57 protein-coding genes and 1 pseudogene (1 of these 58 only partly in view) are annotated in these 54,579 nt (G+C 70.7%); 31 read left to right on the forward strand and 27 right to left on the reverse strand.

The genetic code is table 11. The features are described from left to right. Both ACTWOL_RS17295 and ACTWOL_RS17300 read left to right on the forward strand, forming a co-directional pair. Positions 1–271, forward strand: partial view of a WxL domain-containing protein gene (locus tag ACTWOL_RS17295; RefSeq protein WP_474297627.1) — the 3' portion only. The gene continues 257 nt to the left of window position 1, outside the view; 271 of the gene's 528 nt are visible here — the last part of the coding sequence; its start codon lies off the left edge, out of view; the stop codon is at positions 269–271. A 39-nt stretch (positions 272–310) separates the two neighbouring features. Next, the gene (locus ACTWOL_RS17300; RefSeq protein ID WP_474297628.1) at positions 311–1,357 is read left to right on the forward strand and encodes a COG1361 family protein; all 1,047 of its coding nucleotides are present in this window, start codon (positions 311–313) and stop codon (positions 1,355–1,357) included. 114 nt (positions 1,358–1,471) lie between these two features. Here ACTWOL_RS17300 and ACTWOL_RS17305 read toward each other — a convergent pair whose 3' ends face one another. Continuing rightward, complete coding sequence (locus tag ACTWOL_RS17305; RefSeq protein WP_474297629.1) at positions 1,472–2,047, reverse strand: GlcG/HbpS family heme-binding protein; 576 nt, start codon at positions 2,045–2,047, stop codon at positions 1,472–1,474. Between the two features lie 288 nt (positions 2,048–2,335). Between ACTWOL_RS17305 and ACTWOL_RS17310 the strand changes: the two genes are divergently transcribed. Beyond that, positions 2,336–3,544, forward strand: a complete 1,209-nt coding sequence (locus ACTWOL_RS17310) for a sensor histidine kinase (RefSeq protein ID WP_474297630.1) — start codon at positions 2,336–2,338, stop codon at positions 3,542–3,544. Next, the gene (locus ACTWOL_RS17315) at positions 3,541–4,185 is read left to right on the forward strand and encodes a response regulator (RefSeq protein ID WP_474297631.1); all 645 of its coding nucleotides are present in this window, start codon (positions 3,541–3,543) and stop codon (positions 4,183–4,185) included. The genes ACTWOL_RS17310 and ACTWOL_RS17315 overlap by 4 nt, the downstream gene beginning before the upstream one ends. A gap of 66 nt (positions 4,186–4,251) precedes the next feature. On the opposite strand, the gene ACTWOL_RS17320 is transcribed toward ACTWOL_RS17315, so the two are convergent. Further along, positions 4,252–5,013 carry a phosphoglyceromutase gene (locus ACTWOL_RS17320; RefSeq protein WP_474297632.1) on the reverse strand — a complete coding sequence of 254 codons (762 nt, stop codon included), beginning with the start codon at positions 5,011–5,013 and terminating at the stop codon, positions 4,252–4,254. Between the two features lie 156 nt (positions 5,014–5,169). On the opposite strand from ACTWOL_RS17320, the gene ACTWOL_RS17325 reads away from it, so the two are divergent. Together ACTWOL_RS17325 and ACTWOL_RS17330 are read left to right on the forward strand one after the other, a co-directional pair. Then, positions 5,170–6,441, forward strand: coding sequence for an MDR family MFS transporter (locus tag ACTWOL_RS17325; protein WP_474297633.1), 1,272 nt, complete (start codon positions 5,170–5,172; stop codon positions 6,439–6,441). A 257-nt stretch (positions 6,442–6,698) separates the two neighbouring features. Next, on the forward strand, positions 6,699–7,037 hold the full coding sequence (locus ACTWOL_RS17330; protein ID WP_474297634.1) for a hypothetical protein: 339 nt from the start codon (positions 6,699–6,701) through the stop codon (positions 7,035–7,037). A gap of 23 nt (positions 7,038–7,060) precedes the next feature. Here ACTWOL_RS17330 and ACTWOL_RS17335 read toward each other — a convergent pair whose 3' ends face one another. After that, entirely contained in the window at positions 7,061–7,567 is a 507-nt protein-coding gene (locus ACTWOL_RS17335) for a type III secretion system chaperone family protein (RefSeq protein WP_474297635.1), read from the reverse strand. Next, on the reverse strand, positions 7,560–8,810 hold the full coding sequence (gene mshA, locus ACTWOL_RS17340) for a D-inositol-3-phosphate glycosyltransferase (protein ID WP_474301182.1): 1,251 nt from the start codon (positions 8,808–8,810) through the stop codon (positions 7,560–7,562). The genes ACTWOL_RS17335 and mshA overlap by 8 nt, the downstream gene beginning before the upstream one ends. Positions 8,811–9,131: 321 nt before the next feature. Between mshA and ACTWOL_RS17345 the strand changes: the two genes are divergently transcribed. The 3 genes from ACTWOL_RS17345 (at position 9,132) to ACTWOL_RS17355 (ending at position 12,983) form a co-directional block, all read left to right on the forward strand. Next, positions 9,132–9,953 carry a class I SAM-dependent methyltransferase gene (locus ACTWOL_RS17345; RefSeq protein WP_474297636.1) on the forward strand — a complete coding sequence of 274 codons (822 nt, stop codon included), beginning with the start codon at positions 9,132–9,134 and terminating at the stop codon, positions 9,951–9,953. Between the two features lie 212 nt (positions 9,954–10,165). Next, on the forward strand, positions 10,166–11,299 hold the full coding sequence (locus ACTWOL_RS17350) for a C40 family peptidase (protein ID WP_474297637.1): 1,134 nt from the start codon (positions 10,166–10,168) through the stop codon (positions 11,297–11,299). Positions 11,300–11,693: 394 nt separating this feature from the next. Beyond that, positions 11,694–12,983: a PP2C family protein-serine/threonine phosphatase gene (locus ACTWOL_RS17355; RefSeq protein WP_474297638.1), complete on the forward strand. Its 1,290-nt coding sequence runs from the start codon at positions 11,694–11,696 to the stop codon at positions 12,981–12,983. A gap of 85 nt (positions 12,984–13,068) precedes the next feature. Here the strand turns inward: ACTWOL_RS17355 and ACTWOL_RS17360 are convergent, their stop codons facing one another. From ACTWOL_RS17360 to ACTWOL_RS17370, 3 genes and pseudogenes are all read right to left on the reverse strand, one after another. Further along, positions 13,069–13,407, reverse strand: coding sequence for a DUF2516 family protein (locus tag ACTWOL_RS17360; protein ID WP_474297639.1), 339 nt, complete (start codon positions 13,405–13,407; stop codon positions 13,069–13,071). A gap of 137 nt (positions 13,408–13,544) precedes the next feature. Further along, positions 13,545–14,183 (reverse strand): hypothetical protein, encoded by a 639-nt coding sequence (locus ACTWOL_RS17365; RefSeq protein WP_474297641.1) that lies wholly within the window; start codon positions 14,181–14,183, stop codon positions 13,545–13,547. A gap of 143 nt (positions 14,184–14,326) precedes the next feature. Next, positions 14,327–14,665: pseudogene (locus ACTWOL_RS17370) on the reverse strand (helix-turn-helix domain-containing protein); the annotation flags it as partial. 197 nt (positions 14,666–14,862) lie between these two features. On the opposite strand from ACTWOL_RS17370, the gene ACTWOL_RS17375 reads away from it, so the two are divergent. The 3 genes from ACTWOL_RS17375 to ACTWOL_RS17385 all read left to right on the forward strand — a co-directional run bounded on the left by ACTWOL_RS17375 (position 14,863) and on the right by ACTWOL_RS17385 (position 16,711). Then, complete coding sequence (locus ACTWOL_RS17375) at positions 14,863–15,804, forward strand: aminoglycoside phosphotransferase family protein (RefSeq protein WP_474297642.1); 942 nt, start codon at positions 14,863–14,865, stop codon at positions 15,802–15,804. Between the two features lie 105 nt (positions 15,805–15,909). Next, the gene (locus tag ACTWOL_RS17380) at positions 15,910–16,284 is read left to right on the forward strand and encodes a helix-turn-helix transcriptional regulator (RefSeq protein WP_474301183.1); all 375 of its coding nucleotides are present in this window, start codon (positions 15,910–15,912) and stop codon (positions 16,282–16,284) included. Positions 16,285–16,294: 10 nt separating this feature from the next. Continuing rightward, a complete protein-coding gene (locus ACTWOL_RS17385; RefSeq protein WP_474297643.1) occupies positions 16,295–16,711 on the forward strand; it encodes a VOC family protein in 417 nt (138 codons plus the stop codon). A 67-nt stretch (positions 16,712–16,778) separates the two neighbouring features. On the opposite strand, the gene ACTWOL_RS17390 is transcribed toward ACTWOL_RS17385, so the two are convergent. After that, the gene (locus ACTWOL_RS17390; RefSeq protein ID WP_474297644.1) at positions 16,779–18,185 is read right to left on the reverse strand and encodes an MFS transporter; all 1,407 of its coding nucleotides are present in this window, start codon (positions 18,183–18,185) and stop codon (positions 16,779–16,781) included. A 245-nt stretch (positions 18,186–18,430) separates the two neighbouring features. Here ACTWOL_RS17390 and ACTWOL_RS17395 point away from each other — a divergent pair, with 245 nt between their 5' ends. Next, complete coding sequence (locus tag ACTWOL_RS17395; RefSeq protein WP_474297645.1) at positions 18,431–19,054, forward strand: histidine phosphatase family protein; 624 nt, start codon at positions 18,431–18,433, stop codon at positions 19,052–19,054. Positions 19,055–19,143: 89 nt separating this feature from the next. Here the strand turns inward: ACTWOL_RS17395 and ACTWOL_RS17400 are convergent, their stop codons facing one another. The 3 genes from ACTWOL_RS17400 to ACTWOL_RS17410 form a co-directional block, all read right to left on the reverse strand. Continuing rightward, positions 19,144–20,397: a GNAT family N-acetyltransferase gene (locus ACTWOL_RS17400; RefSeq protein ID WP_474297646.1), complete on the reverse strand. Its 1,254-nt coding sequence runs from the start codon at positions 20,395–20,397 to the stop codon at positions 19,144–19,146. Between the two features lie 279 nt (positions 20,398–20,676). Next, complete coding sequence (locus ACTWOL_RS17405; RefSeq protein WP_474297647.1) at positions 20,677–21,678, reverse strand: asparaginase; 1,002 nt, start codon at positions 21,676–21,678, stop codon at positions 20,677–20,679. Positions 21,679–21,727: 49 nt separating this feature from the next. Further along, the gene (locus ACTWOL_RS17410) at positions 21,728–22,480 is read right to left on the reverse strand and encodes an RsiG family protein (protein ID WP_474297649.1); all 753 of its coding nucleotides are present in this window, start codon (positions 22,478–22,480) and stop codon (positions 21,728–21,730) included. 213 nt (positions 22,481–22,693) lie between these two features. Here ACTWOL_RS17410 and dtd point away from each other — a divergent pair, with 213 nt between their 5' ends. Next, the gene (dtd, locus tag ACTWOL_RS17415; RefSeq protein WP_474297650.1) at positions 22,694–23,119 is read left to right on the forward strand and encodes a D-aminoacyl-tRNA deacylase; all 426 of its coding nucleotides are present in this window, start codon (positions 22,694–22,696) and stop codon (positions 23,117–23,119) included. A gap of 47 nt (positions 23,120–23,166) precedes the next feature. On the opposite strand, the gene ygfZ is transcribed toward dtd, so the two are convergent. The 4 genes from ygfZ to ACTWOL_RS17435 all read right to left on the reverse strand — a co-directional run bounded on the left by ygfZ (position 23,167) and on the right by ACTWOL_RS17435 (position 25,672). Then, positions 23,167–24,147 carry a CAF17-like 4Fe-4S cluster assembly/insertion protein YgfZ gene (ygfZ, locus tag ACTWOL_RS17420; RefSeq protein ID WP_474297651.1) on the reverse strand — a complete coding sequence of 327 codons (981 nt, stop codon included), beginning with the start codon at positions 24,145–24,147 and terminating at the stop codon, positions 23,167–23,169. A 10-nt stretch (positions 24,148–24,157) separates the two neighbouring features. Continuing rightward, positions 24,158–24,595, reverse strand: a complete 438-nt coding sequence (locus tag ACTWOL_RS17425) for a Fur family transcriptional regulator (RefSeq protein WP_474297652.1) — start codon at positions 24,593–24,595, stop codon at positions 24,158–24,160. Between the two features lie 112 nt (positions 24,596–24,707). After that, on the reverse strand, positions 24,708–25,280 hold the full coding sequence (locus tag ACTWOL_RS17430; RefSeq protein ID WP_474297653.1) for a heme-binding beta-barrel domain-containing protein: 573 nt from the start codon (positions 25,278–25,280) through the stop codon (positions 24,708–24,710). A gap of 224 nt (positions 25,281–25,504) precedes the next feature. Next, positions 25,505–25,672, reverse strand: coding sequence for a hypothetical protein (locus tag ACTWOL_RS17435; protein ID WP_474297654.1), 168 nt, complete (start codon positions 25,670–25,672; stop codon positions 25,505–25,507). A gap of 73 nt (positions 25,673–25,745) precedes the next feature. On the opposite strand from ACTWOL_RS17435, the gene ACTWOL_RS17440 reads away from it, so the two are divergent. Then, entirely contained in the window at positions 25,746–26,108 is a 363-nt protein-coding gene (locus tag ACTWOL_RS17440) for a DsrE family protein (protein WP_474297655.1), read from the forward strand. Positions 26,109–26,202: 94 nt separating this feature from the next. Here the strand turns inward: ACTWOL_RS17440 and ACTWOL_RS17445 are convergent, their stop codons facing one another. From ACTWOL_RS17445 to ACTWOL_RS17480, 8 genes are all read right to left on the reverse strand, one after another. After that, positions 26,203–26,478: a DUF3099 domain-containing protein gene (locus ACTWOL_RS17445; protein ID WP_474297656.1), complete on the reverse strand. Its 276-nt coding sequence runs from the start codon at positions 26,476–26,478 to the stop codon at positions 26,203–26,205. Between the two features lie 164 nt (positions 26,479–26,642). Then, the gene (locus ACTWOL_RS17450; protein WP_385421446.1) at positions 26,643–26,930 is read right to left on the reverse strand and encodes a DUF1416 domain-containing protein; all 288 of its coding nucleotides are present in this window, start codon (positions 26,928–26,930) and stop codon (positions 26,643–26,645) included. Positions 26,931–26,972: 42 nt separating this feature from the next. After that, a complete protein-coding gene (locus ACTWOL_RS17455) occupies positions 26,973–27,818 on the reverse strand; it encodes a sulfurtransferase (RefSeq protein WP_474297657.1) in 846 nt (281 codons plus the stop codon). Positions 27,819–27,978: 160 nt separating this feature from the next. Continuing rightward, positions 27,979–28,086 carry a putative leader peptide gene (locus tag ACTWOL_RS17460; RefSeq protein WP_474297658.1) on the reverse strand — a complete coding sequence of 36 codons (108 nt, stop codon included), beginning with the start codon at positions 28,084–28,086 and terminating at the stop codon, positions 27,979–27,981. Between the two features lie 275 nt (positions 28,087–28,361). Beyond that, positions 28,362–29,108 carry an LmeA family phospholipid-binding protein gene (locus tag ACTWOL_RS17465; protein ID WP_474297659.1) on the reverse strand — a complete coding sequence of 249 codons (747 nt, stop codon included), beginning with the start codon at positions 29,106–29,108 and terminating at the stop codon, positions 28,362–28,364. Positions 29,109–29,347: 239 nt separating this feature from the next. Further along, the gene (locus tag ACTWOL_RS17470) at positions 29,348–30,673 is read right to left on the reverse strand and encodes a hypothetical protein (protein ID WP_474297660.1); all 1,326 of its coding nucleotides are present in this window, start codon (positions 30,671–30,673) and stop codon (positions 29,348–29,350) included. 10 nt (positions 30,674–30,683) lie between these two features. After that, positions 30,684–30,938: a MoaD/ThiS family protein gene (locus ACTWOL_RS17475; protein ID WP_474297661.1), complete on the reverse strand. Its 255-nt coding sequence runs from the start codon at positions 30,936–30,938 to the stop codon at positions 30,684–30,686. A 128-nt stretch (positions 30,939–31,066) separates the two neighbouring features. Next, a complete protein-coding gene (locus tag ACTWOL_RS17480; RefSeq protein WP_474297662.1) occupies positions 31,067–31,855 on the reverse strand; it encodes an alpha/beta hydrolase in 789 nt (262 codons plus the stop codon). 416 nt (positions 31,856–32,271) lie between these two features. Between ACTWOL_RS17480 and ACTWOL_RS17485 the strand changes: the two genes are divergently transcribed. The 5 genes from ACTWOL_RS17485 to ACTWOL_RS17505 all read left to right on the forward strand — a co-directional run bounded on the left by ACTWOL_RS17485 (position 32,272) and on the right by ACTWOL_RS17505 (position 37,505). Next, positions 32,272–33,051 carry a response regulator transcription factor gene (locus tag ACTWOL_RS17485; RefSeq protein WP_474297663.1) on the forward strand — a complete coding sequence of 260 codons (780 nt, stop codon included), beginning with the start codon at positions 32,272–32,274 and terminating at the stop codon, positions 33,049–33,051. A gap of 23 nt (positions 33,052–33,074) precedes the next feature. Beyond that, positions 33,075–34,097: a LacI family DNA-binding transcriptional regulator gene (locus ACTWOL_RS17490; protein ID WP_474297664.1), complete on the forward strand. Its 1,023-nt coding sequence runs from the start codon at positions 33,075–33,077 to the stop codon at positions 34,095–34,097. A 185-nt stretch (positions 34,098–34,282) separates the two neighbouring features. After that, positions 34,283–35,320 (forward strand): S1C family serine protease, encoded by a 1,038-nt coding sequence (locus ACTWOL_RS17495; protein ID WP_474297665.1) that lies wholly within the window; start codon positions 34,283–34,285, stop codon positions 35,318–35,320. 20 nt (positions 35,321–35,340) lie between these two features. After that, positions 35,341–36,069, forward strand: coding sequence for a response regulator transcription factor (locus ACTWOL_RS17500; protein ID WP_474297666.1), 729 nt, complete (start codon positions 35,341–35,343; stop codon positions 36,067–36,069). Continuing rightward, on the forward strand, positions 36,066–37,505 hold the full coding sequence (locus ACTWOL_RS17505; RefSeq protein ID WP_474297667.1) for a sensor histidine kinase: 1,440 nt from the start codon (positions 36,066–36,068) through the stop codon (positions 37,503–37,505). Before ACTWOL_RS17500 ends, ACTWOL_RS17505 begins: the two co-directional genes overlap by 4 nt. On the opposite strand, the gene ACTWOL_RS17510 is transcribed toward ACTWOL_RS17505, so the two are convergent. Continuing rightward, positions 37,470–38,351: a phosphatidylinositol-specific phospholipase C gene (locus ACTWOL_RS17510; RefSeq protein ID WP_474297668.1), complete on the reverse strand. Its 882-nt coding sequence runs from the start codon at positions 38,349–38,351 to the stop codon at positions 37,470–37,472. The genes ACTWOL_RS17505 and ACTWOL_RS17510 overlap by 36 nt on opposite strands. A 178-nt stretch (positions 38,352–38,529) precedes the next feature. Beyond that, positions 38,530–40,356 carry a bifunctional metallophosphatase/5'-nucleotidase gene (locus tag ACTWOL_RS17515; RefSeq protein WP_474297669.1) on the reverse strand — a complete coding sequence of 609 codons (1,827 nt, stop codon included), beginning with the start codon at positions 40,354–40,356 and terminating at the stop codon, positions 38,530–38,532. A gap of 147 nt (positions 40,357–40,503) precedes the next feature. Here ACTWOL_RS17515 and mshD point away from each other — a divergent pair, with 147 nt between their 5' ends. The 11 genes from mshD to pstB all read left to right on the forward strand — a co-directional run bounded on the left by mshD (position 40,504) and on the right by pstB (position 52,686). Then, positions 40,504–41,427 (forward strand): mycothiol synthase, encoded by a 924-nt coding sequence (gene mshD, locus ACTWOL_RS17520; RefSeq protein ID WP_474297670.1) that lies wholly within the window; start codon positions 40,504–40,506, stop codon positions 41,425–41,427. A 96-nt stretch (positions 41,428–41,523) separates the two neighbouring features. Then, positions 41,524–41,922: a GntR family transcriptional regulator gene (locus ACTWOL_RS17525; protein WP_474297671.1), complete on the forward strand. Its 399-nt coding sequence runs from the start codon at positions 41,524–41,526 to the stop codon at positions 41,920–41,922. After that, on the forward strand, positions 41,919–42,800 hold the full coding sequence (locus ACTWOL_RS17530; RefSeq protein ID WP_474297672.1) for an ABC transporter ATP-binding protein: 882 nt from the start codon (positions 41,919–41,921) through the stop codon (positions 42,798–42,800). The genes ACTWOL_RS17525 and ACTWOL_RS17530 overlap by 4 nt, the downstream gene beginning before the upstream one ends. 124 nt (positions 42,801–42,924) lie before the next feature. Then, positions 42,925–43,881 (forward strand): hypothetical protein, encoded by a 957-nt coding sequence (locus ACTWOL_RS17535; protein ID WP_474297673.1) that lies wholly within the window; start codon positions 42,925–42,927, stop codon positions 43,879–43,881. A 267-nt stretch (positions 43,882–44,148) separates the two neighbouring features. After that, positions 44,149–46,512, forward strand: coding sequence for an RNA degradosome polyphosphate kinase (locus ACTWOL_RS17540; protein ID WP_474297674.1), 2,364 nt, complete (start codon positions 44,149–44,151; stop codon positions 46,510–46,512). Then, positions 46,499–47,677, forward strand: coding sequence for a CHAD domain-containing protein (locus ACTWOL_RS17545; protein WP_474297675.1), 1,179 nt, complete (start codon positions 46,499–46,501; stop codon positions 47,675–47,677). Before ACTWOL_RS17540 ends, ACTWOL_RS17545 begins: the two co-directional genes overlap by 14 nt. Then, complete coding sequence (locus ACTWOL_RS17550; RefSeq protein ID WP_474297676.1) at positions 47,674–48,249, forward strand: NUDIX hydrolase; 576 nt, start codon at positions 47,674–47,676, stop codon at positions 48,247–48,249. Before ACTWOL_RS17545 ends, ACTWOL_RS17550 begins: the two co-directional genes overlap by 4 nt. A gap of 302 nt (positions 48,250–48,551) precedes the next feature. After that, positions 48,552–49,688, forward strand: a complete 1,137-nt coding sequence (gene pstS / locus ACTWOL_RS17555) for a phosphate ABC transporter substrate-binding protein PstS (protein WP_474297677.1) — start codon at positions 48,552–48,554, stop codon at positions 49,686–49,688. Positions 49,689–49,819: 131 nt separating this feature from the next. Next, positions 49,820–50,812, forward strand: coding sequence for a phosphate ABC transporter permease subunit PstC (pstC, locus tag ACTWOL_RS17560; RefSeq protein WP_474297678.1), 993 nt, complete (start codon positions 49,820–49,822; stop codon positions 50,810–50,812). Beyond that, the gene (gene pstA, locus ACTWOL_RS17565; protein WP_474297679.1) at positions 50,812–51,885 is read left to right on the forward strand and encodes a phosphate ABC transporter permease PstA; all 1,074 of its coding nucleotides are present in this window, start codon (positions 50,812–50,814) and stop codon (positions 51,883–51,885) included. The genes pstC and pstA overlap by 1 nt, the downstream gene beginning before the upstream one ends. 24 nt (positions 51,886–51,909) lie before the next feature. Next, a complete protein-coding gene (pstB, locus tag ACTWOL_RS17570) occupies positions 51,910–52,686 on the forward strand; it encodes a phosphate ABC transporter ATP-binding protein PstB (RefSeq protein ID WP_474297680.1) in 777 nt (258 codons plus the stop codon). Between the two features lie 202 nt (positions 52,687–52,888). On the opposite strand, the gene ACTWOL_RS17575 is transcribed toward pstB, so the two are convergent. Further along, positions 52,889–53,887, reverse strand: a complete 999-nt coding sequence (locus tag ACTWOL_RS17575) for an inorganic phosphate transporter (protein WP_474297681.1) — start codon at positions 53,885–53,887, stop codon at positions 52,889–52,891. A gap of 6 nt (positions 53,888–53,893) precedes the next feature. Then, a complete protein-coding gene (locus ACTWOL_RS17580; protein WP_474297682.1) occupies positions 53,894–54,514 on the reverse strand; it encodes a DUF47 domain-containing protein in 621 nt (206 codons plus the stop codon). Between the last annotated feature and the right edge of the window lie 65 nt (positions 54,515–54,579).

Genomic DNA, 54,579 nt, shown 5'->3' on the forward strand with positions numbered 1-54,579 from the left:
CGCCAACGCCGTGGACTTCACCGGACCGCAGAACATCTCCGTGTCCGCTCCAGGGTCCAGCAGCTACACCACCCCGCAGGCCTCGGTCAGCGGCACCGCCACCGTCACCCCCGCTGATCTGAACCCCCTGTACCCGCCGGGCCCCGTGCAGACGGCCACCAACGTGAACGGGATCAACTCGGCCACCTGGAACCCGACGATCTCGCTGACCATTCCGGGGAACGCCCTGGCCGGTACGTACAGCTCGACCATCACCCACTCCGTCTCCTGACGGCTGCGGCAGAAGTACGCAGAACCACATAGGGGCCCTGTGCGCAGGTTCGTTTCCCTCACCGTGCTGGTGGCCACGGCAATCGCCCTGGCCACCGGTGCCGACTCACCGGCCGGCGCGGCGGGCCCGGCGCACCAGCCGGCGCCTCCGGGCAACGGCAGCGTCGGTGTACGCCTCGTCGACGTGCCCGTCGACCTGATCGACGACCCCCGGGCGAGGCAGTACGTCGTCGACAATCTCAAGCCCGGGATCACCGTGCGCCGCCGCATCGAGGTGTCGAACGCCTCGGACTCGCCCTTGCGCGTCGCGGTCTATCCCGGCGCCGCCGACATCCGCCACGGCGCCTTCGTCGGCGCCGCCGCGGGCGTCGGCAACGAGCTCACGAGCTGGATCACACTCAGCAGACGCAGCCTGGACATCCCGGCCCGCTCGACCGCCCGCAGCACCGTGACCATCGCGGTACCCAAAGACGCGGCCCCAGGTGAGCGGTACGGGGTGGTGTGGGCGCAGGTCCGCGGCAACACCGGCGCCGGCATCTCCCTGGTCAACCGGACCGGTGTGCGTATCTACCTCTCGGTCGGCGGCAACAACCCGCCCCAGCCGAAGTTCTCCGTCGATTCCATGACGGCGCTCCGCGACCGTGACGGCCGGGCCGTCGTACGCGCCCGGGTGCACAACACGGGCGGCCGTGCGCTGGACTTCACCGGCGGCATGACGATGAAGCAGGTGTCCGGAAGCCTCAGCGCGGGCCCGTACCCGGTCCGGCTGGGCACCAGCCTGAAACCGGGCCAGACCGAACCGGTGACGGTCACCGTGACCGACCAGGTGGAAGACGGGCCCTGGGATGTGTCACTCCGGCTGAAGAGCGGGCTGCTGGAGGAGACCTACAAGGCCCGGATCACCTTCCCGAACGGCCCCGGCGTCGCCGGAGCGGTCCCGTCCCTTCGCGACGGCGGCGGTGCACTCGACCCGGTCCTCCTGACCGCGTCGGCGGCGCTGGTGCTGCTGCTCGCCGGGGGGTTCGGATACGTGGTCGTCTCCCGGCGGCGTGCCAAGGACACGGCGGGGGCGGTCCAGGACCCGTGACCCCGCCGGGTCGCGCGCCGATCCGGCCGGGCCCGGGACAGAGCGAGCCCCCTGCCTGCGGAGTCTCCGCGGGCAGGGGGCTCGATGCCGATCGGCTGAAGCAGGCCGGCCGGATCAGCGCGCGACCGCGTTCGCTCCCGCCTGCGCGTACTTCTCGTCCAGCGCCCCGGACGGTGCGCCCCCGACGCCGATGCCGGCGATCGGCGCGTTCTCGGCGGTGACGGGGACGCCGCCCGCCAGGAACAGGGTGCCGGGGATGTCCTTCAGGTTCGGGACCTGCTGCAGACGCTCGGCCAGCTGGGAGGTGGGGGCGTTCCAGGCGACGGCGGTGAACGCCTTGCGCTGGGCGGACTCGAGGGACTGCGGGCCGGCGCCGTCGCCGCGCAGGGTGACGATGGTGTTGCCGTTGCGGTCGACGACGGCGACCGTGACCCGCTGGTTCTCCTCCTCGGCGGCGTCGAGCGCGGCCTGCGCGGCCTTGGTGGCGGCGTCGATCGTCAGATGGGTGGAGGTGGTGGTCGCCCGGGCCGGGACGGAGGCCGCGGGGGCGACGGCGGGGGTCGTGGCGGGTGCGGAGGCCTTCGCGGACACCGCGCCGTAGCCCGACAGGGCGACGGCGGCGAGCACGGCGCTGCCGGTGGCGACGCGGGCTCGGCGGGAGAACTTCTGCATGGGGTTCACGGCCTTCATGGCTCGGTCGACTCCTCGGGTGGTGGGAGCGGCCCGTTGCCGCCCCTGCTTCGTCCGCTCTCCACCCTGGGTGCGGAACCGGGCCCCGGCGGTCGGTGTTCCGGCTGCTCCCGCGCTGCCGGGCGGACGACAACGGGGTCAACCGATCGGATGACCTGCCCGGCACGGCGCACGATCACAATGGACGTGTTTGCCCAGCTCGGCTTTGCCCGGCTCGGCTTTTCCCGGCGGCGACGCCCGGCGGGTCGCCGGGGCACAGTGGCACAAGCAGGAGGAGGAAGGCTCCGGATGCGGAACCGGCCGTACGAACCGAGCGCCGTGGACACCCGGTGGCTCGGCGCGGTGATGCACGCCGCGTTCTTCCTGCTGCTCGGCGGAGCACTGGTCCGGTTCCTGTTGCGGCATCCCGGCGAGCCGCGCACCCCCTGGATCATCGCGCTCTGCGTCGTGCTCGCCGTACTGCATCTGCTGGGGCCCGGGATGGGCGACGCGGGCCCCCGGCCCACCCGGCGGCGCGCGGCCTGGCTGGCGCTGGTGGTCGTGGTGTGGATGGTGCTGGTGGTGCTCGCGCCGAGCTTCGCCTGGTGCGCGGTGCCGCTCTTCTACACCGGCCTGCGCACGCTGCCGCCGCGCGCGGCCCTCCTGCTCGTGGCGGTCCTGACGGCGTTCGTCGTCGCCGCGCAGCTGCGGCTCGCCGGGGGCTTCGACCCGAACCTCGTGCTCGCACCGCCCGCCGTCGCCGCCCTCGCCACCGCCGTCTTCCTGCAGATGGAGCGGCACACCGCCCGCCAGCGCGTCCTGATCGACGACCTGCTCCGCACCCGCCGCGAGCTCGCCGAATCGGAACGCCGCGAGGGCACCCTCGCCGAGCGCCAGCGGCTCTCCATGGAGATCCACGACACCCTCGCCCAGGGCCTGTCGAGCCAGCGGATGCTCCTCCAGGCGGCCGACCGGGTGTGGGACACCGAACCGGACAAGGCCCGCGCCCACATACGCACCGCCGCATCCGTCGCCGAGCACAACCTCGCCGAGGCACGGCGCTTCGTGCACGATCTGGCCCCCACCGACCTCGCCCGCGGCGGCGGGCTCGCTCAGGCACTGCGCGCCATGGCCGCGCGGGAGTCCGGGGCACAGCTCGCGGTACGCGTCCACGTCGACGATGACGACGGCCGGCTTCCCCGGCTGCCCGACCACGTCCAGTCCGCGCTGCTGCGCATCGCGCAGGGCGCCCTGGCCAACGTCCGCGAGCACGCCGGCGCCGCCAGTGTCACCCTCACGCTCACCCTCCTCGACGACGAGGCCGTGCTGGACGTCTCCGACGACGGCCACGGCTTCGACCCCGCCGCACTTCCCGACTCCCCCGCCGGTGGACGCGGGCACGGGCTGCCCGCCATGCGAGCCCGGCTGCGCGCACTCGGCGGCACCCTGACCATCGAGTCCAGGCCCGGCGAGGGCACCGTCCTGTCCGCCGCCGTCCCTCTGGAGGCACCCCGATGACCCCCGACCGCCGCGCTCCGGTGCGCATCCTGGTCTGCGACGACCACGCCGTCGTACGGGCCGGGCTGCTCGCCCTGCTCGACAGCGCCCCGGACATCGAGGTCGTCGGGGAGGCCGGCACCGGCGAGGAGGCACTGGCGCTGGCCGCGAAGCTCATCCCGGACGTGGTGCTCATGGATCTGCAACTGGGCGAGGGCATCGACGGCGTGGAGACCACCCACCGCCTCACCTCCGCCCCCGGAGCCTCCCTCCACGTCCTGGTGCTCACCACGTACGACACCGACGCCGACATCACCCGCGCCATCGAGGCGGGCGCCACCGGCTATCTGCTCAAAGCCGAGCGCCCCGACGAGCTCTTCGCCGCGATCCACGCCGCCGCCGAGGGACGTACCGCCCTGTCCCCGCCGGTCGCCGGCCGCGTCATGGCGAACCTGCGCCGGCCCCGGCCCGCCCTGACCGACCGCGAACGCGACATCCTGGCCCAGCTCGCCCGCGGCATCGGCAACCGGGACATCGCCCGCGCCCTGTTCATCAGCGAGGCCACGGTCAAAACCCATCTGCGCCGCATCTACGGCAAACTCGGCGTGGACACGCGCGCGGGCGCGGTGGCGGTCGCGAAGGAACGGCGACTCCTGCCGTGAGGACGGCACAGCGACAAGCCCCCTGCCCATGGGAAACCCGCGGGCAGGGGGCTTGATCAGCTGGGCTTACTTCTTCTTGCCCTGATTCTTGACCGCCTCGATGGCCGCCGCGGCGGCGTCGGGGTCGAGGTAGGTGCCGCCCGGCTTGACCGGCTTGAAGTCGGCGTCGAGCTCGTAGGCGAGCGGGATGCCGGTCGGGATGTTCAGGCCCGCGATGTCGGCGTCGGAGATCCCGTCGAGGTGCTTGACCAGGGCGCGCAGGCTGTTGCCGTGGGCGGCGACCAGGACGGTGCGGCCCGCGAGCAGGTCCGGGACGATGCCGTCGTACCAGTACGGGAGCATCCGGACGACGACGTCCTTCAGGCACTCGGTGCGCGGCCGCAGCTCCGGCGGAATGGTCGCGTAGCGCGGGTCGTGGGCCTGGGAGAACTCGCTGTCGTCGGCGAGGGGCGGCGGCGGGGTGTCGTACGAGCGGCGCCACAGCATGAACTGCTCCTCGCCGAACTCGGCGAGGGTCTGGGCCTTGTCCTTGCCCTGCAGTGCGCCGTAGTGGCGCTCGTTCAGCCGCCACGAGCGGTGCACGGGGATCCAGTGACGGTCCGCCGCATCGAGCGCGAGCTGCGCGGTGCGGATGGCGCGCCTCTGGAGGGAGGTGTGCAGCACGTCGGGGAGCAGGCCGGCGTCCTTGAGCAGCTCACCGCCGCGGACCGCCTCCTTCTCGCCCTTCTCGGTGAGGTTGACGTCCACCCAGCCGGTGAACAGGTTCTTCGCGTTCCAGTCGCTCTCGCCATGGCGGAGGAGGATCAGCTTGTACGTCGCGTCGGCCATGCGCCCGAGCCTAATCGACGGCCCGCAGGGCCGACGATTGCCGTCCGACCTGCGGACGATTGACGTCCGGCGTCAATTGAGTGGTCCCCCAGCACCCCCCGCATGTAAGTTGCCGATCGCTGACGCACCACTTACCAGTACCGGGGGGACATCCGTATGGCCGCAGCCGCTCTCAGACGGGCCGTGAAGGAGAGCGTCTCGGGTCTTCCCCGGGAGTTCTGGTGGCTGTGGACCAACACACTGGTCAATCGCCTCGGGGCCTTCGTCGCCACGTTCATGGCGCTCTACCTCACCCTGGACCGGGGCTACTCGGCCTCGTACGCCGGACTCGTCGTCGCCCTGCACGGACTCGGCGGCGTGGTCTCGTCGCTGGGCGCCGGGGTGATGACCGACCGGCTGGGGCGGCGGCCCACCCTGCTGATCGCCCAGCTCTCGACCGCTCTGTCCACGGCCCTGCTGGGCTTCGTGCAGGGTCCTGTGGCGATCGCCGTGGTCGCCGGCCTGGTCGGTATGACCAGCAATGCCTCCCGGCCCGCCGTGCAGGCGATGATGTCGGACATCGTCCGGCCCGAAGACCGGGTGCGGGCCTTCTCGCTCAACTACTGGGCGATCAACCTCGGCTTCGCGATCTCCTCCGCCGCCGCCGGCTTCGTCGCCGAGTACAGCTATCTCGCCGGCTTCCTCGGCGAGGGCGCGCTCACCCTGCTGTGCGCGGTGGTCGTCTTCCTGAAGCTCCCGGAGTCCCGGCCCGAGCGCGACGGCACCGCAGCGGAGGCGAGCGAGCCCGACATCGGGCTCGGGACCGTGCTGCGGGACGGCCCGTTCATGGGGGTCGTCGGGCTGTCGTTTCTCATCTCACTGCTGTTCATGCAGGGGTCGGTGGGCCTCCCGGTGGCCATGGGGCTGGACGGCTGGTCGCCCTCCGACTACGGCATCGTCGCCGCCGTCAACGGCGTACTGATCGTCGCCCTCCAGATCCCCGTCACGCGCTTGATCGAGCGCCGCGACCCGAGGCAGCTGCTGGTGGTCTCCGCACTGCTGGCGGGATACGGCTTCGGACTGACCGCCTTCGCCGGGTCGATCGGCGCCTACGCGCTGACCGTCTGCGTCTGGACGCTGGCCGAGATCGTCAACTCGCCCACCCAGATGGGCCTGGTGGTCCGACTGTCCCCGGTCCACGGCCGTGGCCGCTACCAGGGCGTCTACACGATGTCCTGGTCGGTCGCCGCGCTGGTCGCCCCGCTGATGGCGGGGTATGCCATCGACCGCTTCGGCGCGGCGTGGCTGTGGGGTTCGTGCGCGGTGCTCGGCACCGTGGCCGCGCTGGGGTACTGGCTGCTGATGGAGGCACTGCCCGAGCAGGAGCAAGCACCGGGACAGCGGCGGCCCGAAGCCGGCGCCGAGGCCCCCGAGAAGGCGGAGGCCTAGGTCCTGTCCGGGCGATCTTTGAGGACCAGCCCGCGGCGTCAGATGCGGTGCATCGCAAGGCGAAGGATCGTCCTCGTACTGGACGTACTCGGACGACTCCGACAACGCAGCGTGGGGGTACCTCCCAGCGGTAGCTGGGGGAGGGCCGCAGCTGTCGTCGTGGGCCCGAGAAGATCGCCCGGACAGGACCTAGGACAGCCCTCAGGGCTGTCGGGACTTCTGCTCACACCGACGACGAACGGCCTGAGGGGGCAACGATGATGTTCGGGTACTCGGACGAGTGGTGGGTGCTGCTGCTCTACCCGGTGGTGTTCTGGGTGTTCCTCGGGCCGTTCGTCATGGGAGCCATGGGGGTGTGGTGCGCCCGCACGCCCGGCCTGCGGCCGCGGCTGTGGTCGCTGCTGCTGCCGGCGGAGCCCGTGGGGGCCTCGGCGACCGTCGTGGTCCTGCCCCTGGAGAACTGGGACGATCCGACGCGGATGGACGACCTCATCGGCTATCTCCTCGTGTACGTCGGGCTCTTCACGGTGCTGCCCTGGCTGCTCGGCTACGGCACCACCCGCGTGGTGCGCGCCGTGCGGGCCCGCCGGGGCTAGGCCCGGCCGAACCGGGCAGGGCCCTACGGGGTTTCCTCCGGACGCCGGGTCAGCCGCGTGAACGCCTCCAGGTTGCGCGTGGACTCGCCGCGCGCCACCCGCCATGCGTACTCCTTGCGGATCGCGCTCGCGAAACCCAGCTCCAGAAGGGAGTTGAAGTCCCCGTCGGCCGCCTCGAGCACCGTTCCGAGGAGCCGGTCCAGCTCGTCAGGCGTGACGACCGCGAGCGGCAGCCGTCCGGTGAGATAGACGTCGCCGAGCGGGTCGACCGCGTAACTCACGCCGTACAGCTTGAGGTTGCGCTCGAGCAGCCAGCGGTGCACACCCGCCTCGTTCTCGTCCGGGTGGCGGACGACGAAGGCGTTGAGGGACAGGGAATGTCTGCCGACCCGCAGCGAGCAGGTCGTCGACAGCTTGTGGGTACCCGGGAGGGTGACGACGTAGGTACCCGGCGCGGGGCTCTCCCACTGGAGTTCGGCATCCTTCAGATACGCCTCGACGACCCCGTGGATATGCGCTGCCTCAGCCATGGTGGGAGCGTACGCGACGGCGGTGTTCCCGCATCGCCGCGGCGTACACGTCCGCCGTCGCCCCCGCCGCCGCGTCCCAGCCGAAGCCCCGGGCGTGCAGCGCGGCCGCGGCGCCCATCCGGTCGGTCAGCCCTGGATCGTCGGCGAAGCGGAGCAGGGCACGGGCGTAGTCGGCCGGGTCGTGGCCGGCCACCAGGAAGCCGGTGCTGCCGTCACGCACCGCCACCGGCAGGCCGCCCACACGGGCCGCGACGACCGGCGTACCCGTCGCCTGGGCCTCGATGGCGACCAGCCCGAAGGACTCGCTGTACGACGGCATGACGAGCACGGAAGCCGCCCGGAACCAGTCGGCCAGGCGAGCCTGAGCCACCGGCGGGCAGAACCGTACGACATCGGCGATACCGAGCCGCGCCGCCAGCTTCTGCAGCCCCTCCGGCCTGGCCAGACCGCTGCCGCTGGGGCCGCCGACGACCGGTACGACCATCCGCTGCCGCAGCGAAGGGTCCTGGTCCAGCAGCAGCGCGACGGCGTGCAGGAGCACATCGGGCGCCTTCAGCGGCTGGATACGCCCGGCGAAGAGCGGGATCACGGCGTCCTGCGGGAGCCCGAGCCGGGCCCGCGCGGCGCGGCGGCCGTCCGCGACACGGAACCGGTCCAGGTTCACCCCGGGGTGGACGACGGCGACCCTGGCAGGGTCGGCGTCGTAGTGCCGGACCAGCTCGTCCGCCTCCTCCGCCGTGTTCGCGATCAGCCGGTCCGCCGCGGCCACGACCTGGGTCTCGCCGATCACCCGGGCCGCCGGCTCGGGAGTGTCGCCCTGCGCGAGAGCCGCGTTCTTGACCTTGGCCATGGTGTGCATGGCGTGGACGAGGGGGACGCCCCAGCGCTCGGCGGCGAGCCAGCCGACGTGGCCGGAGAGCCAGTAGTGGGAGTGGACCAGGTCGTAGTGGCCCGGCCGGTGGCCCGCCCACGCCTGCATCACACCGTGGGTGAAGGCGCACAGCTGCGCCGGGAGGTCCTCCTTGGCCAGCCCTTCGTACGGTCCGGCGTCCACGTGCCGGACGAGCACCCCGGGAGTCAGCTCGACGACGGGCGCGAGGCCGCCCGCGGTGGCCCGGGTGAAGATCTCCACCTCGATGTTGATCGCGGCGAGCCGTTTCGCGAGCTCGACGATGTAGACGTTCATGCCGCCCGCGTCCCCCGTGCCCGGCTGGTGCAGCGGGGAGGTGTGCACGCTGAGCATGGCTATGCGGCGCGGCTTGCGGTGCTGGCCGCTGAACCGCAGCCGCGGCCGTGGCCGTGGCGGCGCCGTCAGGGCTTCTGCGAGCCGGGACACGTACTGGCTCACGTGGACGGGTCCTCTCCGGTGGCTAGGGGACGGGTCGGCGGGACAGAGCGCAGGCCCTGGGCATGGCGGGCAGGCCTCAGGGAGGGCTTCGCGCCCTCGTAGCCGAGAACAGCGCGGGCACCGCTTTCATTTCCCCTTTGCCGAATCATTGCCGAGTCCGTACGGCGTGTCGCACGGGCGGGACCATGGCCTTTGCCCTCGCTTACCCTCGTTTCCATGCCTCCGCGCCCCACCCCGCCCCCGACCCGCCCCGTGGGCGCGGTGACCCGCGGTACGACCAATCCGAACCGGCTGCGCCGTATGGACCGCTGGATCGCGGCCGTGCACGGCCCGGCCCTGCGCCGCTCGGCCGCCACTCCCGTCGCGGTGGACCTCGGTTACGGCGCCGCGCCCTGGACCGCCGTGGAGCTGCTGCAGCGGCTGCGCGCCGCCGAGCCGCGTACCGGGGTCGTCGGCATCGAGATCGACCCGGCGCGGGTCGCGGCCGCCCGCCCTTACGAGCGCGACGGGCTGCGCTTCGTACACGGCGGCTTCGAGGTCCCGCTGCCACAGCGCCCGCTGCTGATCCGGGCGGCGAACGTGCTGCGCCAGTACGACGAGGACGAGGTCGCCGCCGTCTGGCAGCGGCTGTGCTCCCGTCTCGCGCCCGGCGGTCTGCTGGTGGAGGGCACGTGCGACGAGATCGGCCGGCGCCATGTGTGGGTGGCGCTGGGACCCGAGGGCCCGCGGACGGTGACCTTCGCCACCCGGCTCGGTTCGCTGGAGCGGCCGTCGGACCTGGCGGAGCGGCTGCCCAAGGCGCTCATCCACCGCAATGTGCCGGGCGAACCGGTACACGCGTTCCTGCGGGACTTCGACCGGGCATGGGCGGCGGCGGCACCGTACGCCTCGCTGGGCGCGCGGCAGCGGTGGCTCAGGACCGTGCGGGACCTGTCCGCCGACTGGCCGGTGACCCATACGGAAAGCGACGGGCTGCGGCGGTGGCGGCAGGGCGAGGTCACGGTGAACTGGCCGGCGCTGGCGCCCGGTTCGGGCTGAAGCGTGGAAGAGTTCGGGGCGGGGGAACGCGGCGCGCGATTCGTTCGTCTCTGACGGATGGGTGTGATCCGTCGCGCATCGCCGCGAACTGCCGTGAGACCCCTGTCACTTTTCGCCAGGGCATGGCACCATCGCGGCGTCGACTCTAAGTTACTGACGGTAAATCACATTCCGTGTGACACATGTGACCGTGTTGTTCGGAGGGGGAGCTTGTGAACCGACGCCGCTGTGCCGCAGCCGCGATCACCGTGGTCTGCGCCGTGACGATGCTGGCGTCGACGGGTACGGCCTTCGCGGCACCGGCGGGTCTCGCGACGCCCGCAGGGCCGGCCGCCCTGATGGCTCCCGCCGTTCCCACCACCCCCAAAACCCCCAGCGCTCCCAGCGCTCCCGAGCCGACGGCGCCCCCGAAGAAGACCCTCGAGGAGATCCGCCTGGAGCTCGACGGCCTCTACGCCAAGGCCGCCTCGGCCACCGACGCGTACAACCTCGCCGAAGAGCAGACGAAGAAGCAGTCGGCCGAGATCGTGAAGCTGGCCCAGGAGATCGTCAAGGGCCAGGACCGGATCGCCGACCTCAAGGCCCGCGCGGGGGCCACCGCCCGTGCCCAGTACCGGGGCGGCGGACTGCCGCCCGAGGCCCAGCTGATGCTCACCGACGACCCTCAGCTCTTCCTCGACGGCATCGGCCGCTACCGGCAGGGCCAGAAGGCCACCAAGGATCTCCTCGCGGAACTCGGCCGGACTCAGACCGACTTGGAGACGTACACCAAGGAGGCGAGCCTTCAGTGGACCAAGCTGGAGGCCAACCGGGTCAACCAGGAGAAGGCCAAGAAGGAGATCAACGAGCGGATCGCCGCCGCGAGGAAGATCGAGTCGCAGCTGGAGACGGCCGAGCGGGAACGACTGCTGAAGCTCGAACAGGAGGCCGCCTACCGGGCGCAGGCGTCCTGGCTGTCGTCCGGGATCCTCAAGGGAGCGACAGGCAGCGCGAGCGAGAAGGGCCGCAAGGCCATCGCCTACGCCACCGCACAGATCGGCAAGCCGTACGAATGGGGCGCCGAGGGCCCGAATTCGTACGACTGCTCGGGGCTGACCTCGCAGGCCTGGGCGGCGGCGGGGCGGACCATCCCGCGGACCTCGCAGGAGCAGTGGCGCCTGCTGCCGCGCGTCGACATCAAGGACATACGCCCCGGCGACCTGATCATCTACCACGCCGACGCCAGCCATGTCGGGATGTACGTCGGCGACGGTGCGATCGTGCACGCCCCGCGGCCGGGGCGGAACGTGACCCTGACGGGTGCCGGCTCGATGGTGATCCTCGGGGTCGTACGCCCGGACAAGTAGGGCACGTGCACCCCGAATTCACCAAGTGCACCGAATGCCCCATATGTCGAGCATCGTTCACGCACGGCCCTTCGAGTTCGGGCGAACCACCCGGGATCACGCGAACAACGGCCGCCCCACAACAGGACATATAGCGCATACCAGGTGAGCGGAACCGTACAACTCCCTCCCGGGTGAGCCAGGTCACGCGGCAGCGCGTGACCCCGCTCACCACAAACGCGTGACCTTCGTCATCACCTTCACGGCAACTACCTCCCGATGCGCGGCATATGCCAGCCGCTCTTCCGCGAACGGCATTCCGCTCGACCGCCCGCTACCGCTATGGTCCCCGTCTGGCAGGACGTCGATCGTCGACCTGCCGCGACCCTCGGGGGGAGGGAAGGAAACCGATTCGATGCCTGTACCCGTTCCGCGCCAGCGGACCGGTTCATCCGTCGCCGTAGCGGCCACCTCCGGCCCATCGCCCGTCACGGACGTCGCCGCGACCGCCGTCACCGAGACGTCGGGCGGTGGCGACCTCACCCTGCTCGTCATCGAGGACGACCCGGCAGGCACCTTCACCGTTCCCGAGCTGCTCGGCGCGGCCGGGACCCGCGTCCGCCTGCGCACCGCCCGCAACCTCACCGAGGCCGAGCGGCTGCTCACGGACGACGTGCACTGCATCCTCGTCGACCTCGCGCTGCCCTGCCGCGTCCCGAACGGGGACCCGGCGGACGAGCTCGCGGTGCTGCGGCATGTGCTGCGCCTCGCGCCGCGGCACGCCGTGCTGGCGCTGACCGCCGAGGTGGACTCCGAGCGTGCGGCCGAGGCGGTACGGGTCGGGGCACAGGACTTCCTGCTCCGCGACGAGCTGGACGGCCGGCTGCTGAGCCGCGCCATCCGCGCCGCCGTCGAGCGCAAGCGCGCCGACACCGCGCAGGTGAAGCTGGCCGAGTCGCGGCTTCGGGCGCAGGAGAACGCCCGGCTGGAGCGCGGTCTGCTGCCCACTCCCCTGCTCGAGGGTTCGGACCTCCGGTTCGCGGCCCGCTACCGTCCCGGGCGCTCCCGGGCCCTGCTCGGCGGCGACTTCTACGACACGGTGCGCACCGCCGACGGCACCGTCCACGCCATGATCGGCGACGTCTGCGGTCACGGGCCGGACGAGGCGGCACTGGGCGTGGAGCTGCGCATCGCCTGGCGTGCGCTCACGTTCGCCGGACTGTGCGGTGACGAGCTGCTCTCCACGCTGCAGCAGGTGCTGGAGCACGAACGGGAGAGCGAGGAGATCTTCGCGACGCTCTGTACGGTCGACATCGCGCCGGACGGACGCCGGGCCGGGCTGTGTCTGGCCGGACACCCGGCCCCGCTGATCGCCCGGCAGGGCCAGACCGCGCGGCTACTGCCCGGCGAGAACTGCGGCCCGGCACTCGGCCTGCTGCCGAACGCCCGCTGGCCGCGCCGCCAGGTCGAGCTCGGCGGCACCTGGAGCCTGATGATGTACACGGACGGCCTGATCGAGGGCCGTACCTCCCCCGGCGGGGACCGCCTGGGCCAGGAGGGCATGGTCGAGCTGGTCAATCGCGGGCTGGCCGCGGGACTGCGCGGTGAGGCACTGCTGGAGGCGGCGGTGGCAGAGGTCCGCGAGATGAACGGCGGGGACCTGACGGACGACCTGGCGGTCCTGCTGCTGGACCGCGTGCGCTGACACCGGCCCAGGACCGGCCCGCCCGCCCCGACGCCGGGGCCTGCGCCCCCTGCGTCGGAGGGACCTGGCGTCCCCGGAGTCGGACCTAGCGTCCGCCGTTGTACGGGCCGTACGGTCCGTCGCTGCTGGACCCGCCGCGCCGACCGCCGCCGCCCGAGACCTGCTGCAGCGCGGGCCGTACGTCGACCATGAAGACGATCGTCGCGACCAGCCCCGCGATCTGCAGGAACAGCGCCGGGATGAAGAGATTCACCGCGACCGTGACACCCAGCAGGATCAGCCAGAACATCTTGGTCTGCTTGTCCGCGGCCCGGTAGGCGTCCTCCCGGGCGAACGCCGCGATACCCAGCGCGACCAGAGCGAGGAGCAGCATCGCCAGGTTGAGGAACAGGAACAGCGACGCTTCGAATCGGTCGAACAACATGCTGAGCACCGCCTAGTCAGTGATGGGGAGCGCCTCGGGGGCCAACGTACTCCGACAACGGACCGGGCACAGGGGACGTGCCCGTGATGCCCGGTCCGTGACGGTGTCGCACAGCCGCCGGCCGTTTTCCGGCGCTCTTACTTCCCGGTGGAAGGAGAGCTCTTCCTGGCGGCGGGCTTGCGGGCCGGAGCCTTGCGGGGAGCCGGAGCGGAGGCCTTCGTCTGCCCGTCGGTGGCGGACTTCGCCTCGGGGGCGGCCTTGACCGAGGTGCCGTTCGCCTTGGCCTCGGTGCCCTTGGACTCGCCGCTCTTCGCCCCTTCGGCCTTCGGCTCGACCGCGACCGCGATCTCGGCGATCTCCTCCGCGGCCTCGCCGCGCCAGGACTTCACGGCCTGCTCACCGTGCTCGGCGACCTTCTCGTACGTCTCACGGGCCCGGACCGCGTACTCGGCGGCCACGCCCACGCCGCGCAGCGCCAGGTCCTGGGCCGTCTCGCCCAGCTTGCGCAGATCGGTGTCGAGGCTCCCGATCACCTCGGTGACCTTGGCCTGAACGACGGCCTGGGCCTCCTTGGCCTGGGCGGTCACCTTCGCCTGCACGGCCTTCGGGTCGGCCTCGCGCACCGCGTCGATCCGCGCGGGCGCCTCGGCCCGCAGCTGCTCGATCAGCGCGGGCACCTTCTTGGCCTGCTGCATCGCGAGATCGGCCGTGCCGGCCGCGAAGTAGAGGGGGGTCGGGTCGGTGAACGTCTTACGCAGGTCATCAGCAATGGGCATGGCTGTGGTCCTCCCGGATCGCAGAGTCGGAGTTCTGGTTCACGTACGGGTGTGCGGGTGCTGCGGGTCCTTCGACACCGCCCCGGCCGGCCTTATGCGGGGCCGTCATCGGCGGTGTCCTTATCCGTATCGGCGTCGAAGCCGTTCTCCTTGCGGAACGATTCGTAGATCTGCAGCAGAACCTGCTTCTGTCGCTCGTTGATCGACGGGTCGGCGAGGATGACGGCCCGCGTCTCCAGCTCGTCCCGCTCCCGCTCTTCGAGAATCCCGGCCCTCACGTACAGCGTCTCGGCCGAGATCCGCAGCGCCTTGGCGACCTGCTGCAGCACCTCCGCGCTGGGCTTGCGCAGCCCGCGCTCGATCTGGCTGAGGTACGGATTCGACACCCCGGCGGCCTCGGCGAGCTGCCGCAGCGACAGCTGCGCGGTGCGCCTCTGCTCGCGGAGGTATTCGCCGAGATTGCCGACGTTGAGCGATGCCATGCCTCGATACTGCGCCACCATCGCTAACTTTTGCAAGCACCTGCTTGCAAAAGTGTCGACGGTCACCACTGAAGCACCAGATGCCTCTGAGCCGCAGACGCCTCTGGGCGTCTGCGGTCCGAGGTCTTCGAAGGTCACGACCAGTGGCTGATGAAAAGTCGCTGGCTTCCCGTTCCATCCAGCGATGAGATTCCGATGTGACGCTTCACAAGAACGAGATCCCGGTCGACGAGACGCTGGTCCGATCACTCCTCAAGGCCCAGCGCCCGGAGTGGGCCGACCTCCCGTTGTCGCCCGCAGGCGCAGGTACGGACAACACCATGTACCGACTGGGCGACGACCTGCTCGTGCGACTTCCACGAACCGCCGGCAACGGACAGTCCGTGCGCAAGGAACAGGAATGGCTTCCTCGCCTGGCGCCCCACCTCTCATGTCCGATTCCCGAGCCCGTCCACGCCGGGACGCCCACCGATGCCTTCCCACTGGTCTGGTCGGTCTACCGCTGGATCGACGGTGACGAAGCCGGCCCTGACACCATCCGGGACTGGGCCGCCTTCGGAGCCGACCTGGCAGCGGCCGTGAAGGAACTCCACCGCATCGACCTCATGGGAGCGACTCGCGCGGACGGCCTCAGCTGGTACCGCGGAGGCAGCCTGAAGCCGTGCGACCAGTGGATCACCGGGTGTCTCGACGACTGCCGAACCACGGTGGGTTCCGAGCTCGACGTCGACGCCCTGGAACAGTTGTGGCGAGCCGCACTCGCACTTCCCGAGCCCTCCGGACCTCACGTGTGGCTCCACGGCGACCTCAAACCGACCAACCTCCTGGTCCGGGAAGGCAAGCTCCACGCAGTGATCGACTTCGGCGGACTCTCGGTCGGCTTTCCCGACGCCGAGCACTCCACACTCTGGGACCTGCCGCCACAAGCCCGACGGGCCTACTGGGACACCCTGAACCTCGACGATCCGACCTGGACCCGCGCCCGCGCCTGGGCCATCGCGGTGGGCGTCAGTGGAATCTCGTACTACCGGCACACCTTCCCCGCCTTCGTCGCCGAATGCCAGGCACGCCTTCAGGCAATCCTCACCGACGCGAGCGCACGCTTCACCGAGGCCCACGGCCGACGGGAGGGGACATGAGCCATATGTGCAGGACGACGAGCGGTCGGTAACGTGCATCGTGTGTCCCGAACGCCTCGTGTGCCCCTCTCCGATCTCGTCCGGCTGCGCCAGGCCCGTGACCGGATGGACCGTGACTACGCGCAGCCCCTGGACGTGCCGGCGCTGGCGCGGGTCGCCCTGATGTCTTCGGGCCACTTCTCGCGCAGCTTCCGCGCCGCCTTCGGCGAGACCCCGTACAGCTATCTCATGACCCGCCGGATCGAGCGGGCCAAGGCGCTGCTGCGGCGGGGCGACCTGACGGTGACGGAGGTCTGTATGGCGGTCGGCTGTACCTCACTGGGCTCCTTCAGCTCGCGGTTCACCGAGCTGGTCGGCGAGAGCCCGAGCGCGTACCGCGCACGCGACCACGATCACAGCGCCGCCATCCCGGCCTGTGTCGCCAAGATTCACACCCGACCGGTCAGGAACGGAGAAGCGGGCACGGCCGCCGGTCCGTAGCGTGATGGGCATGGACATCAAGCTTTCACAGTGCTTCATCGCCGTTGACGACCATGACAAGGCCCTCGCCTTCTACCGCGATGTGCTCGGTCTCGAAGTGCGCAACGACGTCGGTTTCGAGGGAATGCGCTGGGTGACGGTCGGCTCGCCGGCCCAGCCGGACGTGGAGATCGTCCTCGAGCCGCCGCTCGCCGACCCGAACGCCACGGAGGCCGACCGGCAGGCGGTGGCCGAACTCATGGCCAAGGGCCTGCTGCGCGGCGTCATCTTCCGGACCGGCGACTGCGACGCCACGTTCGAGCGGATCCGCGCCGCGGGCGGGGACGTGCTGCAGGAACCGATGGACCAGCCGTACGGCGTACGGGACTGTGCGTTCCGCGACCCGGCGGGGAACCTGCTGCGCTTCACCCAGCCGCGCGGCAAGTAGCCCGCAAGGGGCGGGTCACCACGGGCATCGGCACACCGCTCTCCGGTGAGGGCGCCCTACGGCACCCTCACCGGCCGGGTGGTCGTCGCACCGTCTGCCGCTGACCGGGGAACGCCCGCGGGTAGAGGCGTACATAGGCGTCCTCCCTGGCTTCGTCGGGCAGGGTGAGCGCCCGCCGGATGTCGGGGCTGGACATGCCGACCGCGGTCGCGGCCAGGACGAGCGCGCCCAGCAGCACCAGGGTCGTGCCCTCGCCGAGTGCCGCGGCGAGGGCACCTCCCGTCACACTGCCCAGCGGGATGGCCAGGCCGGACATGAAGGTGACCGCGGAGTTCATCCTGTTGCGGACGGTCGCCGGGGTCGCCAGTGCACGCAGCGTGGACGTGTTGACGGTGATCATGATGAGTCCGACGCCCCCCGCGAAGTAGCAGGGGACGACCGCGACGGCCACCGCGAGCGCATCGGGCACGAGGACGTGTACGGCGATGCCGCTGGCCAGAATCGATGTGCCGGTGACACAGAAGCCGACGACCACAGCCGTGAACCGCCCGGGGATCCGGGTGACGCGGGCGAGGGGGCCGGTGCTGCCTGCCAGCAGACCGACGGCGAACGCGCCTTCGAGCACGCTGATGAGCCAGGTGTCATGCGGGAAGGAGCGGCCGACCAGGGACGGGACGAGGACGGCGAACACCGGGTACAGGGCGAGGTTGACGACGAGGCCGAGAACGGCGAGGTGGAATTCCGACGTGATGCGGTGAAGAGTCAGAAAGCCTTCGCGGGTGCTGTGGTACCAGGTCCGCAGATAGGAGCCGCTGCCCGGGCTCCGGCCGACGGCGGGTTCCGGACCGGTGGGGATCAGGCGCATCAGGGCGTAACCGAGTGCGACGGCGAGGGCGTTGACGAGCAGGGTGTTCCCTGTGCCGGCGGATCCCAGGAGCACACCGGCGGCCACCGGGCCGAGGATGGCGGTGAGGGCCGTGACGCTCGAGCGCCCCCGCATCGCCCGTTCGACCAGATGGGCCGGAACCAGGCTCCTGACCGTGGTCATCTGCAGCGGCTCGCGGACCCCGTTGCTCACTCCGAGGAGCGCCAGAGAGACCAGCAGCGCCCAGAAGAGATAGTGCCCGCTGAGGTGAAGGACCGTCAGCGCGGTGACGAGCAGCGAACTCACCAGGTAGCACAGGGCGATGAGCCTGTGCGGACGGTAGTGGTCGCCGAGCCAGCCGAGCAGTCCGCGCGCCGCGACTTCGCCGGCGGTGCCCGCGGCGACGAACACGGCGAACGTGGACGGACTCCCGGTCTCTTCGAGGGACCACCACGCCACGGCGAGCTGTCCGCACCGTGTGCCGACCCCGTTGAGCAGGGCTGCCGCCTGCACGGTGGAGAAAGCGCGGCCCAGCGTGGTCTGCTCACCACCGGATCGCGGCGCGCTCTCGGCCGCGTCGGGGGATAGGTCCTCCCGCTGCTCGGTCACCGGCCCGCACCCCCTGCCCACACGGGTGCTGAGTCCACGACAGCACCGACCGGCCCAACACCCGACCTATGGACCCGTACGGCATGGGGCAGCATGATCCCCCACGGCATCATCGGCGGCAACCGGCGGGGGTGTTCAGGAGCTTCGCAGCGGCTGCCCGGGACGGCCGGTGACGGAACCGCCCGGCACAGCGCCGCGTCTCTCCCGGCGTACTTCCGGACGATCATGAACGGGGAGACCGAGAGATGACCGGCACCGCGGACCGCTATCTGTATCTGGCCCGGCACGGCGAGGCGTCGCCGGACGAGAGCGAGCTGACGGAGAACGGCCGGCGCCAGGCCGCGCTCCTCGGTGAGCGGCTGCGGAACAGTCCTCTCGCGGCGATCCACCACGGCCCGCTCCCACGGGCCGAGCAGACCGCCCGGCTCATTCACGACCGGCTCGGCGGCGTGCCCCTGCAGGCGTCCGAACCGGCCGGGGACTACATCCCGTACGTCGCCCGGCGCGAAGAGCTTCCGGCGGAGTTCGCCGACGGCATGCTCGACCGCGTCGCCCGGTTCCCCGCCCGGGAACGGGAGGAGGGCCCGGCGCTGGCACAGGCCGCTCTCGCCCGGTTCACCGGTCCCGTCGAAGGTGACGAGCCGCTGCACGAGCTGGTCGTCACCCACAACTTCCTGATCGGCTGGCTCGTCAGGGCCGCCGTCGACGCCCCCGAGTGGCGCTGGCAGGGTCTGCACTTCGGCAACGCCTCGTTGACGGTGATCCGGTACGCGCCCGACCGGCCCGCCTCGGTGCTCTTCTCCAACGACATGGGGCACCTCCCCGCAGAGCTGCGCTGGACCGGCTCCCCGCCGGAACTCCGCCTGTAGGGGCGGGGGTTCACATCGCGGGCAGTCCGCCGCGCAGCTGCCGAGGAGAGCGTACGCACAGCCCGCAGGCTCCCGGTCCGGGCCGCGGGTCAGAACCCGTCCGGGCACCAGGCCCTGCGCCGGGCCCGGAACACCGCGTCGGCCCTGTCCGCCGCACCCGGTCGGTGCTCGTCGACGCGGCCCAGCTCCACCAGCCGGAGCACCGACTCGTCACCGAGGTAGAGAGACCCCAACTCCCCGGCCCCCAGCGACAGATCGGCCGACTCCGTCGTCGGCACACACCACGCGCCCTCCGGAGTGGCGTCCAGCCGGAAGCGGCCGCCCGCCGGCCCCGCCGCGTCGTGCACGTCGAGGACCAGGGAGCCCGAAGCGGCGTACCCGCGCGTCTGCAGGGCCCGTACGACGTCCAGCAGCCGCACCCACAGGAAGTCGGCCTGGGTGACGATCCGGGCGGCGCGGGGGTCGGGAAGGTAGTGCGGGAGGAGATCGTCCGGCGCGCGCCCGCCGGACCGCACCTTGGTGATCCAGTCGATCGAGCAGAGGTACCGCCACAGGGCACGCTCGGCGGCCGTCGTCACCGCGATCAGACTGTCGGTCTTCACGGTGTCGTCGGGCTGGGCCGCATCGGTCCAGTGACTGTCCACCCGGTACACGGCCAGACCCTCGACCTCCCCCGCGGGCGAGCGGTAGACCGCGTAGTACGGCTCGGTCCAGGGCTGCGCCGCCATGCGCACGGCTCCCGTGTGGATGGCCCACCAGCGCTCGTCACGGTCGACGGCGCCGTGGCGGCGGGGCCGGAAGCGTGCGTGCAGTTCGGGTCCCAGCTTGCGGACGTCCTGGGCATCGACCATATCCACCCGGCCGCCGTCCGCCGGTCCGGACCAGCGTGGATCGAGTCCGCTGCGCGGGACGTCGATCTCCCATTCGGTCAGTGAGGCGGCCGGGCCGAAGCCGTACCGCCCGTAGATCCCGTACTCGGCCGCGATGAGCGTGGCGACCATGTCGCCGCGCTCATCGGCCTCCGCCAGGTCATCGGTGATCATCCGGCTGAGGATGCCGCGACGGCGGTGCGAGGGGGCGACCGTCACCTGCGTCACGGCGTTCGCGGTGACGCAGGCGCCCCCGACCGCGGTGAGCTGCTGCGGGAAGGAGTAGTACGTGCCCACGCAGCGCCCCCGGTCGAAAGCGCCGCGCATGCGCGAGCGCCGCATATGGGCGAGCCGCTCGGCGGCCTCGGACTCCTCGATGACCGGGGACATCAGAAAGCCGGTGGCCATCGCCCTCAGCCAGTCACGGCCCTCGGCCTCGGAGACGATCCGTACCTCGACGTCGTCATGGCTCATACCGTCAACGCTAGTGCTGTGACCGGATAGGTTCACCGGCTCGCGGTGTCCTGCACGGCGTCTCGCTGCGTTGTCGAATCACCCGAGTACAGGCCAGTACAAGGCCGATTCTCCGCCTTGCGATACACCGCACCGGACGCCGCGAGCTTCCCGGCAAACCTATCCGGCCACAGCACTAGGTCCTGTCCGGGCTGGACCCACTTCGCGGATACGGGCCCTGGCCGCATTCCGCCCGTCTTCCGCCCGTCTTCCGCCCGCCCCGGGCGGCTGCGGCGGACCTCAGAACGCCGCGCGGATCTCGCCGACCCGCCGTCCGCCGCCCAGCAGCGGTGCGTCGGCGATCCTGGCCAGTACCGGATCGTCCACCCCGAGCCTTTCCAGGCAGCGCGCCAGTACCGGGCCCAGCGCCCGGGCCGACCCGTCGTCGATCTTGAACGCCAGCGCGCGGCCGTCCGGCAGGGCCACCGCCTGGACCGCCTCAGCGCCCATCTTCGACAGCGCGCCGGGGAGGGCCTGCATCAGCCAGGTGTCACGGCGCCGGGTACCGGCGACGTACTCGGGGTGGGCGGTCATCGCGTCCGCGACCCGTCGCGCCGCCGAGCCCTCGGGCGCACGGACGAAGAATCGATACGCCCGGGCGAGACCCGTCAGGCTGATCGCCATCAGGGGCGCCCCGCAGCCGTCCGTGCCGACCGCGGCCACCTCCTCGCCTGCCGCTTCCTCGACCACCTCGCGCACCAGCTGCTGCAGCGGATGTGCCGGGTCGAGGTAGGACTCCAGCGGCCAGCCGTTCAGCGCGCAGGCGGCCAGCATCGCCGCGTGCTTGCCGGAACAGTTCATGGCGACCTTGTCCCGTGTGCGCCCCGCCGCGAGATACGCCTCGGCCTCGGCCGGATCCAGCGGCAGATCGGGCGGGGTCTGCAGATCGCCGGGCGTCAGCCCGTGCTCGGCGAGCATGGTGTGGGCCAGCTCCAGATGGAAGGGCTCGCCCGCATGGCTCGCGGTGGCCAGCGCCAGTCGCTCCCCCGCGAGGTCGAGACCGGCCCGCAGCACGGCCGCGGCCTGCATCGGCTTGTTCGACGACCGCGGGAAGAGCGGCGCCGCCGGATCCCCCAGCGCCAGCTCCACAGTGCCGTCCGCGGCCAGCACGACCAGCGATCCCCGGTGATGGCCCTCGACGAAGCCGGAGCGCACGACTTCGGCGAGGACCGGGCGTATCGCGGACGCTGACGCCAAGGCGGGGGCGGGGGCGGGGGCGGACGCGGGGGTGCTGGAGCTCATCGGCTGGTCTGCCTTCCTTCCGGACAGGGGACCCGCCCGGAAGGGTGCCTCAGATGAGCAGGTCGTCTACTTGCGCTTCCCCTTCACGGTACCTGCGGGTGATCTCCGCGCTGCAGTCGTCCACGGTCCGCTGCAGTACCACGCGGCTGCGCGACACCTGCTGCTCGTAGCGCGCCAGGCGTCCCATGGCGGAGTGGAGCTCCTCGTCCGTACGCGCGTCGAGGTCGGACAGCTCGACCTCGGCCAGCATGGCCGCCGCCAGCTGCCCGTACTCCTCGCCCCGCGGGGTGGACAGGGTCACATGGCGGGCAGAGCTGCCCCGCCGCGACGGCGGGTCCGCGAGGATCGCCGAGAGCCGGTCGACGACGGCCGCGTCCGTGGCCGCGCCCGAACCCTGCGATCTGCTCTGCCGTCCCGGCCCGGCCGGGACGCCTGGGCTCCCTCCCTGCCCCGCCGGACCGCCGGCCCCGGCGCTCCCGTCGGCCTGACGGACCTGACCGGCCTGACAGGCCTGAGCTTCGGCCCCGGCCGCCTCGTCGTCGGTCCGCCGGGACAGTTCGGCTCGCAGGATGTCGATACGCCCGTGCAGCAGACGCCGTACGTAACTCAGGTCCGCCTCGTCGCGCTGCGAATCCCGGCGCAGCGCCCGGAGTTCCGGCAGCCCCAGCGCGCCGAGGTCGTGGCCCGTCGGCTCGGGGAGCGTGTCGGCGGTGCGCTGCACCGGCGGACGCACGGCGCCCGTACCGCTACGGATGGTCATCGGAACGGGACCGGACGACTGCCCGGTGCCTGAAGTGCTCATTGCGTGATCCCCTCGACCGGTGCCTGAGGTATCCCCCGGCCCGGAGGGCGGAAGGGAAGCACCGACTCCGTGCATCGTGCCATTCCGGGTGGTTCGTACGCAGGTGCTCTGCACCCGTTCAGCCCCGGATACGCACGGATACGCCCGGACAGGGCCCCCGATACGCCCGGACAGCGGCGAAGGGCGGCTCGCCGACCCCTTAGGTTGGGGCGTATGCGAGCAGTGGTGCAGCGGGTCGACGGCGCGAACGTCGTGGTGGCAGGCGAGACGGTGGGCGAGATCGTCGGCGAGGGACTGTGTGTGCTCGTCGGAGTCACCCACGAGGACACACCGGAGAAGGCGGCGCAGCTGGCCCGCAAGCTCTGGTCGCTGCGGATCCTGGACGGCGAGAAGTCCTGCTCGGACGTGAACGCGCCGCTGCTGGTGATCTCGCAGTTCACGCTGTACGGCGACGCCCGCAAGGGGCGCCGCCCGACCTGGAACGCAGCGGCGCCCGGCGAGGTCGCCGAACCGCTCGTCGACGAGGTGGTGACCCGTCTGCGGGCGCTCGGGGCGCATGTGGAGACGGGACGGTTCGGAGCGAGCATGCGGGTGTCGCTCACGAACCAGGGCCCGTTCACCGTCCTCGTCGAGGTCTGACACCGCGCGGCGGGCGGTGGGGAACGACGGGGTCGGGGCGACGCGCCTTACGGCTCGACGACCGTCTCCTGCGCCGCCGCCGTGTTCCCCGCGAGCAGTTCCGCGTCCACCGGTACGTTCCGCTTCACCAGGGCCAGCGCGATCGGGCCCAACTCGTGGTGGCGAGCCGACGTCGTGACGAAGCCCAGCTGCCGGCCGTCCTCTCCGTCCGCGGCCAGCCGGACCGGAGTGCCGTGTCCCGGCAGATGGACCTCGCTGCCGTCCAGGTGCAGGAACACCAGCCGCCGCGGCGGCTTCCCCAGGTTGTGGACACGCGCCACGGTCTCCTGGCCTCGGTAGCAGCCCTTCTGCAGATGCACGGCGCTGCCGATCAGCCCGATCTCGTGCGGGATGGTCCTGTGGTCCGTCTCGAAGCCGAGCCGCGGCCTGTGCGCCTCGACCCGCAGCGCCTCGTGGGCCAGCACCCCGATCGCCGGGCCGTTGGCCGCCGCATACGCCTCGAGGCCACCGCGCGGCAGGAACAGTTCGCGGCCCTGCGGGGTCTCGCGTACGACGACTCCGTCCGGTACCTCGGCGATCGAACCGGCCGGCAGATGCACCACCGCGAAGTCGTCCGTACGGTCGGCGACCTCGACCCGGTAGAAGAACTTCATCGACTCCAGGTAGGCGATGAGCGCGTCCTGAGTTCCGGGCTCGACATGCGCCCACACCGTCTCGCCGTCGTCCACGAGCGAGAGCGCGTGCTCGATGTGACCGTGCGCGGAAAGGATCAGTGCCTCGGTCGCCTGCCCCGCCGGGAGCTCGCTCACATGCTGGGTGAGCAGGAGATGCAGCCAGCTGAGCCGGTCGCTGCCGGACACGGTGACGACACCGCGGTGCGAGAGGTCGACCAGACCCCTGCCGTCCGCGAGCGCACGCTGCTCGCGGAACAGATCGCCGTAGTGCGCGGCGACACCTTCGTCGCGTCCCTCGGCGGGAACCGCGCCGGGCAGGGACAGCAAAGGGCTCTTCGTTGAATGTCGCTGCATGGGCACAAGCCTACGACTGGTCAGCGGCCGCCTTCACTGCGCAGTCGCGGCACCGCCCGAAGATCGCGAAGTGCTTCATGTCCGTATCGAAGCCGAAGGTCTCACGGAGCTTCGCGGTGAAGTCCGCTGCGATGTCGACGTCCGCCTCGATGACGTTCGTACAGTCCCGGCAGACCAGATGGAGATGGTGATGGCGGTCGGCCAGATGGTACGTCGGCGCGCCGTGGCCCAGATGGGCGTGCGAGACCAGCCCCAGCTCCTCGAGGAGCTCGAGCGTGCGGTAGACGGTGGAGATGTTGATCCCGGACGCCGTCTTGCGCACCTCGACGAGAATGTCGTCGGGCGTCGCGTGCTCCAGCGTGTCGACGGCTTCGAGGACGAGCTGGCGCTGTGGGGTCAGCCGGTAGCCGCGCTGCCGCAGATCGCTCTTCCAGTCGGTGCTCACCACGCGACCAGTGTAGGCGCGCCGGCCGGTGACGCCCCGGCCCGGCCGGTTCCCGGCCAGGAACCGGCCGCCCCGCGTCCTCCTTGAAGAACACGACCTACTTGAAGAACGCGTCCTACTTGAAGAAGGCGATGCCGTCGTCGGGGAGGTCGCCCAGGTCCTTCGCCCACTGCTCGACCTGCTCGGGCGTGACGGCCTTCTTGAGGTGCGCCGACATGTACGGCCGCAGCGGCACCTCCGGGGTGGCCTTCTCGCCGACCCACATCAGGTCGCCCTTGACGTACCCGTACAGGCGCTTGCCGCCGCTGTACGGGCCGGAAGCCGCGGTGCGCGCCACGGCGTCCGTGGCCAGGTCGATCTGCGGCTTCTGGTTGGCGAGCTCGCCGTACCAGATCTCCGCGATGCCCTGGTCGCGGACCATGACGACCTCGACCTTGCGGTCCTTGTCGATCCGCCAGTAGCCCGACTCGGACTCCAGCGGCTTGACCTTCTTGCCCTCGGAGTCGAGCACCCAGGTGTGCGAGACGTACTCGATGAAGTCCCGGCCGTCATGGCGGAAGGTCACCGACTGTCCGAAGTTGCACTTCTCGGCGCCGGGGAAGTCGGAGACGCCTGCGCCCTCCCACGTACCGAGAAGGAACGCGAGGGGAACGAGGTCGGGGTTCAGGTCGGACGGGATCTCGATCATGAGTGTCTCTGGCGATCTCTGCGATGCGGGTGATTCAGCGCTGGCCCTGGTACAGCTTCTTCACGGTCAGGCCGGCGAAGGCGAGCACGCCGACACAGACCAGGACCAGCAGGATCTCGAAGAAAAGAATCACGGGTGCTCCTCGAATGAGCGGGGCGAGCAGTTCGGGCCGGCTCCAGCTTAGTGGTCGGGTGTCCGGCCCTCACCGCGAGGTGGTGCGTGGGTCAGCCCAGAAGCTGGCTCTGCAGGACAACGGTCGCCTGCCGCTTGCGCAGCACGGTGTCGTTCCCGAGACCGTCGATGTCCGGCCCCAGCTCGAAGAGGGGGACGTCAGCGGCGGCAGCTTCGCGGGGAGCCCGCTCCGCGCGGGTGTTTCCGCGGCGGTCGGCCAACGGTTGTCGCGCCCTTTCAAGCGACCCGCGCCCCCCGATCCGGGTGGTATCCCGGCGCATTACAGTTCGGCATATGGCGAAGAAGCTCGTGATCAAGGTGACCGCCGGGGCCGACGCACCCGAACGCTGCTCACAGGCCTTCACGGTGGCGGCCGTCGCCGTGGCCAGCGGGGTGGAGGTCTCGCTGTGGCTGACCGGTGAGTCCTCCTGGTTCGCGCTGCCGGGCCGTGCCGCCGAGTTCGAGCTGCCGCACGCCGCTCCTCTGCCGGATCTGATCGAGTCGGTCCTGGCGGCGGGCCGGGTCACGCTGTGCACCCAGTGCGCGGCACGTCGCGAGATCACGGAGAAGGACGTGATCGAGGGCGTACGGATCGCGGGGGCCCAGGTCTTCGTCAGCGAGGCGATGGCAGACGGCGTCCAGGCTCTCGTCTACTAGGTCTTACGAGGTACCAGGTCTTACGAGGCCGCACCAGGCTCTGTCCGGGCTCTCCGCTCATGCGACCCGCCGGCGCTCCACCGCAGGTCGAGCCCTACTGACGCGGGCCCGAGCCGGGCTTCCGCTTTCCGTCGAGCTCGTCCCACCACTCGTCGGACTTCGGGTCACCTGACGGGTCGTCCCACCAACGGTCCTCGGGTCCGCGCCGGTTGGCCACCACCGCCGCGAGCGGCGGGATCACCATGGCGACGACGCACATGCCGACGGCGGCAGGCACCGACCAGAGCCGCACGAAGGCCCAGGCGGACACGAAGAGGACGAGGCATCCGCCCATCATCAGGAAGTAGGCGTGACGGCGCCGCGCGTACATGCCTCCAGCGTACGTCCGCGCCCGTGAGCCCACCCGCCACGGCATCCGGGCGCCTCACGCGTGCCACGATGACCGAAGGGCCGCACCCCGTTCCAGTGGCGTCCAACCCCCTGGGGTGCGGCCCTTCGGCCGGTATGCGGTGGCGTGATGTACCGCGGCTGCCGTCAGACGGCGATGGCCACCTCGGAGAGGCCACCGGTCTGGGCGACGACCGTACGGTCCGCCGTGGCTCCCGGCACGAGGGCCCGGACGGTCCAGGTGCCCTCGGCCGCGTAGAAGCGGAACTGTCCGGTCGCCGAGGTCGGGACCTCGGCGGTGAACTCGCCGGTCGAGTCCAGCAGCCGCACGTAACCGGTGACGGGCTCGCCGTCGCGGGTCACCTGGCCCTGGATGGTGGTCTCACCGGGCTTGATCGTCGAGGCGTCGGGGCCGCCGGCCTGCGCTCCACACATGCTGTTCTGTCCTTACGTCGGGGGAGATCTGGGTGCCTGGGCTTACTTGTTCGCGCCGAGCTCGATCGGCACGCCGACGAGGGAGCCGTACTCGGTCCACGAACCGTCGTAGTTCTTGACGTTCTCGACGCCGAGCAGCTCGTGCAGGACGAACCAGGTCAGCGCGGAGCGCTCGCCGATGCGGCAGTAGGCGATGGTGTCGGTGGCCAGGTCGACCTGCTCGTCGGCGTAGAGCGCCTTGAGCTCGTCGTCCGACTTGAACGTGCCGTCGTCGTTGGCGTTCTTGGACCACGGGATGTTGCGGGCGCTCGGCACATGGCCGGGGCGCTGCGACTGCTCCTGCGGCAGGTGCGCCGGGGCGAGCAGCTTGCCGCTGAACTCGTCGGGCGAACGGACGTCGACCAGGTTCTGGCTGCCGATCGCGGCGACGACGTCGTCACGGAAGGCACGGATGGACGTGTCCTGGGCCTGGGCCTTGTACGCGGTGGCGGGGCGCTGCGGGACGTCGGCGCCGTCGACCAGGTCGCGGGAGTCGAGCTCCCACTTCTTGCGGCCGCCGTCGAGGAGCTTCACGTCCTGGTGACCGTAGAGCTTGAAGTACCAGTAGGCGTAGGAGGCGAACCAGTTGTTGTTGCCTCCGTAGAGAACGACCGTGTCGTCGTTCGCGATGCCCTTCTTCGACAGCAGCTCCTCGAAGCCGGCCTGGTCGACGAAGTCACGGCGGACCGGGTCCTGGAGGTCCTTCTTCCAGTCGATCCGGACGGCGTTCCTGATGTGGTTCTTGTCGTACGCCGAGGTGTCTTCGTCGACCTCGACGACCACGACGTTCGGGTCGTCCAGGTGTGCCTCGACCCAATCGGCGTCTACCAGGACGTCGCTGCGGCTCATGCTGTTCTCCTCCGGGGCAGTGTGCGGCGGGTGGTGCGGGGGCGGTGCGGGGGGATGACTTCATCATCGGTGCAGGTACGCCGAAGAGGCGTGTGGCACACGGGTGGCCCTGGCAGGAATGGGCGCGCAGGGCCCGGAATGCGGAAGGGGATCTTTCCGCTCAGAAGGAGCGACAGAGCATGGCGGCGACGCGGCACAGGTCTACTGCCCGCCGCTTCGTGAGGTCCGCCTGTCTCCGGGGCCGGAGACCGCTCGAAATTCGCTGCATGGGGTCGATCGTAGGGACGACGGGGCGGCCATGTCACCGGTGTGTCGTATAGTGAGACGCGATCGTCCGCATTTCGGAACGCGAGGGCTTCGGACCCCACCCCGCGGGCATCCGGACCGGGGCACCCCGGACAGCGTTGCCCGTGAAGCATCTACGGACCGGACACCTCCGTCTCACCATCCGATCACCGGGGCGACGATCACCCCGTGCCGCCCCGGAAGTCCGGAAGAGCGGCGCCGTGGAGGTCGCCGCAGGAGAACGGGCCGGGGGCTCACTCAGCCCACCAGCCTCACATCCGTGCCCACGCCCGAGAAGCTCAGTCCGCCCTCGTCGGCCACGACCTTGTCGAGCCTGATCGTCTTCGGCAGACCGTCGATCTTCAGGTCGTAGTCGACGGCCTCACGCAGCTTCCGGTCCATTCCCGGCACCGGCAACCGCGGAATCTCGGAGGCACGCAGCCGGACCGTGTCGCCGCCTGCTGCCGAGACCGCGCTGTACGTCGTGAGCGTACGGCCCTTCAGCATCCCCTTGGCGAAGCCGGGAACGTCGAAGCCCGCGCCCTCCAGCAGCCCGACGGCCGGACCGGTCACCTTGACCTGGCCCTTGGCCGCCCGCTCGGCGCCCGCGTAGGAGACGACGGCACCCTCGGGGGCAGACTTGCCCAGGTCGGCGTAGGAGATACGGGCCGACCCGGTGGCACGGTCCGCGACGGCGGAGGAGAAGCCGTTGAGACGGACGCCGCTCAGCTCGGCCGCGACTTCGGTGACCTGCACCGAGTGACCGCCGGCGCTGGCCTTCACCCCGCCCATGCGCACCTCGACGTCATCCAGCTCGGAGCTCACGACCTGCGTCAGGAAGGGGAAGCCGTTGATGGACACCTCGGGCTCCTGGCTCAGCCCCTGGCTGCTTCTGACCTTCGCCGCGACCTCGCTCTCCGCATAGCCGACGGCGAGCCGGTCGGCTATCGCGAAGAGCCCGCCCAGGATCACCGCGGTGATCAGCAGTATTCGCAGTGCGCGCATAACGTGACGTTTCCCCCACCCCTGTCGTGGCCGCCCGGGGTCGGAACGGCCTTAAGGATCGACGTCCGGGCCCCTCGGAATGGTTCCCCGCCCAGGTCCTGCCCAGGTGCTGTCCGGGTCCTGTCCGGGCGCGGCCCAGGTCCTGCCCAGGTCCTGTCCGGGCGCGGGACCCCGTGGCGTACCGCCGAACACCCGGCCGTCTCCACGGCATCGGGGGCACGACGTGCCTTCACGGCAACTCAGACCAGAGCCCGGCCCAGGAGGTACACGAGGGGCGCCGCGGCCGTGAGCGGCAGCGCGACCCCGGCGGTCATGTGGACGAAGCGGGAGGGGTAGTCGTAGCTCGCCACCCGCAGGCCCACGAGGGCACACAGACCCGCACCGGCACCGAGCAGCGCCCCGGACCCGGCGCCCGGTCCTGCTGCCGCGCCGCCCAGCGCACCGGCGCCCGCGGCGGCGAGCAGCGCCGCGAGGGACACCCCGGCCTCCGGCAGGGGAATCGGCAGGGCGCGTACGACGGTCGCGGCGGCGACCGCGAGACCTCCGATGATCACGGCGTCGGACTCGGCGGCGAGGAATCCGGCCGCGAGGATCGTCAGCGCCGCCGAGGCGGCGGATGCCATCAGCCCGTAGTTGCGTTCATCGGCGGCGGCATGGCTGCGCAGCTGCAGTATCAGCGTGAGCAGCACCCAGATGCCGAGCGTGCCGACGATCGCGGCGGGGGCGTACTCGCGGCCCGCGGCGAGCAGGGCCACGTCCGCGACGACGCCGCCCGCGAAGGCCAGCGCGATGCCCTGGCGGGCGGGCCACATGCCGTTCAGCCGGAACCAGCCGGCGGCCGTCACCGCCTGCAGCAGGATCAGCGGGACGAGCAGGACGTACGAGGAGCCGGTGGCCCCGGCCGCCGCCAAAAGCAGACCGGCGGCAGCGGTCAGACCGGCCGGCTGGATGCCGGGCGGGATGATCGGGGAGCGCCCCTCGGCCCGGGCGCGCTGGGCATCGGTGGCCCTGGTGGTGCCGAGAGTGGTGGGGGTGCCGTAGGCCGGCTCACCGTCGGTGCCGGGCAGCTGCTCCCCGGAAGCGCCGGACGGGGCCGCCGGGCGGGGTGAGCTTCCGGACGCTCCGGGGACGGCGCCGGCAGTCGCGACCGGACCCTCGGCCGGGACCTCCGGAGGCAGCGGGTATACGCCGCCGGGCTGCACGGAGCTCTGCGGGGCGGGGTGCTGCGGGGCGGGGAACCCGGGGTCCCCGGCCGTCTGGGGGTACGCAACCTGCGGATGCTGCGTCTGCGCCTGGGGGTGCCCGGCCTGCATCTGCGGGTGCTGCGCCTGCGGGTACCCGGCATCGGCCTGTGTCTGGTCCGTGTACGGCTGCTGCGGGTACGGCTGCTGTGCGTAGGGCTGCTGCGGCAGCGGCGCGGACGGCTCCAGCGTCGGCTGGTACTGGGTGTCCCAGGTCTGGCCCTCCCACGTCTGGGTCGCGTAGGGGTCCTGCTGCTGGTCGCCCCGTCCGTACGGATCCTGGGGATCGTACGGATCGTAGGGGTGCTGCTGATCGCTGCTCATGCTGTGCGGTTCACCCTCCTGCGAACGGCGGGAGCACCTCGACCGTGCCGCCCTCGGCAAGCCGTACCGTCTCATGCCCGCGTGTCCCGACGGGATCGCCGTCGACGAGGAAGGAGCAGCGCCGCAGCACGCGGACGAGTTCGCCCGGGTGCCGCTCGCGCGCGGCGTCCAGCGCCTCGGCCAGGTTCTCCGCGGCGTAGGGCTCCTCGGCCACGCCCGCGGCGGCCTTGGCCGCGGCCCAGTAGCGGATGGTCCCCGCTGGCATGGGGCACTCCTCTCTTCGGCCCGTCGTCTCTCCGGCCCGTCGTCCGGTCCCGTGGTCCGGTCCCGTCGCTCTCGCGGCCGTCGACGCCGTCGCTGCTCCCGACGCAGTCGACGGCTATCCATCATGGGCTATGCGCGGACGAGCCAGTTCGCGAGGCGGCCCAGCAGCTCGTCACCGGCGGCGTTCTCGGCGTGCCCCATGCCGGGCTCCAGCCAGACCTCGCAGGGGCCTGCCGCCGCGAGCATGCGCGGATGGTCCAGCGGGAAGTACGGATCGCGGTCACCGTGCACCACCAGCAGCGGGGTCGGCGCGATCAGCGGGACGGCCTCGACCGGGGACAGCGGTACCGGGTCCCAGTCCTCGTGGTGGATACGGGTACCCAAGCCGTACCGCCCGACCAGCCGTCCGAGCGGCCGGGAGATCACCCAGTGGACCCTGCGCATCGGCGCCGTACCCCGGTAGTACCAGCGGGCGGGGGCGCTGACGGCGGCGACCGCGTCCGTGTGCGCCTCCCCGTGCACGCCTTCCCGCGCCTCCACACGCCCCTCGTGACGCGGCGTCTTCTCCGTCCGCGCCGTGCGCTCCCCCGGGCCCCCTCCGTACAGCGCCGCATGCCGCAGCACCACGGATCCGCCCATCGAGAAGCCGACCGTCACCACCTTGCGGTAGCCCAGCGACCGCGCCCAGGCCACCGCCGCCGCAAGATCCAGCACCTCGCGGTCGCCGACCGTGGACCGCCCGCCGGAGCGCCCGTGACCACGGAAGGAGAAGGTGACGACCCCCGCGTGACGGGCGAAGACACCGGCGGCCCGGCGCACCGCGGGCCGGTCCACCGAGCCGGTGAAACCATGGGCGAGGACAATCGCGGTATCGGCGGCCCCGGCCGTGCACGGCTCGTGGAGCGCCTCGATGGGCACGCGGTCCGACGTCGGCAAAGTCGTGCGCAAAGTTGTCGTCAAGGTTGTCCCTGAGGTTGCGCGCCGGGGGCCGTGCGTGATCGAGGAAACATCCACATTGTGAAATCGACCCTCTGCCTCAGAACTCATGTGGGCTATTCTGCTGGGCAGAGGATCCGGGCGACGAAGCCCCCGGGTCCTTTTGTGTTTGCAGTCCGTTGTTACAGACAGGTGAACGAAAAGATCGCGGAACCCAGGGCGTGGGAGCCGCGACCCAGGCAAGAAGCAGTGCCGCAATCTCCCCACTGCCTTCCTGGCGTGGGAGGTCCCCCCCTCTCGCAGGGACGAGGAGGAACCGACGTGATGGGCGAGCCAACCGTGCACGACCGAAGGACGACGAACCAGCCGGGGACCACCGACGGGGCAGGGAGGGCGCGATGAGCTCACTGCTGCTCCTCACGAACGCGCTCCAGCCGTCGACGGAGGTGCTTCCCGCCCTCGGTCTGCTGCTGCACAACGTGCGGGTCGCCCCCGCCGAGGGCCCCGCCCTCGTCGACACACCCGGCGCCGACGTGATCCTCGTCGACGGCCGGCGCGACCTTCCGCAGGTGCGCAGCCTCTGTCAGCTGCTCCGCTCCACCGGTCCCGGCTGCCCCCTGCTCCTGGTCGTCACCGAGGGCGGCCTCGCGGCCGTCACGGCGGACTGGGGCGTCGACGACGTGCTGCTGGACACCGCGGGCCCCGCTGAGGTGGAGGCCCGTCTCCGGCTGGCGATGGGCCGCCAGCAGCTCACCTCGGACGACTCGCCGATGGAGATCCGCAACGGTGATCTGTCCGTGGACGAGGCGACGTACAGCGCGAGGCTCAAGGGCCGGGTCCTGGACCTGACCTTCAAGGAGTTCGAGCTGCTCAAGTATCTGGCCCAGCATCCCGGCCGGGTCTTCACCCGGGCACAGCTCCTGCAGGAGGTCTGGGGCTACGACTACTTCGGCGGCACGCGCACGGTCGACGTCCATGTGCGACGACTGCGCGCGAAGCTCGGCCCCGAGCACGAGTCGCTGATCGGGACCGTACGGAACGTGGGCTACCGCTTCGTCACGCCCGAGAAGGTCGAACGCGCGGCCGAGGAAGCCAAGGCGAAGGCGGCTGCTTCGGCCACGCGTACGGAGGACTCCTCCGAAGAGCACGAAGCAGCCGTAAGCCCTGCCCAGAGGTGAGTCACCACGCGTAGACTTCGCGCGTGGCCAAGGTGACGCGGGATGACGTAGCACGACTGGCGGGTACGTCCACCGCCGTTGTCAGTTATGTCATCAACAACGGACCCCGGCCGGTCGCCCCGGCCACGCGCGAGCGGGTGCTCGCCGCGATCAAGGAGCTGGGCTACCGGCCCGACCGGGTCGCCCAGGCGATGGCCTCGCGGCGCACGGACCTCATAGGCATGATCGTCCCCGATGCGCGCCAGCCGTTCTTCGCGGAAATGGCGCATGCGGTGGAGCGAGCCGCGGCCGACCGCGGAAAGATGGTCCTCGTCGGCAACTCGGATTACCGCGACGAGCGCGAGGTCCACTATCTGCGGGCCTTCCTCGGTATGCGGGTGGCCGGGCTGATCCTGGTCAGCCAGGGTCCGAGCGAGCGGGCCGCTGCGGAGATCGAGGCGTGGGACGCCCGCGTCGTGCTGCTGCACGAGCGGCCCGAGGCGATCGACGACGTCGCGGTGGTCACGGACGACATCGGCGGTGCCCAGCTCGCCACGCGCCATCTGCTGGAGCACGGCCACGAGTACGTCGCCTGTCTCGGCGGCGTCGAGAACACCCCGGCGGTGGGCGACCCGGTGGCCGACCACGTCGAGGGCTGGCGACGGGCGATGCTGGAGTCCGGGCGGCCGACGGAAGGCCGGCTGTTCGAGGCCCCGTACAACCGCTATGACGCCTACCTCGTGGCCCTGAAGCTGCTGTCCGGACCCGAGCGGCCGCCGGCGATCTTCTGCGCCACGGACGACCAGGCGATCGGTGTGCTGCGGGCGGCGCGCGAGCTGCGGATCGACGTTCCGGGCGAGCTGGCGGTCGCGGGCTTCGACGACGTCAAGGAAGCGGCGCTGACCGATCCTCCTCTGACAACGATCGCATCCGACCGTCCGGCGATGGCGCGGGCGGCGGTGGACCTCGTCCTGGACGACGGGCTGCGTGTCATGGGGTCGCGACGGGAGCGGGTGAAGCAGTTCCCTTCGGCTCTGATCGTCCGCCGCTCGTGCGGGTGCGGTTAGGGGGCTTCTGACGGATCTCCGCGGCGTCGCGACGCCCGGCAGATCCATCAACAACCCCCTTAGCCGCGATACGGCAGTCACAGCGACCGTCGCCCGGCGCACCTTATTTCGGGCATACATGGTTCTGTCGGGCTTCTCAGGCCGTCCTCAGGAGGCTCTCATCTACGGGCCCGAGAGTCTGCACCATGACGGACGACTACCGCAGCAGCAGCGAGAGCAGCACGCACACGCAGCACCCGCACCCGTACCCGTACGCGGGCTTCGGGGACTCGGGCGCGGGGGACGGCGGTGCCACGGGTTACCCGCCGCCGCCCCCGTACGCCCCCACCGCACGGACCGACCGCCGTCGGGCCAAGCGGCCCGTCGCCCTGATCACCGCCGTCGCGATCGCCGCCGCGGCCGTCGGCGGCGGGGCCGCCACACTCGTCGACCGGTTCGCCGGGAACGGCCGCGGCACCACCGCGACCGCCGCCACGGTCAACGGGACCCCCGTCTCCAGCAACAACAAGGGCACCGTCGCCGGAGTCGCCGAGGCCGTCTCGCCCAGCATCGTCGAGATCAGCGCCTCCACGTCCGCGGGGCAGTCCACCGGCTCCGGCGTGATCGTCACCAAGGACGGCGAGATCGTCACCAACAACCACGTCGTCGCCGGCGCCGACACCGTCAAGGTCACGCTCAGCAACGGCAAGTCCGGCACCGCGGACGTCATCGGCACCGACCCGGACAAGGACCTGGCCCTGATCAAGCTCCGGGACGCCGGGGGAGAGCTCAAGGCGGCGAAGCTCGGCGACTCCGGCAGTCTCAAGGTCGGGGACCAGGTCGTCGCGATCGGCTCACCCGAAGGCCTCACCGGCACGGTGACCAGCGGAATCGTCTCCGCGCTCAACCGCGATGTCACGGTCGCCAAGGACGGGGGCCGCGGGTCCCAGCAGGATCCCCGCCAGGGCTGGCCCTTCGAGTTCGGCGGCCGGCAGTTCAACGGGGACACCGGCGCGTCCAAGACCACGTACAAGGCGATCCAGACCGACGCCTCCCTCAACCCCGGGAACTCCGGCGGTGCCCTGATCAATATGAACGGGGAGATCGTCGGCATCAACTCGGCCATGTACTCGCCCGCTTCGTCGAGCGGCGCCGGCGCCGGCAGTGTGGGCCTCGGCTTCGCCATCCCCGTCAACACGGTCAAGGCGGACCTCGACAGCCTGCGCTCCGGATCCTCCGACTGACGTCGTGCGAGGCTGACAGCATGACGACAGCACCCGGCGCAGGCGACCGCATCCTCATCGTCGACGACGAGCCCGCCGTACGCGAGGCGCTCCAGCGCAGCCTCGCGTTCGAGGGGTACGCCACCGAGGTCGCCGTCGACGGTGCGGACGCGCTCGCCAAGCTGGAGTCGTACGCTCCCGACCTCGTCGTCCTCGACATCCAGATGCCGCGCATGGACGGGCTGACGGCGGCCCGCCGCATCCGTTCGTCCGGCTCCACCCTGCCGATCCTGATGCTCACGGCCCGGGACACCGTCGGCGACCGGGTCTCCGGACTCGACGCCGGGGCGGACGACTACCTGGTGAAGCCGTTCGAGCTGGACGAGCTGTTCGCCCGGATCAGGGCCCTGCTGCGGCGCAGCGCGTACGCCGTGGCGGACACCGGCCCGGACGGGGCCGGCGATGTGCTGGCCTTCGCCGATCTGCGGATGGACCCGGCGACCCGCGAGGTCACCCGGGCCGGGCGCCGGGTCGAGCTGACCCGTACCGAGTTCACCCTGCTGGAGCTGTTCCTCACACACCCGAGGCAGGTGCTCACCCGGGAGCAGATCCTCAAGTCCGTCTGGGGCTTCGACTTCGAGCCGAGCTCCAACTCACTGGATGTGTATGTGATGTATCTGCGCCGCAAGACCGAGGCAGTCGGTGAACCGCGGCTGGTCCAGACGGTGCGCGGAGTCGGCTACGCGCTGCGGGAGGGGTCACCGGAGTGATCCGCAGATTCCGGGCGCTGCCTCTGCGGTCGCGGCTGGCGCTGCTGACGGCGAGCGCGGTCGCGATGGCGGTCGCCGCGGTCGCCGTGACCTGCTGGCTGCTCACCCGGGCGCAGTTGCGCCAGGAGCTCGACACCTCGCTGGAGAACACCGGAGCGCCGCCCGACTCGATCGCCACGGCGCTGGACGCGTGCCGGGCGCCCGGGAGAACCCCCACCGACACCTCCCAGAAGGTCTTCGCGTACATCCAGGTGCTTCTCCCCGACGGCACCCGGTGCGTCACGCCCTACTCGGAACCGGTGAAGGTCCGGCAGGAGGACATCGCCGTCGCACAGGGCCTGCGGGCGAGCGCCCTGCACAGCAGCTCGACCGCCGACGGCGACGAGGTGCGTGTCCACACGATGCGGCCCAGAGAGGGCCAGATCACCGTGATGGTCTCCCGGCCCCTCGGCGAGATCAACGCCTCCCTCGACCGTCTCGCCTTCCTGCTCACCGCGCTCGCGGGCGTGGGCGTCGTCGCGTCCGGTGCCGCGGGCCTGTGGGTCGCGCGCACGGGGCTCAAGCCCGTTGACCGGCTGGCCGACGCCGTGGAGCACGTGGCCCGTACCGAGGATCTGACCGTGCGGATCCCCGTCGAGGGCGAGGACGAGATCGCGCGGCTGTCGCGGTCCTTCAACCAGATGACCGCCGCGCTGGCGTCTTCCCGGGACCGCCAGGCGCAGCTCATCGCCGACGCAGGGCACGAGCTGCGGACCCCGCTGACCTCGCTGCGGACGAACATCGAGCTGCTGGCCCGCAGTGAGCAGACCGGCCGTGAGCTTCCGCCCGGGGACCGGGCGGCGCTGCTGGCCTCGGTGAAGGCGCAGATGACCGAGCTGGCGGCGCTGATCGGCGATCTGCAAGAGCTGTCCCGGCCGGACAGCGCGGCCCCCGGCGCGGTGCGGGTGGTCGGCCTGCACAAGATCGCGCGCACGGCCCTGGAGCGGGCCCGGCTGCGCGGCCCGGAGCTGACGATCACCGCCGAGCTGCGGCCCTGGTACGTACGGGCGGAGCCGGCCGCGCTGGAGCGCGCACTGGTCAATGTGCTGGACAACGCGGTGAAGTTCTCCCCGCCGCGCGGACGGATCGAGGTGCTGCTCGACCGGGGTGTGCTGAGCGTGCGCGATCACGGTCCCGGCGTCCCGCCCGACGAACTGCCCCATGTCTTCGAGCGGTTCTGGCGCTCGCCTTCCGCCCGCGCCTTGCCCGGCTCGGGCCTCGGTCTGTCGATCGTGGCCCGTACGGTCCGGCAGGCGGGTGGCGAGGTGGCGCTGCGCCCGGCGGAGGGCGGCGGGACGGTGGCCGAGATCCGGTTGCCCGGAGCCCCGACCCCGCCGCCCTCCGCGCCGGAGGCTCCCGGGTCAGTTGTGGCGGATGAGCGAGTCGACGAGTCCTGAGCGGGTGGCCGGGAAGTCCATCGGCACGATGCCGAGGCCCTTCCAGCCGCTCGCGGTGCCGTCGAGGTAGCGGTGGACGCGGGGGTTGAGGTCGTCGGAGTTCCAGCGCGGCGGGAGATAGGCCGAGGTGCTGACGAAGTTGATGTAGAGCTTGCCCGGTTGCTGGACGGCCTTGCGCAGATGGGCCTCGATCTTGGGGTACTTGTCCCAGGGGAGGTCGTTCCAGGCGTCCTGGATGTCGAAGGCGTTGCCGTCCCACCACTTCAGACCGGGCAGTCCGCCGTTGTCGGCGATGAGGACGACCTTGCCGCGTGCCTCGCCGAGGGCGGGGAGGGTGTCGCCGATGCGGAACAGCGGACGCCAGCCCCGTACGTCGAGGTAGTTGTCGAAGATGGCGCGGAACGTGGCGTTGCTCTCGCCGGAGTACTCCTGCTTGACCCGCATGAGCACGGTTTCGCCGGGGTGGGCGCGCAGGAAGTCGCGGCAGGCGATGAGGACGTCGCCGAACATCATGTTCTGGAACGAGGGGCCGTGGTGGATGGCGAACGAGCCGTCGACGGCCCGGCACCGCACGTCGAGGAAGCGGATACCCGAGTCGAGCTGCTGGGCGATGGTGGTGTTCTGGCACTCGGACCACGGCCCGCCGAAGCGGGCGCCCGAGTCATGGGTCCCGGGAATGGTGAGGGAGGACAGCGACCGGCCGCCGTCGATACCGCTCATCCAGTCCTGGGTGCCGAGGACCCGCTGCCCGGAACGCCCGGCTGCGGCTGCCGGTGACGCCCCGACGAGGGCGGCGGTGGACGCGACCGCCGCGCCCGCGAGGAAACCACGTCTGCTCAGGGACATGTGCCGTCTCCTTTGGTCGGCCTCCGCGACGTGGGGGGTCGCGGCAGGCTCCCGGGATGATGGCAGACATGCCCATGACACGAAATGATGTGGACGGAAACTCACGAGGGCGGCAGACCAACGGTCTGCCGCCCCCTGAGGACGTGGTGCGCGGCGGCCTGTCCGGCGCCGTGCGGTGTTACTTGACGATCGTGATCCGGTCGGTGGCCGGCGCCGCGATCGGTCCGCTCGCGCTGGAGTGCGCGGCGAAGTAGGCGATGAGGGCGTCCAGGTCGGACCCGCCCACCAGCTTGTTCTTGTGCTCCTTCAGGACCGCGAAGCCGTCGCCGCCGCCCGCCAGGAACTCGTTCATCGCGACCCGGTAGGTCTTCGCCGGGTCGATCGCCTGGTCGTTCAGCTTCACCGAGCCGACGACGATCCGGTCGGCACCGGTCTTCGTCATGTCCAGGGTGTAGGTGAGGCCCTTGGAGATCTGGAGGATCTTCGGGGCGGCCTGGTTGGCACCGCTGACCTGCTGCTGGAGCGTGGTGATCAGCTGGGCGCCGGTCAGATCGACGGCCGTCATCATGTTGGTGAACGGCTGCACGGTGAACGCCTCGCCGTACGTCACGACGCCGTCGCCCTCACTGCCGGACGCCTTGTGCACCAGACCCGCGCGGATACCGCCCGGGTTCATCAGCGCCAGCTGCGCACCGCCCTTGTCGGCCGGAGACATGGCCTCCAGCTGGGCGTCGGCGATCAGGTTGCCGAGCGGCTTCTCGACACCGTCGAGGGGGTTCTCGATGTCGCCGGAGATGTGGCCGACGGGCCGGTTCGCGATCGGCGCGGCGAGCGTGTTCCAGCGGTCGATGAGCTGCGTCATGTCCTCGGCCTTCGCCACGTCACGGGTGACGACGTGGTTGGCCGAGGCGACGGACGTACGGGCTATGTCGCGGGTGCGGCGGTCGTACGTGAGCGTGGTGTCCGTGTACAGCTTGCCGAAGGACGCCGCCGAGGTGACCGTGCGCGGCTTGCCGGACGGGTCCGGGATGGTGCACGCGTAGGCCTGGTGGGTGTGGCCCGTGATCAGGGCGTCGACCTGCGGGCTGACGTTCTTGGCGATGTCGGCGATCGGGCCGGAGATGCCGTCGCCCGGTCCCGGGCTGTCGCAGTTGTAGTTGTACGAGGTCGAGGCCGGCATCCCGCCCTCGTGCAGCAGCGCGACGATGGACTTGACGCCCTTGCGCTCCAGGATCCGGGTGTACCTGTTGATCGTCTCGACCTCGTCGCCGAACTTCAGGCCCTTGATGCCCTCGGCGGAGACGATGTTGGGAGTGCCCTCCAGGGTGACGCCGATGAAACCGATCTTCACCCCGTTCTTCTCCCAGATGAAGTACGGGTCGAGGATCGGCTTGCCCGACTTCTCCTTCGTCACGTTGGCCGCGAGATACGGGAAGTCGGCGCCCCGGAACTTCTTCGGCTTGCCCTTGGCGTTCTTCTCGTAGCAGCCGTCGGTGGCGTGGCAGCCGCCGTACTGGAGCCGCTTCAGCTCCTTGTAGCCCTCGTCGAACTCGTGGTTGCCCACCGAGGTGACATCGAGGTCGAGCTTGTTGAGCGCCTCGATGGTCGGCTCGTCGTGGAACAGCCCGGAGAGCAGCGGCGACGCGCCCACCATGTCACCGGCGGCCGCGGTGATCGAGTACCGGTGGCCCTTGCGGGCATCGCGCAGATGCGTGGCGAGGTACTCGGCGCCGCCCGCGTCGATGGTCTTGGTGGTGCCGTCCGGGTTGGTGTGCGTGACGCGCCCGGCGGAGCCGGCCGGCGGCTGCAGATTGCCGTGCAGGTCGTTGAAGGACAGCAGCTGGACGTCCACGGTGCGGCTGTGGTGGCCGTAACCGTGTCCGTTCTCCTGGCCGCTGTCTTCGGCGGCACCCGCGGGCATGGCGGCGGCCAGAGCGCCGACGGTGGTCAGTCCGGCGACGACGGCGATGACGCGGCCGCGCTTCCGGTTCGGTGTCGCTGACATCTGTCCCCTTGTCAGTTCAGCGTGGTTCGACGGGAGGACAGGCGTCCTCAGCCGGGCAGCCTATTGTCAACGCGCGTAGCGCGACAGAGGTAAAGGGTTACGACCTGGTTTCCGAACGGGTGCCGCCCGGCGCCGTACCCTCGACGTATGACAGACGCAGCCCCCGCCCTCGAGCCCGGCCGCCAGATCCAGTCACTCGACGAACTCACCACCGAGCAGGCCGATGACGTCCTCACCCTGCTCTCCGTCGCCGCCCGCGCCGACGGGATGCAGGCCGTCTCCGAGCAGGGGCGGCTCCAGCTGCGCCACGGGCAGCGCGCAGGCGTGCGGCACTTCCTGCTCACCGTCGCCGGCGATCTGCGCGGTTACGCCCAGCTCGAGGACACCGACCCGGTGGAGGCCCCGGCGGCCGAACTGGTCATCCACCCCAGTCACCGCGGCCGGGGTCACGGGCGCGCCCTCGGCAACGCACTGCTGGCGGCTTCGGGCAAGCGCCTTCGCGTCTGGGCCCACGGCGGCAAGTCCGCGGCCCGCCATCTCGCCCAGGTCCTCGGGCTCACGCTGTTCCGCGAACTGCGTCAGCTGCGCCGCCCGTTGAGCCTGCTGGACATCTCCGAGCCGGATCTGCCCGAGGGCGTCACGATTCGTTCGTTCGTCCCCGGCCAGGACGACGCGGCCTGGCTCGCGGTCAACGCGGCGGCCTTCGCCCACCACCCCGAGCAGGGCTCGCTGACCCAGCGGGACCTCGACGACCGCAGGGAAGAGACCTGGTTCGACCCCAAGGGCTTCTTCCTCGCCGAGCGCGGCGGCGAGATCGTCGGCTTCCACTGGACCAAGGTGCACGCCGAGGAGCAGCTCGGTGAGGTGTACGTGATCGGCATGCGCCCCGACGCCCAGGGCACCGGGCTCGGCAAGGCACTCACCGCGATCGGCCTGCGCCACCTCGCGGCCCAGGGCCTGCCGACGGCGATGCTCTACGTCGACGCGGACAACACGGCGGCGCTGCGGCTCTACGAGCGGCTCGGTTTCACCATCCACGAGGTGGACCTGATGTACCGCACGGAGACCTGAGCCCGGCGCACCGCGGCCGAACGGAAGGGGGCGGTTTGACATCGCCCCCTTTCTTGCACCACCCTTTCACTACTTGATTAGTGAAAGGGTGGTGTTGTGATCGAGTACCGGATCGACCGGCGCAGTGGCATCTCCACCTATCTGCAGATCGTCCAGCAGACGAAGCAGGCTCTGCGGCTCGGCCTGCTGGAGCCCGGCGACCGACTGCCGACCGCCCGTGAGGTCGTGGAGGCGACGGCGATCAACCCGAACACGGTGCTCAAGGCGTATCGCGAGCTGGAGCGCGAAGGGCTCGTCGAAGCACGACGAGGGCTCGGCACCTTCGTACGCAAGTCCCTGGGAACCGCCGGCGCCGAGTCCCCTCTGCGCGGCGAACTCGCCGACTGGGCACACCGCGCCCGCGCCACCGGGCTGGGCCGGGACGACGTGGCTGCGCTCTTCACCGCCGTACTCGACGAGTACTTCACCGACCACGAGCAGAGGGACGACACATGACCGACCAGGCCATCCAGGCGGCCGGACTGGGCAGGAGGTTCCGGCGCACCTGGGCCCTGCGGGACTGCTCCTTCCGCCTGCCCACCGGCCGCGTCTGCGCCCTCGTCGGCCCCAACGGCGCGGGCAAGTCCAGCCTGCTGGCGATCACCGCCGGCCTGCTGCGGCCGACCGAAGGCTCCATCCGCGTACTCGGCACCCACCCCGCCGAGGCCCGCGAGCGCCTCGCCTACGTCAGCCAGGACAAGCCCCTCTTCCCCCAGCTCACGGTCGCCGAGACGCTGCGCATGGGCCGCGAGCTCAACCCCGGCCGCTGGGACGACGAGACCGCCCGGCGGATCGTCGACAGCGGGGAACTCGACCCGGGCACCCGGGTGCGGAGCCTCTCCGGCGGACAGCGCACCCGGGTCGCTCTCGCCCTCGCCCTCGGCAAGCGGCCCGAACTGCTCCTGATGGACGAGCCGATGGCCGACCTCGACCCGCTCGCCCGCCACCAGCTGATGGGCATGCTGCTCGCCGGCGCCGCCGAGCACGGCACGACCGTGCTGATGTCCTCCCACATCGTCGGCGAACTGGAAGGCGCCTGCGACTACCTGCTGCTCCTCACCGGCGGCCGGATCCGGCTGGGCGGCGGCATCGACGACCTGATCACCGCGCACCGTCTGGTGACCGGCCCCGCCGACACCGCGCTCACCTCCCACACCGTCGTCGAATCCCGTACGACGGGACGTCAACTGACGGCGCTGATACGCCCCGAAGGGCCGGCCCTCCACGGCATGACGGCCGTGGAGCCCTCCCTCGAGGAGCTGGTGCTGGCCCATCTGCGCAGCTCCGACGCCCCCGCGCTGCTCACCCCGTCCGCCACGGGACCTGAGGCATGAGCGCGCCGGCCCCTCCGCAGGGCGGTGCGCGCCGGCCCGCGCCGACCGCAGGCCTGAGGAGAGCGATGTCCGCACCCACACGGCACTCGGCCACCGCACCCAACCGACCGACCATCGAGGCCATATGAGCATCCAGTCGCTGACCGGGCCGGCCCGGTCACTGTTCCTGCCGCACCGCAAGGCCCTGATGCTCTTCGGGGCGTTCGTCGCGCTGTCCGCCGCCGGGCTGATCACATTGCGCGTCCTCGGACCGGAAGAGGCCTTCGGGCAGCTCTGCCGCATTCCCGGTACCGGGCTGCCGAACTGCCAGGACATCGCCCTGCTCTCCTGGGCCTCCGACTTCGGCTACGGGAGCTCGCTGAGCTCCGCCGCCACCGCGATCGCCTGGCTGCCCCTCCTGGTGGCCTTCTACGCCGGCGCGGTGCTGTTCGGCGGGGAGACGGAGAACGGCACGGCCGGTCTCACCTGGAGCCAGTCCGCCTTCACCCCGGCCAGCTGGCTCGCCACCAAACTCGCCGTGGCTGCCGCGGTGTTCACCGCGGGGACCGCCGTGCTCTCGCTGCTCTACCGCTGGGCCCGCGCCGGCGCGGCGGACACGCTTTTCGACGAGTGGTTCCACACCGACGTCTTCCTCGCGCTGGGCCCGTCGGTCCTCGCGTACGGGCTGCTCGCACTCGCGCTGGGCGCACTCGCGGGGCTGGCGCTGCGGCGCGCCCTGCCCGCCGGCGGTATCGCCCTCGCCGTCACCGGGATCCTGATGCTGGTCTTCGACGGCGTGCGGGACCGGCTGTGGCCGACGGAGAATCTGACCTGGAGGGGGTCGGAGGGCGGCATCGCCGACAGCGTCTGGCGGCAGAGCGCCGAGCTGGTGGTCGACGGCAGGAAGGTGCCGCAGTGCTACCCCGAATCCGCCGTTCCCGCGGGCTGCCACCCGGGAACCGGCATCCAGGACTGGTACGTCGTGGCCCACCCCACCTCGCACTTCTGGCCGATCCAGCTCGTCGAGACCGGAATCGTGCTGACGCTCGCCGCCGCCGTGACGTTCGCGGCCTTCCGGGCCCTGCGCCGGCTGCACGCCTGAAGTGACAGGGGCGCGGCCGCTGTGGCGGCCGCGCCCCTGACGACGCAGGGCCCAGGGATCTTCGCGGCCGGGCCCCTCGGACGGACCGGCCGAACCCCGGCCCTCGCGGTGCGCTCGCCCCGCGCGTACACTCCGGAGGCCCCGGCGCCGGGCCCGGCCGTCCCCGTTGTTTCGCCCCGCTGTTTCGCCCCGCGCTGCGGCACCCTGCTTGCCCAGGCGTCATGTTCTCGTTACCACCCATTCAGCCGCTCTTGCGACGCTCGGTGAATGCAGCCGCCCGACGTGCCAGCCCCGCGAGCGCAGCGACAGGGGGATCCCCCCGTGCGAAGCGTCGGGGGAGGGCGTCCCAGCATCTCCACGGCCCGCTCCGACGCGCCCGCTCACCCGTTTGCGCGGAAGAATGGGGTCATGAGCAAGCAGCCCGCAGAGGTACCGGTCCAGCACGCGCAGCCGTCCGTCGGTTCCATCGCCGCGCACCGCCCGCACACGGTCGCCGCCGTGGTCTCCGACCTGGAGCCCGACATCGATGCCGACCTCGATGTGTACGAGGCCGAGACGGAGGGCGAAGAGCTGCCCCAGGGCCGCTTCCTCGACCGTGAGCGCAGCTGGCTCGCCTTCAACGAGCGGGTGCTCGAGCTCGCCGAGGACCCGGCCACCCCGCTTCTGGAACGGGTCAACTTCCTCGCGATCTTCGCCTCGAACCTGGACGAGTTCTTCATGGTCCGGGTGGCGGGCCTGAAGCGGCGCATCGCGACCGGCGTCGCGACCCGCTCGGCCTCCGGCCTGCAGCCGCGCGAGGTCCTCGAGCTGATCTGGAACCGCTCCCGGGAGCTCATGGCACGGCACGCCGCCTGCTACCAGCAGGACATCGCCCCCGGCCTGGCCGATGAGGGCATCCATCTGATCCGCTGGCCCGAGCTCACGGACAAGGAACAGGCACGCCTCTTCACCCTGTTCCGCCAGCAGATCTTCCCGGTCCTCACCCCGCTGGCCGTCGACCCGGCCCACCCCTTCCCGTACATCTCGGGTCTCTCGCTCAACCTCGCCGTCGTCGTCCGCAACCCGGTCAGCGGCCATCGCCACTTCGCCCGGGTCAAGGTGCCGCCGCTGCTGTCCCGCTTCCTGGAGGCGTCCCCGCACCGGTACGTGCCCCTCGAGGACGTCATCGCGGCACACCTCGAAGAGCTGTTCCCCGGCATGGAGGTGCTCGCGCACCATATGTTCCGGGTGACCAGGAACGAGGACCTCGAAGTCGAGGAGGACGACGCCGAGAACCTCCTCCAGGCCCTGGAGAAGGAGCTCATGCGGCGCCGCTTCGGCCCGCCGGTGCGGCTCGAGGTCGAGGAGTCCATCGACCCGTACGTCCTGGACCTGCTGGTCCGCGAGCTGAAGATCTCCGAGTCCGAGGTCTACCCACTGCCCGGACCGCTCGACCTCACCGGGCTCTTCGGTATCGCCTCACAGGACCGGCCCGAGCTGAAGTACCCCAAGTTCATCGCCGGCACCCACCGTGACCTCGCCGAGGTCGAGTCGGCCTCGGCGCCCGACATCTTCGCGGCGCTGCGCGAGCGGGACGTGCTGCTGCACCACCCGTACGACTCCTTCTCGACCTCCGTCCAGGCCTTCCTGGAACAGGCCGCCGCCGACCCCGACGTCCTCGCGATCAAGCAGACCCTCTACCGGACGTCCGGTGACTCGCCGATCGTCGACGCCCTGATCGACGCCGCCGAGTCCGGCAAGCAGGTCCTCGTCCTCGTCGAGATCAAGGCCCGCTTCGACGAGCAGGCGAACATCAAGTGGGCGCGCAAGCTCGAGGAATCCGGCTGCCACGTCGTCTACGGACTCGTCGGTCTGAAGACCCACTGCAAGCTGTCGCTGGTCGTCCGCCAGGAAGGCGAGACCCTGCGGCGCTACTCGCACGTCGGCACCGGCAACTACCACCCGAAGACCGCCCGGCTCTACGAGGACCTCGGTCTGCTCACGGCCGACCCGCAGGTCGGCGCCGACCTGTCGGACCTGTTCAACCGGCTGTCCGGCTACTCGCGCCGCGAGACCTACCGCCGGCTGCTCGTCGCGCCGAAGTCGCTGCGCGACGGACTGGTCTCCCGGATCGGCAAGGAGATCACCCACCACCAGGCGGGCCGTCCCGCGTACGTCCGGATCAAGGTCAACTCGATGGTCGACGAAGCGATCATCGACTCCCTGTACCGGGCCTCGCAGGCCGGTGTCCCGGTCGACATCTGGGTGCGCGGCATCTGCGCCATACGCCCGGACGTCCCGGGGCTCTCCGAGAACATCCGCGTCCGCTCGATACTCGGCCGCTTCCTCGAACACTCCCGGATCTTCGCCTTCGGCAACGGCGGCGAGCCCGAGGTGTGGTTCGGCAGCGCCGACATGATGCACCGCAACCTCGACCGCCGTATCGAGGCCCTGGTCCGGGTGACCGACCCGGCCCACCGCGCGGCACTGAACCGGCTGCTGGAAACCGGTATGTCCGACTCCACGTCGTCCTGGCACCTCGGGCAGGACGGGGAGTGGACCCGGCACTCCACGGACGCGGACGGCCAGCCGCTGCGGAACGTACAGGAAATGCTCATCGATGCGCGGAGGCGCCGGCGTGCACAGCCCTGACCTTCCCCTGGCGCCGAGGGGGACCGGCGCCGACCAGGTCCTGACCGGGTATCTGCACGCCCAGGCCGCGGACTTCTTGCGCAGCCTGAGGGTGCACGGCGAGAGCGGCGCCGACACCGCGGGCGCCCAGGAAGCGGCCCGCTCCCTGCGGCGGGCCGCCCGCCGCATCGGCGGCGCCCTGGTCACCTACCGCCCGCTGCTCGAGCCCTCCTGGGCGGACCAGCTGCGCACGGAGCTCACCTGGCTGTCGGGCGTCCTCGCCGAGGAACACGCCTGCACCGACAGGCTGTCGCGGCTGCTGGATGCCCTGGCCCGCCTCTCGGGCGCCGCGCCGCTCCCGCCGGAGGGGACCGGACCACTCCCGCACGCCCGGACCGGCACGGAACCTTCGCCGATTCGAATCCCGTCCGGCGCCGCCGCGCAGGCATCCCCGGCAGCCGGAGCCGCACCCGGGTCCGGCGGCCCGGCGGCAGCGGCGCCGGGGGCCACGGCGCAGGCGGCGGCCGGCCGTGGCGCGCTCACCGTCGGCGCCGCACGGGCCGGGGCGCTTCTGGAGCGCCAGCTGACGCTCGGACGGACCCGGGCCCACTCCGCCGCTCTCCAGGCACTGGGATCATCCCGGTTCCATGCCGTCGCCGACGCCGTCGCGCTGCTCGCCTCCGAGGTTCCGCTCACGCCCGCGGCCGCCACGTCCGCCGAGGTGCTGGACCACCACGCCCGCACCGCCGAGCAGCAGCTGCTGGACGCCGTCGCCGTACTGCCGCTGACCCGTGCCTCGCACCCGTACAACGCCGAGGCACTGGTCCACGGCCTCGCGGGTGTCAGCGCCGACGAAGCTCAGGACGCGCCCTGGCACCAGGTGCGGCTGCTGCTGCGGCTGCACCGGTACGCCCGCGAGGTCAGCGCCCCCGTGCCGGACCCGCTGCTCGCGGTCGCGGGCCGGGCGCTCGACCGGCACCGGGATGCCGCGGAGGCGGCGTCGGCCGCCGCGGCTGCCGCCCGCACCCCCCGTATCGCCCCCGCGACGGCCTACGCCCTCGGGGTACTCCACGCAGACCAGCGCCATGAGGTCGAGGCCGCACGCTTCGCCTTCCACCAGGTCTGGCAGGAGGTGTCGCACGATCCCGCGGGCCCCCGGGACAGCCGGACGGTGGCCGCGCCGTGAGCGGCGGCGGAGGCACCACGAGCGGCAGCGCGCCGGGAGGCGGCGCCACGATCCGCGCGGCGGGGTGTGTGCTGTGGCGGCGCGCCCCGGGCACCGGCCGGGCGGGATCCGACGCCCCGGGCACGGGCCGGGCGTGCCCCGGTGGGCGCAACACGAGGGGCACGGCCCTCGGTCACGGCCCTGGCCCCGGCCCCCGTCAGAACATCGAGATCTGCCTGGTCCACCGGCCCCGCTACGACGACTGGTCGCATCCCAAGGGCAAGCTGAAGCGCTCGGAGGACCCGCTCGCCGGCGCCCTGCGCGAAGTACTCGAGGAGACCGGCCACCACTGTGTCCCCGGCCGACGCCTGCCCACCGTCCACTACCTGGTGAACGGCCGGCCCAAGGAGGTCAGCTACTGGGCCGCCGAGGCCGAGCTGCCCGGCCGCTTCGTCCCGGGCAAAGAAGTCGACCGGATCGTCTGGCTGCCACCCGACGCCGCACGCGAGTGGCTCACCCAGCCGCGGGACCGCCAGCTTCTGGACGCCCTCGTCTCAGCACATGGGATTTTCAGGACATCCAGCGCACATTGACCACCAGGGGATGTTTTACTCGGCGCCCGAACGGGCAATCCCGCCGCGGACGACACCAGGTACCACTCGCACAAACGCCGCTTACACGACCCCGGAACCCGCATGGAGGCCAGGAACTTCCCCGCCTGTCAGGGTTCACCTTCCGTTCACTCTCCTCCGTCGGCGGCTTCACCTGATCTGCCTAATTTCGGGCTTACAAGGTGACCGGCACAGCGCCGCACCACCACCCCGACGCGCGCCGCCGTACAACGTCAGACGAGACGACGTCCCCGACCGGCGCTCCTGGAAGGAACACCCGAAAAGTGAAGCTTCAGCGCAACAACGGGCTTCGCGCCACCGCGCTCGCTGCCCTTGCGGTCTCCGGCGCCCTGGTTCTCACGGCGTGCGGCTCGGACAACAATGCAGGCGGCTCCACCGGTGGCAGCGGCGACAAGTCCAAGGCCGCCTCCAACGTGAAGTGCGACGACGCCAAGGGCCAGCTGATGGCATCCGGCTCGAGCGCGCAGAAGAACGCCATGGACCTCTGGGTCAAGAACTACATGGCCGCGTGCACGGGCGTTCAGGTCAACTACAAGGCTTCGTCCTCCGGTGAGGGCATCGTCGCGTTCAACCAGGGCACCGTGGGCTTCGCCGGCTCCGACTCCGCGCTCAAGCCGGAGGAGGTCGCCGAGTCCAAGAAGGTCTGCACCGGCGGCACCGGCATCAACCTGCCGATGGTCGGCGGCCCGATCGCCATCGGTTACAACCTCCCCGGCGTGGACAGCCTCGTCCTGGACGCCCCGACCCTCGCCAAGATCTTCGACACGAAGATCAAGAAGTGGGACGACCCGGCGATCGCCAAGCTCAACCCGGGCGTCAAGCTCCCGAGCACCGCGATCCAGCCCTTCCACCGCTCCGAGGACTCCGGCACCACCCAGAACCTCGGCAAGTACCTGAGCAAGGCCGCTCCGGACGCCTGGAAGTACGAGCCCGAGAAGAAGTGGCCCGCCCCGGGCGGCCAGGCTGCCTCCGGCTCCTCCGGTGTCGCCGCCCAGGTCAAGGCCGTCGCCGGCGCCATCGGCTACTTCGAGCTGTCCTACGCCACCTCGCAGTCCATCCCGACCGTCGACATCAACACCGGCGCCGGCGCCCCGGTGAAGGCGACCCCGGAGAACGCCTCCAAGGCGATCGCCGCCGCCAAGATCGACGGCAAGGGCAAGGACCTCGCCCTGAAGCTGGACTACACCACCAAGGCCGAGGGTGCCTACCCGCTCGTCCTCGTCACCTACGAGATCGTCTGCGACAAGGGCAACAAGGCCGAGAGCCTCGGTGCGGTCAAGTCCTTCCTGACCTACACCGCGTCCGACGAGGGCCAGAAGCTGCTCTCCGAGGCGGGCTACGCCCCGATCCCGCAGGAGATCAACGCCAAGGTCCGCGAGACCGTCGCCGGTCTCCAGTAAGTCCCGCGTAACAACGGCAACGGCCGGCCCGGTGCACCCCACCGGGCCGGCCACCGCCGACACCATCCGGTGCACCGCCGCCAGGGGAACCGCAACCCGCGGATCCTTCCCCCACCCAGACCGGAAAGACCATGGCTTCCACGACACCCATAGAGACACCGCCGGCCAAACCGGCCGCCTCGCGCCGGGCCACCTCCACCGGCCGCGCGGGCGACAAGGTCTTCCTGGGCCTCTCCCGGGGCTCGGGCATTCTGCTGTTGGTGATCATGGCGTCCATCGCCGTGTTCCTCACCTACCGCGCCTCTCTCGCGATCTCCAAGGACGAAGGCAACTTCTTCACGACCTTCGACTGGAACCCCGCCGGCAAGCCGCCGGTCTTCGGCATCGCCGTCCTGCTCTTCGGCACGGTCGTCAGCTCGATCATCGCGATGGCCATCGCGGTCCCGATCGCTGTCGGCATCGCGCTGTTCATCTCCCACTACGCCCCGCGCAGGGTCGCCGCACCGCTCGCCTACGTGGTCGACCTGCTGGCCGCGGTGCCCTCGATCATCTACGGCATCTGGGGCGCCCTCTTCCTGGTCCCGTACCTGGAGGGCCTGAATCTCTGGCTCGACGAGTACCTCGGCTGGACGTACGTCTTCGAGAAGACCGAGATCGGCGTCCCGCGCTCGCTGTTCACCGTGGGCATCCTGCTGGCGATCATGGTCCTGCCGATCGTGACCAGCGTCAGCCGTGAGGTCTTCCTCCAGGTCCCGCGGATGAACGAGGAGGCCGCCCTGGCCCTCGGCGCCACCCGCTGGGAGGTCATCCGGATGTCGGTGCTGCCCTTCGGCCGCTCCGGCGTCATCTCCGCCTCGATGCTGGGCCTCGGCCGCGCCCTCGGCGAGACGATGGCCGTCGCGACCGTGCTGTCCCCGAGCTTCCTGATCTCGCTGCACATCCTGAACCCTGGCGGCGGAACGTTCGCCCAGAACATCGCCGCGAAGTTCGACGAGGCCAATGAATTCGGACGGGACGCCCTGATCGCCTCCGGTCTGGTCCTCTTCGTCCTCACCCTGCTGGTCAACGGCGCCGCACGCATGATCATCGCGCGCCGCAAGGAGTACTCGGGGGCGAACGCCTGATGAGCCACACCGCCATAAAGGACGCCCGTCCCTCCGCCTCCCCGCGCCGAGGCGGTCTCAGCCGCCGCGGACTCCCCCGCTGGTCCCAGCCCGCCTTCGCGGTCCTCGCGATCGCGCTCGGCGTCGGCATCGGCATGGCCGCCGACCTGGAGAGCCGGGTGCAGTGGGGCCTGATCGCCGCGCTGCTGTTCCTCACGATCTCGTACATCGCCACCTCGGTGGTCGAGAACACGCGCCAGGCCAAGGACCGGCTCGCCACCAGCATCGTCTGGGTCTGCTTCGTCCTCGCCGTGATCCCGCTGTTCTCGCTGATCTGGGTCACCGTCAGCCGCGGTATCAAGGCCCTGGACGCCTACTTCCTCAGCCACTCGATGGCCGGTGTCCCCGGCTTCGAGGCCGGCGGCGGTGTCTACCACGCCATCATCGGCACCCTGGAGCAGGTCGGCCTCGCCACCCTGATCGCCGTGCCGATCGGTCTGATGACCGCGGTCTACCTCGTCGAGTACGGCAAGGGCGCGCTCGCCAAGGCCGTCACCTTCTTCGTGGACGTCATGACGGGTATCCCGTCGATCGTCGCGGGTCTGTTCATCCTGTCGATCATGCTGCTGGCCGACCTGAAACCGTCCGGATTCATGGGCGCGCTCGCCCTGACCATCCTGATGATCCCGGTCGTGGTCCGCTCCACCGAGGAGATGCTCAAGCTCGTCCCCAACGAGCTGCGTGAAGCGTCGCTGGCCCTCGGCGTCCCGAAGTACCGCACGATCCTCAAGGTGGTCATCCCGACCGCGGTCGGCGGTATCACCACCGGTGTGATGCTCGCCATCGCCCGTATCGCCGGTGAGACCGCCCCGATCATGCTGCTCGTCTTCGGTAACCAGCTGATCAACAACAACCCGTTCGAAGGCGCCCAGTCCTCGCTCCCCTACTACATCTGGGAGCAGTACCGGGTCGGCAGCGAGGCGTCGTACGACCGCGCCTGGGCCGCCGCCCTCGTACTGATCGCCTTCGTCATGATCCTCAACCTGGTGGCCCGCGGCATCGCCCGCTGGAAGGCCCCGAAGACCGGCCGCTGACGCGGCGATGTGGAAGTGATTTCTATGGCCAAGCGAATTGACGTCAGCGGACTGTCCGCCTTCTACGGCTCCCACAAGGCGATCGAGGACATCTCGATGACCGTGGAGCCCCGCTCGGTGACGGCCTTCATCGGCCCGTCCGGCTGCGGCAAGTCCACGTTCCTGCGCACCCTGAACCGGATGCACGAGGTCACCCCCGGTGGCCGCGTCGAGGGCAAGGTGATGCTGGACGACGAGAACCTCTACGGCTCGAACGTCGACCCGGTCGCCGTGCGCCGCACGGTCGGCATGGTCTTCCAGCGCCCCAACCCGTTCCCGACCATGTCGATCTTCGACAACGTCGCGGCGGGCCTGCGGCTCAACGGCAAGTTCAACAAGCGCGAGCTCGGCGACGTCGTGGAGCGCTCGCTGAAGGGCGCGAACCTCTGGAACGAGGTCAAGGACCGCCTCAACAAGCCCGGCTCCGGCCTCTCCGGCGGTCAGCAGCAGCGTCTGTGCATCGCCAGGGCCATCGCGGTCGAGCCGGACGTCCTGCTGATGGACGAGCCCTGCTCCGCCCTGGACCCGATCTCGACCCTGGCGATCGAGGACCTGATCGGTGAGCTGAAGGAGCGCTTCACGATCGTCATCGTGACGCACAACATGCAGCAGGCGGCGCGCGTCTCGGACCGTACGGCCTTCTTCAACCTCGCCGCCGTCGGCCAGCCCGGCCGGCTGATCGAGATCGACGAGACCGAGCGGATCTTCTCCAACCCGTCGGTCCAGGCCACCGAGGACTACATCTCGGGCCGCTTCGGCTGATCCGGCCGGTCCTCCTCAGATCTGCCTCGCGGTGCTGCATGGCGGTGCCACCGCGAGGCGAACAGTCGGCCCCCTCTCACACGAGAGGGGGCCGACGTTTTGCGCGATGCATCGGGTGCCGGGTGGGCACCTGGCAGGGCCGGGTCTTACGGCGTGCCCGGTCTTCGACACGGGCACGCACCCCGGACCGCCCGGAAAGGCTCTAGCCGAAAGCCAGATTCACGATCCAGAAGCTGAACGCCGCCATGAGCGCCGCGGCCGGCATCGTGATGAACCAGCCCAGAACGATGTTCTTGGCGACCCCCCAGCGCACCGCGTTGATCCGCTTCGTCGCGCCGACGCCCATGATCGCGGACGTGATCACATGCGTCGTCGAGATCGGCGCATGGAAGAGGAACGCCGAGCCGAACATGATCGACGCTCCGGTGGTCTCCGCGGCGAACCCCTGCGGAGGATCAAGCTCGATGATCTTGCGGCCCAGCGTCCGCATGATGCGCCAGCCGCCCGCGTACGTGCCCAGCGAGAGCATGACGGCGCAGACGATCTTCACCCACGCCGGGATCGGATCGCCGAAGTCCTCGACATCGGCGATGACCAGGGCCATCACCACGACACCCATCGTCTTCTGCGCGTCCTGGAGACCGTGGCCGAGCGCCATACCTGCCGCCGAGACCGTCTGCGCTATGCGGAATCCGCGCTTGGCCTTCGCCGGGTTCGACCTGCGGAACATCCACATGATCGCGCACATCACCAGATAGCCCGCGAGCAGGCCGACCACCGGGGACACGAACATCGGGATGACGATCTTGTCCAGCACTCCGGACCAGATCACCTCCGTGCCACCGGCCAGCGCGGCACCGACCATGCCTCCGAAGAGCGCGTGCGAGGACGACGACGGCAGGCCGAAGTACCAGGTGACCAGGTTCCAGATGATCGCGCCGACCAGCGCCGCGAACAGGATGCCCATGCCCCGGGACCCCTGGGGCGTCTCGATCAGGCCCTCGCTCACGGTCTTGGCGACCCCGCTGCCGAGGAAGGCACCGGCGAGGTTCATCACCGCGGCCATCGCCAGCGCCGCCCGCGGGGTCAGCGCCCGTGTGGACACCGACGTCGCGATGGCGTTCGCGGAGTCGTGGAAGCCGTTCGTGTACGTGAAGAAGAGCGCGACCCCGATGGTCACGACCAGTGCAAAGGTCTCCACGAAGCCTCAGGACTCCTTGACCGCGATGGTCTCCACCGTGTTGGCCACGTGCTCGAAGGCGTCGGCGGCCTCCTCCAGGACATCCACGACCTGCTTCAGCTTGAGCACCTCGATGGCGTCGTACTTGCCGTTGAAGAGGTGCGCGAGGAGCTTGCGGTGGATCTGGTCCGCCTGGTTCTCGAGACGGTTGACCTCGATCCAGTACTCGGTGAGGTTGTCCATCGTCCGCAGGTGCGGCATGGCTTCCGCCGTCAGCTCCGCGGCCCGGGCCAGCACCTCGATCTGCTGCTCGACGCCCTTCGGCAGCTCCTCGATGTTGTAGAGGACGACCAGGTCGACGGCCTCCTCCATGAAGTCCATGATGTCGTCCAGCGACGACGCGAGGGAGTAGATGTCCTCACGGTCGAAGGGCGTGATGAACGAGGAGTTCAACTGGTGGAAGATCGCATGGGTAGCGTCGTCCCCGGCGTGCTCCGCTGCCCGCATCCGTTCCGCGATCTCGGCTCGGGCGGGACCATCCGCTCCGAGCAGTTCCATCAGGAGCTTCGAGCCCGTGACGATGTTGTCCGCGGACGCGGCGAACATGTCGTAGAAGCTCGTCTCCCTGGGGGTCAGACGAAATCGCACGTGGGGTCCTCGGGGTACTGGGTTGGGTCAGGCTGATGCTAAGCGCATCATCCGGCCACGGCTAA

The organism is Micromonospora sp. IBHARD003, from assembly GCF_056106285.1.

Excerpts from the sequence above, each read along its gene's own strand:
- ACTWOL_RS17305 (WP_474297629.1), bottom strand. The coding sequence starts at position 2,047 with ATGAAGGCCGTGAACCCCATGCAGAAGTTCTCCCGCCGAGCCCGCGTC.
- ACTWOL_RS17310 (WP_474297630.1), top strand. The coding sequence starts at position 2,336 with ATGCGGAACCGGCCGTACGAACCGAGCGCCGTGGACACCCGGTGGCTC.
- ACTWOL_RS17315 (WP_474297631.1), top strand. The coding sequence starts at position 3,541 with ATGACCCCCGACCGCCGCGCTCCGGTGCGCATCCTGGTCTGCGACGAC.
- ACTWOL_RS17320 (WP_474297632.1), bottom strand. The coding sequence starts at position 5,013 with ATGGCCGACGCGACGTACAAGCTGATCCTCCTCCGCCATGGCGAGAGC.
- ACTWOL_RS17325 (WP_474297633.1), top strand. The coding sequence starts at position 5,170 with ATGGCCGCAGCCGCTCTCAGACGGGCCGTGAAGGAGAGCGTCTCGGGT.
- ACTWOL_RS17330 (WP_474297634.1), top strand. The coding sequence starts at position 6,699 with ATGATGTTCGGGTACTCGGACGAGTGGTGGGTGCTGCTGCTCTACCCG.
- ACTWOL_RS17335 (WP_474297635.1), bottom strand. The coding sequence starts at position 7,567 with ATGGCTGAGGCAGCGCATATCCACGGGGTCGTCGAGGCGTATCTGAAG.
- mshA (WP_474301182.1), bottom strand. The coding sequence starts at position 8,810 with ATGCTCAGCGTGCACACCTCCCCGCTGCACCAGCCGGGCACGGGGGAC.
- ACTWOL_RS17345 (WP_474297636.1), top strand. The coding sequence starts at position 9,132 with ATGCCTCCGCGCCCCACCCCGCCCCCGACCCGCCCCGTGGGCGCGGTG.
- ACTWOL_RS17355 (WP_474297638.1), top strand. The coding sequence starts at position 11,694 with ATGCCTGTACCCGTTCCGCGCCAGCGGACCGGTTCATCCGTCGCCGTA.
- ACTWOL_RS17360 (WP_474297639.1), bottom strand. The coding sequence starts at position 13,407 with ATGTTGTTCGACCGATTCGAAGCGTCGCTGTTCCTGTTCCTCAACCTG.
- ACTWOL_RS17365 (WP_474297641.1), bottom strand. The coding sequence starts at position 14,183 with ATGCCCATTGCTGATGACCTGCGTAAGACGTTCACCGACCCGACCCCC.
- ACTWOL_RS17380 (WP_474301183.1), top strand. The coding sequence starts at position 15,910 with ATGGACCGTGACTACGCGCAGCCCCTGGACGTGCCGGCGCTGGCGCGG.
- ACTWOL_RS17385 (WP_474297643.1), top strand. The coding sequence starts at position 16,295 with ATGGACATCAAGCTTTCACAGTGCTTCATCGCCGTTGACGACCATGAC.
- ACTWOL_RS17395 (WP_474297645.1), top strand. The coding sequence starts at position 18,431 with ATGACCGGCACCGCGGACCGCTATCTGTATCTGGCCCGGCACGGCGAG.
- ACTWOL_RS17400 (WP_474297646.1), bottom strand. The coding sequence starts at position 20,397 with ATGAGCCATGACGACGTCGAGGTACGGATCGTCTCCGAGGCCGAGGGC.
- ACTWOL_RS17405 (WP_474297647.1), bottom strand. The coding sequence starts at position 21,678 with ATGAGCTCCAGCACCCCCGCGTCCGCCCCCGCCCCCGCCCCCGCCTTG.
- ACTWOL_RS17410 (WP_474297649.1), bottom strand. The coding sequence starts at position 22,480 with ATGAGCACTTCAGGCACCGGGCAGTCGTCCGGTCCCGTTCCGATGACC.
- dtd (WP_474297650.1), top strand. The coding sequence starts at position 22,694 with ATGCGAGCAGTGGTGCAGCGGGTCGACGGCGCGAACGTCGTGGTGGCA.
- ygfZ (WP_474297651.1), bottom strand. The coding sequence starts at position 24,147 with ATGCAGCGACATTCAACGAAGAGCCCTTTGCTGTCCCTGCCCGGCGCG.
- ACTWOL_RS17430 (WP_474297653.1), bottom strand. The coding sequence starts at position 25,280 with ATGATCGAGATCCCGTCCGACCTGAACCCCGACCTCGTTCCCCTCGCG.
- ACTWOL_RS17440 (WP_474297655.1), top strand. The coding sequence starts at position 25,746 with ATGGCGAAGAAGCTCGTGATCAAGGTGACCGCCGGGGCCGACGCACCC.
- ACTWOL_RS17445 (WP_474297656.1), bottom strand. The coding sequence starts at position 26,478 with ATGTACGCGCGGCGCCGTCACGCCTACTTCCTGATGATGGGCGGATGC.
- ACTWOL_RS17450 (WP_385421446.1), bottom strand. The coding sequence starts at position 26,930 with ATGTGTGGAGCGCAGGCCGGCGGCCCCGACGCCTCGACGATCAAGCCC.
- ACTWOL_RS17455 (WP_474297657.1), bottom strand. The coding sequence starts at position 27,818 with ATGAGCCGCAGCGACGTCCTGGTAGACGCCGATTGGGTCGAGGCACAC.
- ACTWOL_RS17460 (WP_474297658.1), bottom strand. The coding sequence starts at position 28,086 with ATGCAGCGAATTTCGAGCGGTCTCCGGCCCCGGAGACAGGCGGACCTC.
- ACTWOL_RS17465 (WP_474297659.1), bottom strand. The coding sequence starts at position 29,108 with ATGCGCGCACTGCGAATACTGCTGATCACCGCGGTGATCCTGGGCGGG.
- ACTWOL_RS17470 (WP_474297660.1), bottom strand. The coding sequence starts at position 30,673 with ATGAGCAGCGATCAGCAGCACCCCTACGATCCGTACGATCCCCAGGAT.
- ACTWOL_RS17475 (WP_474297661.1), bottom strand. The coding sequence starts at position 30,938 with ATGCCAGCGGGGACCATCCGCTACTGGGCCGCGGCCAAGGCCGCCGCG.
- ACTWOL_RS17485 (WP_474297663.1), top strand. The coding sequence starts at position 32,272 with ATGAGCTCACTGCTGCTCCTCACGAACGCGCTCCAGCCGTCGACGGAG.
- ACTWOL_RS17495 (WP_474297665.1), top strand. The coding sequence starts at position 34,283 with ATGACGGACGACTACCGCAGCAGCAGCGAGAGCAGCACGCACACGCAG.
- ACTWOL_RS17500 (WP_474297666.1), top strand. The coding sequence starts at position 35,341 with ATGACGACAGCACCCGGCGCAGGCGACCGCATCCTCATCGTCGACGAC.
- ACTWOL_RS17510 (WP_474297668.1), bottom strand. The coding sequence starts at position 38,351 with ATGTCCCTGAGCAGACGTGGTTTCCTCGCGGGCGCGGCGGTCGCGTCC.
- ACTWOL_RS17515 (WP_474297669.1), bottom strand. The coding sequence starts at position 40,356 with ATGTCAGCGACACCGAACCGGAAGCGCGGCCGCGTCATCGCCGTCGTC.
- mshD (WP_474297670.1), top strand. The coding sequence starts at position 40,504 with ATGACAGACGCAGCCCCCGCCCTCGAGCCCGGCCGCCAGATCCAGTCA.
- ACTWOL_RS17530 (WP_474297672.1), top strand. The coding sequence starts at position 41,919 with ATGACCGACCAGGCCATCCAGGCGGCCGGACTGGGCAGGAGGTTCCGG.
- ACTWOL_RS17535 (WP_474297673.1), top strand. The coding sequence starts at position 42,925 with ATGAGCATCCAGTCGCTGACCGGGCCGGCCCGGTCACTGTTCCTGCCG.
- ACTWOL_RS17540 (WP_474297674.1), top strand. The coding sequence starts at position 44,149 with ATGCAGCCGCCCGACGTGCCAGCCCCGCGAGCGCAGCGACAGGGGGAT.
- pstC (WP_474297678.1), top strand. The coding sequence starts at position 49,820 with ATGGCTTCCACGACACCCATAGAGACACCGCCGGCCAAACCGGCCGCC.
- pstA (WP_474297679.1), top strand. The coding sequence starts at position 50,812 with ATGAGCCACACCGCCATAAAGGACGCCCGTCCCTCCGCCTCCCCGCGC.
- pstB (WP_474297680.1), top strand. The coding sequence starts at position 51,910 with ATGGCCAAGCGAATTGACGTCAGCGGACTGTCCGCCTTCTACGGCTCC.